General features: G+C 62.4%; 60 protein-coding genes (2 of these 60 running past the window's edge). 36 read left to right on the top strand and 24 right to left on the bottom strand.

Going from position 1 to position 55,051, the window contains the following annotated elements; genetic code table 11:
* From MN188_RS09170 to MN188_RS09145, 6 genes are all read right to left on the bottom strand, one after another.
* Positions 1 to 844: the 5' portion of a transcriptional regulator GcvA gene (locus MN188_RS09170; RefSeq protein WP_242108306.1), read on the bottom strand. It extends 104 nt beyond the left edge of the window; the window shows 844 of its 948 coding nt (coding positions 1-844); it begins with the start codon at positions 842 to 844; its stop codon lies beyond the left edge, outside the window.
* A 228-nt stretch (positions 845 to 1,072) separates the two neighbouring features.
* Positions 1,073 to 1,342, bottom strand: coding sequence for a hypothetical protein (locus tag MN188_RS09165; RefSeq protein ID WP_242108304.1), 270 nt, complete (start codon positions 1,340 to 1,342; stop codon positions 1,073 to 1,075).
* Between the two features lie 146 nt (positions 1,343 to 1,488).
* Entirely contained in the window at positions 1,489 to 2,226 is a 738-nt protein-coding gene (locus MN188_RS09160) for a hypothetical protein (protein ID WP_242108303.1), read from the bottom strand.
* Between the two features lie 57 nt (positions 2,227 to 2,283).
* Positions 2,284 to 3,006 carry an acetoacetyl-CoA reductase gene (gene phbB, locus MN188_RS09155; RefSeq protein ID WP_242108301.1) on the bottom strand — a complete coding sequence of 241 codons (723 nt, stop codon included), beginning with the start codon at positions 3,004 to 3,006 and terminating at the stop codon, positions 2,284 to 2,286.
* Between the two features lie 156 nt (positions 3,007 to 3,162).
* Entirely contained in the window at positions 3,163 to 4,341 is a 1,179-nt protein-coding gene (locus tag MN188_RS09150) for an acetyl-CoA C-acetyltransferase (protein WP_242108299.1), read from the bottom strand.
* A 281-nt stretch (positions 4,342 to 4,622) separates the two neighbouring features.
* Positions 4,623 to 5,465, bottom strand: coding sequence for an EAL domain-containing protein (locus MN188_RS09145; RefSeq protein ID WP_242108297.1), 843 nt, complete (start codon positions 5,463 to 5,465; stop codon positions 4,623 to 4,625).
* A gap of 132 nt (positions 5,466 to 5,597) precedes the next feature.
* Between MN188_RS09145 and MN188_RS09140 the strand changes: the two genes are divergently transcribed.
* Entirely contained in the window at positions 5,598 to 6,164 is a 567-nt protein-coding gene (locus MN188_RS09140) for a DNA-3-methyladenine glycosylase I (protein ID WP_242108295.1), read from the top strand.
* On the opposite strand, the gene MN188_RS09135 is transcribed toward MN188_RS09140, so the two are convergent.
* Entirely contained in the window at positions 6,161 to 7,345 is a 1,185-nt protein-coding gene (locus tag MN188_RS09135; RefSeq protein ID WP_242108293.1) for a lytic murein transglycosylase, read from the bottom strand. The genes MN188_RS09140 and MN188_RS09135 overlap by 4 nt on opposite strands.
* Positions 7,346 to 7,509: 164 nt before the next feature.
* Complete coding sequence (locus MN188_RS09130) at positions 7,510 to 8,076, bottom strand: TlpA disulfide reductase family protein (protein WP_242108292.1); 567 nt, start codon at positions 8,074 to 8,076, stop codon at positions 7,510 to 7,512.
* A gap of 21 nt (positions 8,077 to 8,097) precedes the next feature.
* Between MN188_RS09130 and argH the strand changes: the two genes are divergently transcribed.
* From argH to MN188_RS09115, 3 genes are all read left to right on the top strand, one after another.
* Complete coding sequence (gene argH / locus MN188_RS09125; protein WP_242108291.1) at positions 8,098 to 9,495, top strand: argininosuccinate lyase; 1,398 nt, start codon at positions 8,098 to 8,100, stop codon at positions 9,493 to 9,495.
* A gap of 186 nt (positions 9,496 to 9,681) precedes the next feature.
* On the top strand, positions 9,682 to 10,947 hold the full coding sequence (gene lysA / locus MN188_RS09120; RefSeq protein ID WP_242108289.1) for a diaminopimelate decarboxylase: 1,266 nt from the start codon (positions 9,682 to 9,684) through the stop codon (positions 10,945 to 10,947).
* A 15-nt stretch (positions 10,948 to 10,962) separates the two neighbouring features.
* The gene (locus MN188_RS09115) at positions 10,963 to 13,515 is read left to right on the top strand and encodes a TIGR02302 family protein (protein WP_242108279.1); all 2,553 of its coding nucleotides are present in this window, start codon (positions 10,963 to 10,965) and stop codon (positions 13,513 to 13,515) included.
* A gap of 4 nt (positions 13,516 to 13,519) precedes the next feature.
* Here MN188_RS09115 and MN188_RS09110 read toward each other — a convergent pair whose 3' ends face one another.
* Positions 13,520 to 14,356, bottom strand: a complete 837-nt coding sequence (locus MN188_RS09110; RefSeq protein WP_242108277.1) for a zinc-ribbon domain-containing protein — start codon at positions 14,354 to 14,356, stop codon at positions 13,520 to 13,522.
* Positions 14,357 to 14,518: 162 nt separating this feature from the next.
* Here MN188_RS09110 and MN188_RS09105 point away from each other — a divergent pair, with 162 nt between their 5' ends.
* The 7 genes from MN188_RS09105 (at position 14,519) to MN188_RS09075 (ending at position 20,731) form a co-directional block, all read left to right on the top strand.
* Positions 14,519 to 15,190 (top strand): cell division ATP-binding protein FtsE, encoded by a 672-nt coding sequence (locus MN188_RS09105; RefSeq protein WP_242108276.1) that lies wholly within the window; start codon positions 14,519 to 14,521, stop codon positions 15,188 to 15,190.
* On the top strand, positions 15,187 to 16,092 hold the full coding sequence (locus tag MN188_RS09100; RefSeq protein ID WP_242108274.1) for a cell division protein FtsX: 906 nt from the start codon (positions 15,187 to 15,189) through the stop codon (positions 16,090 to 16,092). The genes MN188_RS09105 and MN188_RS09100 overlap by 4 nt, the downstream gene beginning before the upstream one ends.
* Positions 16,092 to 16,850, top strand: a complete 759-nt coding sequence (locus tag MN188_RS09095) for a lysophospholipid acyltransferase family protein (RefSeq protein ID WP_242108272.1) — start codon at positions 16,092 to 16,094, stop codon at positions 16,848 to 16,850. The genes MN188_RS09100 and MN188_RS09095 overlap by 1 nt, the downstream gene beginning before the upstream one ends.
* Positions 16,831 to 17,430 (top strand): pyridoxamine 5'-phosphate oxidase family protein, encoded by a 600-nt coding sequence (locus MN188_RS09090; protein ID WP_242108270.1) that lies wholly within the window; start codon positions 16,831 to 16,833, stop codon positions 17,428 to 17,430. Before MN188_RS09095 ends, MN188_RS09090 begins: the two co-directional genes overlap by 20 nt.
* Before the next feature lie 106 nt (positions 17,431 to 17,536).
* Positions 17,537 to 18,790 carry an efflux RND transporter periplasmic adaptor subunit gene (locus MN188_RS09085; protein ID WP_242108268.1) on the top strand — a complete coding sequence of 418 codons (1,254 nt, stop codon included), beginning with the start codon at positions 17,537 to 17,539 and terminating at the stop codon, positions 18,788 to 18,790.
* Between the two features lies 1 nt (position 18,791).
* Positions 18,792 to 19,526: an ABC transporter ATP-binding protein gene (locus MN188_RS09080; protein WP_242108266.1), complete on the top strand. Its 735-nt coding sequence runs from the start codon at positions 18,792 to 18,794 to the stop codon at positions 19,524 to 19,526.
* Entirely contained in the window at positions 19,523 to 20,731 is a 1,209-nt protein-coding gene (locus MN188_RS09075; protein ID WP_242108264.1) for an ABC transporter permease, read from the top strand. The genes MN188_RS09080 and MN188_RS09075 overlap by 4 nt, the downstream gene beginning before the upstream one ends.
* An 87-nt stretch (positions 20,732 to 20,818) precedes the next feature.
* On the opposite strand, the gene MN188_RS09070 is transcribed toward MN188_RS09075, so the two are convergent.
* On the bottom strand, positions 20,819 to 21,784 hold the full coding sequence (locus tag MN188_RS09070; RefSeq protein WP_242108255.1) for an acetyl-CoA carboxylase carboxyltransferase subunit alpha: 966 nt from the start codon (positions 21,782 to 21,784) through the stop codon (positions 20,819 to 20,821).
* Between the two features lie 52 nt (positions 21,785 to 21,836).
* Between MN188_RS09070 and MN188_RS09065 the strand changes: the two genes are divergently transcribed.
* Both MN188_RS09065 and MN188_RS09060 read left to right on the top strand, forming a co-directional pair.
* Positions 21,837 to 22,100, top strand: a complete 264-nt coding sequence (locus MN188_RS09065) for a hypothetical protein (protein WP_242108252.1) — start codon at positions 21,837 to 21,839, stop codon at positions 22,098 to 22,100.
* 69 nt (positions 22,101 to 22,169) lie between these two features.
* Entirely contained in the window at positions 22,170 to 23,015 is an 846-nt protein-coding gene (locus tag MN188_RS09060) for a DMT family transporter (protein ID WP_242108250.1), read from the top strand.
* 95 nt (positions 23,016 to 23,110) lie between these two features.
* Here the strand turns inward: MN188_RS09060 and MN188_RS09055 are convergent, their stop codons facing one another.
* Positions 23,111 to 24,070 (bottom strand): HpcH/HpaI aldolase/citrate lyase family protein, encoded by a 960-nt coding sequence (locus MN188_RS09055; protein ID WP_242108248.1) that lies wholly within the window; start codon positions 24,068 to 24,070, stop codon positions 23,111 to 23,113.
* 295 nt (positions 24,071 to 24,365) lie between these two features.
* Between MN188_RS09055 and dgcN the strand changes: the two genes are divergently transcribed.
* Positions 24,366 to 25,367: an N-acetyltransferase DgcN gene (gene dgcN, locus MN188_RS09050; RefSeq protein WP_242108246.1), complete on the top strand. Its 1,002-nt coding sequence runs from the start codon at positions 24,366 to 24,368 to the stop codon at positions 25,365 to 25,367.
* 73 nt (positions 25,368 to 25,440) lie between these two features.
* Positions 25,441 to 26,406, top strand: coding sequence for an N-acetyl-D-Glu racemase DgcA (dgcA, locus tag MN188_RS09045; protein WP_242108245.1), 966 nt, complete (start codon positions 25,441 to 25,443; stop codon positions 26,404 to 26,406).
* A gap of 2 nt (positions 26,407 to 26,408) precedes the next feature.
* Here the strand turns inward: dgcA and MN188_RS09040 are convergent, their stop codons facing one another.
* On the bottom strand, positions 26,409 to 26,855 hold the full coding sequence (locus tag MN188_RS09040) for a DMT family transporter (RefSeq protein ID WP_242108235.1): 447 nt from the start codon (positions 26,853 to 26,855) through the stop codon (positions 26,409 to 26,411).
* 95 nt (positions 26,856 to 26,950) lie between these two features.
* Between MN188_RS09040 and MN188_RS09035 the strand changes: the two genes are divergently transcribed.
* On the top strand, positions 26,951 to 27,805 hold the full coding sequence (locus MN188_RS09035; protein WP_242108232.1) for a D-amino-acid transaminase: 855 nt from the start codon (positions 26,951 to 26,953) through the stop codon (positions 27,803 to 27,805).
* A 52-nt stretch (positions 27,806 to 27,857) separates the two neighbouring features.
* Here the strand turns inward: MN188_RS09035 and MN188_RS09030 are convergent, their stop codons facing one another.
* From MN188_RS09030 to MN188_RS09015, 4 genes are all read right to left on the bottom strand, one after another.
* Positions 27,858 to 28,247: a hypothetical protein gene (locus MN188_RS09030; RefSeq protein ID WP_242108230.1), complete on the bottom strand. Its 390-nt coding sequence runs from the start codon at positions 28,245 to 28,247 to the stop codon at positions 27,858 to 27,860.
* 1 nt (position 28,248) lies between these two features.
* A complete protein-coding gene (locus tag MN188_RS09025; RefSeq protein WP_242108228.1) occupies positions 28,249 to 28,566 on the bottom strand; it encodes a DUF1244 domain-containing protein in 318 nt (105 codons plus the stop codon).
* Positions 28,567 to 28,707: 141 nt separating this feature from the next.
* Positions 28,708 to 29,043, bottom strand: coding sequence for a 5-carboxymethyl-2-hydroxymuconate Delta-isomerase (locus MN188_RS09020; RefSeq protein WP_242108226.1), 336 nt, complete (start codon positions 29,041 to 29,043; stop codon positions 28,708 to 28,710).
* A gap of 2 nt (positions 29,044 to 29,045) precedes the next feature.
* Positions 29,046 to 29,786 (bottom strand): N-formylglutamate amidohydrolase, encoded by a 741-nt coding sequence (locus MN188_RS09015; protein WP_242108949.1) that lies wholly within the window; start codon positions 29,784 to 29,786, stop codon positions 29,046 to 29,048.
* A gap of 134 nt (positions 29,787 to 29,920) precedes the next feature.
* Between MN188_RS09015 and pyk the strand changes: the two genes are divergently transcribed.
* The 11 genes from pyk to mscL all read left to right on the top strand — a co-directional run bounded on the left by pyk (position 29,921) and on the right by mscL (position 39,107).
* The gene (pyk, locus tag MN188_RS09010; RefSeq protein WP_242108224.1) at positions 29,921 to 31,369 is read left to right on the top strand and encodes a pyruvate kinase; all 1,449 of its coding nucleotides are present in this window, start codon (positions 29,921 to 29,923) and stop codon (positions 31,367 to 31,369) included.
* Positions 31,370 to 31,400: 31 nt separating this feature from the next.
* A complete protein-coding gene (locus MN188_RS09005) occupies positions 31,401 to 31,625 on the top strand; it encodes a hypothetical protein (protein ID WP_242108222.1) in 225 nt (74 codons plus the stop codon).
* Between the two features lie 132 nt (positions 31,626 to 31,757).
* Positions 31,758 to 31,958 carry a 50S ribosomal protein L35 gene (gene rpmI / locus MN188_RS09000; RefSeq protein ID WP_242108207.1) on the top strand — a complete coding sequence of 67 codons (201 nt, stop codon included), beginning with the start codon at positions 31,758 to 31,760 and terminating at the stop codon, positions 31,956 to 31,958.
* A 12-nt stretch (positions 31,959 to 31,970) separates the two neighbouring features.
* Positions 31,971 to 32,333, top strand: a complete 363-nt coding sequence (gene rplT, locus MN188_RS08995) for a 50S ribosomal protein L20 (protein ID WP_242108205.1) — start codon at positions 31,971 to 31,973, stop codon at positions 32,331 to 32,333.
* Positions 32,334 to 32,472: 139 nt separating this feature from the next.
* Positions 32,473 to 33,183: a hypothetical protein gene (locus tag MN188_RS08990; protein WP_242108196.1), complete on the top strand. Its 711-nt coding sequence runs from the start codon at positions 32,473 to 32,475 to the stop codon at positions 33,181 to 33,183.
* Complete coding sequence (locus tag MN188_RS08985; RefSeq protein ID WP_242108194.1) at positions 33,180 to 34,259, top strand: GSCFA domain-containing protein; 1,080 nt, start codon at positions 33,180 to 33,182, stop codon at positions 34,257 to 34,259. The genes MN188_RS08990 and MN188_RS08985 overlap by 4 nt, the downstream gene beginning before the upstream one ends.
* 83 nt (positions 34,260 to 34,342) lie before the next feature.
* A complete protein-coding gene (pheS, locus tag MN188_RS08980) occupies positions 34,343 to 35,416 on the top strand; it encodes a phenylalanine--tRNA ligase subunit alpha (protein ID WP_242108192.1) in 1,074 nt (357 codons plus the stop codon).
* The gene (locus tag MN188_RS08975) at positions 35,413 to 35,676 is read left to right on the top strand and encodes a hypothetical protein (protein WP_242108190.1); all 264 of its coding nucleotides are present in this window, start codon (positions 35,413 to 35,415) and stop codon (positions 35,674 to 35,676) included. Before pheS ends, MN188_RS08975 begins: the two co-directional genes overlap by 4 nt.
* The gene (gene pheT / locus MN188_RS08970) at positions 35,673 to 38,066 is read left to right on the top strand and encodes a phenylalanine--tRNA ligase subunit beta (RefSeq protein WP_242108181.1); all 2,394 of its coding nucleotides are present in this window, start codon (positions 35,673 to 35,675) and stop codon (positions 38,064 to 38,066) included. Before MN188_RS08975 ends, pheT begins: the two co-directional genes overlap by 4 nt.
* 33 nt (positions 38,067 to 38,099) lie before the next feature.
* Positions 38,100 to 38,549, top strand: a complete 450-nt coding sequence (locus MN188_RS08965) for a YtoQ family protein (RefSeq protein ID WP_242108179.1) — start codon at positions 38,100 to 38,102, stop codon at positions 38,547 to 38,549.
* A 123-nt stretch (positions 38,550 to 38,672) separates the two neighbouring features.
* Entirely contained in the window at positions 38,673 to 39,107 is a 435-nt protein-coding gene (gene mscL, locus MN188_RS08960) for a large conductance mechanosensitive channel protein MscL (protein WP_242108177.1), read from the top strand.
* Between the two features lie 83 nt (positions 39,108 to 39,190).
* Here the strand turns inward: mscL and MN188_RS08955 are convergent, their stop codons facing one another.
* Both MN188_RS08955 and ald read right to left on the bottom strand, forming a co-directional pair.
* The gene (locus MN188_RS08955) at positions 39,191 to 39,808 is read right to left on the bottom strand and encodes a protein-methionine-sulfoxide reductase heme-binding subunit MsrQ (RefSeq protein WP_242108175.1); all 618 of its coding nucleotides are present in this window, start codon (positions 39,806 to 39,808) and stop codon (positions 39,191 to 39,193) included.
* 117 nt (positions 39,809 to 39,925) lie between these two features.
* Positions 39,926 to 41,044: an alanine dehydrogenase gene (ald, locus tag MN188_RS08950; RefSeq protein WP_242108173.1), complete on the bottom strand. Its 1,119-nt coding sequence runs from the start codon at positions 41,042 to 41,044 to the stop codon at positions 39,926 to 39,928.
* A 151-nt stretch (positions 41,045 to 41,195) separates the two neighbouring features.
* On the opposite strand from ald, the gene MN188_RS08945 reads away from it, so the two are divergent.
* Complete coding sequence (locus tag MN188_RS08945) at positions 41,196 to 41,654, top strand: Lrp/AsnC family transcriptional regulator (RefSeq protein WP_242108171.1); 459 nt, start codon at positions 41,196 to 41,198, stop codon at positions 41,652 to 41,654.
* Between the two features lie 7 nt (positions 41,655 to 41,661).
* Here the strand turns inward: MN188_RS08945 and MN188_RS08940 are convergent, their stop codons facing one another.
* On the bottom strand, positions 41,662 to 42,903 hold the full coding sequence (locus MN188_RS08940) for an MFS transporter (RefSeq protein ID WP_242108162.1): 1,242 nt from the start codon (positions 42,901 to 42,903) through the stop codon (positions 41,662 to 41,664).
* A 99-nt stretch (positions 42,904 to 43,002) separates the two neighbouring features.
* On the opposite strand from MN188_RS08940, the gene zapE reads away from it, so the two are divergent.
* Entirely contained in the window at positions 43,003 to 44,082 is a 1,080-nt protein-coding gene (gene zapE, locus MN188_RS08935) for a cell division protein ZapE (protein WP_242108154.1), read from the top strand.
* Between the two features lie 98 nt (positions 44,083 to 44,180).
* Here the strand turns inward: zapE and MN188_RS08930 are convergent, their stop codons facing one another.
* From MN188_RS08930 to MN188_RS17705, 5 genes are all read right to left on the bottom strand, one after another.
* A complete protein-coding gene (locus tag MN188_RS08930; RefSeq protein ID WP_242108144.1) occupies positions 44,181 to 44,399 on the bottom strand; it encodes a hypothetical protein in 219 nt (72 codons plus the stop codon).
* 63 nt (positions 44,400 to 44,462) lie between these two features.
* Complete coding sequence (locus MN188_RS08925) at positions 44,463 to 44,618, bottom strand: hypothetical protein (RefSeq protein WP_242108141.1); 156 nt, start codon at positions 44,616 to 44,618, stop codon at positions 44,463 to 44,465.
* Positions 44,619 to 44,948: 330 nt separating this feature from the next.
* Complete coding sequence (locus tag MN188_RS08920; protein WP_242108139.1) at positions 44,949 to 46,223, bottom strand: bifunctional folylpolyglutamate synthase/dihydrofolate synthase; 1,275 nt, start codon at positions 46,221 to 46,223, stop codon at positions 44,949 to 44,951.
* Complete coding sequence (accD, locus tag MN188_RS08915) at positions 46,220 to 47,173, bottom strand: acetyl-CoA carboxylase, carboxyltransferase subunit beta (RefSeq protein ID WP_242108138.1); 954 nt, start codon at positions 47,171 to 47,173, stop codon at positions 46,220 to 46,222. The genes MN188_RS08920 and accD overlap by 4 nt, the downstream gene beginning before the upstream one ends.
* Positions 47,174 to 47,205: 32 nt before the next feature.
* Complete coding sequence (locus tag MN188_RS17705; protein ID WP_242108136.1) at positions 47,206 to 48,123, bottom strand: CPBP family intramembrane glutamic endopeptidase; 918 nt, start codon at positions 48,121 to 48,123, stop codon at positions 47,206 to 47,208.
* 143 nt (positions 48,124 to 48,266) lie between these two features.
* Here MN188_RS17705 and ilvD point away from each other — a divergent pair, with 143 nt between their 5' ends.
* The 7 genes from ilvD to MN188_RS08875 form a co-directional block, all read left to right on the top strand.
* A complete protein-coding gene (gene ilvD, locus MN188_RS08905) occupies positions 48,267 to 49,994 on the top strand; it encodes a dihydroxy-acid dehydratase (protein WP_242108134.1) in 1,728 nt (575 codons plus the stop codon).
* Positions 49,975 to 50,688: a hypothetical protein gene (locus MN188_RS08900; protein WP_242108132.1), complete on the top strand. Its 714-nt coding sequence runs from the start codon at positions 49,975 to 49,977 to the stop codon at positions 50,686 to 50,688. The genes ilvD and MN188_RS08900 overlap by 20 nt, the downstream gene beginning before the upstream one ends.
* Positions 50,689 to 50,743: 55 nt before the next feature.
* Positions 50,744 to 51,517, top strand: coding sequence for a DUF6478 family protein (locus MN188_RS08895; RefSeq protein WP_242108129.1), 774 nt, complete (start codon positions 50,744 to 50,746; stop codon positions 51,515 to 51,517).
* Between the two features lie 9 nt (positions 51,518 to 51,526).
* Positions 51,527 to 51,907 carry a hypothetical protein gene (locus tag MN188_RS08890; RefSeq protein ID WP_242108113.1) on the top strand — a complete coding sequence of 127 codons (381 nt, stop codon included), beginning with the start codon at positions 51,527 to 51,529 and terminating at the stop codon, positions 51,905 to 51,907.
* Positions 51,908 to 52,014: 107 nt separating this feature from the next.
* Entirely contained in the window at positions 52,015 to 54,042 is a 2,028-nt protein-coding gene (locus tag MN188_RS08885; RefSeq protein ID WP_242108111.1) for an NADPH-dependent 2,4-dienoyl-CoA reductase, read from the top strand.
* Between the two features lie 15 nt (positions 54,043 to 54,057).
* The gene (locus MN188_RS08880; protein ID WP_242108109.1) at positions 54,058 to 54,498 is read left to right on the top strand and encodes a hypothetical protein; all 441 of its coding nucleotides are present in this window, start codon (positions 54,058 to 54,060) and stop codon (positions 54,496 to 54,498) included.
* 38 nt (positions 54,499 to 54,536) lie between these two features.
* Positions 54,537 to 55,051 carry the 5' portion of an AEC family transporter gene (locus MN188_RS08875; RefSeq protein ID WP_242108107.1) on the top strand. Its footprint extends 397 nt past the window's final position, so only the first 515 of its 912 coding nucleotides appear in the window; it begins with the start codon at positions 54,537 to 54,539; its stop codon lies beyond the right edge, outside the window.

Below are 55,051 nucleotides of genomic sequence, written 5' to 3'. Positions count from 1 at the left end.
GAGGGCGGTCCTCGGCGCCCTTCTGGCACAGAAACCGGAATTGCGCCTTGCTTTGCAGCGCGATCTTGTAGGGCGCGACCAGAATGCCTTCGGCCAGCGCGGTCACGACGATGGAGCGCCGCCCAAGGACCACACCCGCCCCGGACAGCGCGGCATCAACGGCGTGGTCCGCTTGCGAGAACCGGGGACCGTGGGTCGGAGTGAAGTCGATTCCGACGGCGCGAAACCAGGTCGGCCAATCGCACGGCGGGTCCAGAAAATCGATCGAGCTATCGAACAGGATCGGCGCCTGTTTCAGGCTTTCCGGAGTGGGAAACCGCTTGGCTAGGGCTGGCGTCATGACCGGTGTCACCCAGTCGCGGCGCAAGGGCTGCGAAAACAGCCCCGTATCGGGGCCATAGCCAAAACGGATCGCCACGTCGATCTCGTCCCGCGCGAAATCCATCAGGCGCAGCGAGGCGGTAAAGCGCAGGTCGACATCCGGGTGCAATCGGGCGAATTCATACAGCCGGGGTGCCAGCCATTTCGCTGTGAAGGCCGGCCCGGCCGTGACGGTCAGCGTCCGGTTGTCCTGCAGCCTGAGCGCGGCGCGCCAGGCAGCGGTAAGGGTTTCGAACCCCTCTTTCGCACCCGGAGCCAGGGCGCGACCCGCCTCGGTCAACTCCACCGCCCGGTTCAGGCGGTGAAACAGCGGCTCCCCCAAATGGGTCTCCAAGGATTTGATTTGGAAAGATAGCGCCGCAGGGGTCACCGACAGCTCGGCGGCCGCATCCTGAAACGACATGTGACGCGCGGCGGCATCAAAGGCGCGCAAGGCGGTCAAAGGGGGAAGGCGATCGGACATTACACTTAAGTATCACTTAAGTGACGGATGGAAAAGTCTCGTTTGTCGCCGTTCTCATGGGAGGGCATACAGAGACAAGTCAGGAAAACTTGTTTCAGGAGAGTCCCATGTTGGAAACTGCCCCCGCCGCCGCCGCCATGCGCGCCATATATTGCCGCGCCCATCAGGAACGCGCCGCCGCCGCCCGCGCCGCTTGGCGCTGGCTGATCGGACGAACATGAGCCACCGCTAGACTCTGAATTGTGATCGCCTGTGCGTTTTCTCTTTGGATTTCGCCTTGGCGGCCTTAACGCGGGCTTTTGCCAACGCAAGTGCATCGTCGAGCAGTGGCTTGATGGTGGGATTCATGAGGCCCTGAAACTCCATCTCAAACTTTGAGTGGAGCGGGCATCTGTTGATTTCCAGAAAGACCGGGCCATCGGGGGTGGGCATCACGTCCCATCCCAGGATGCCATACCCGTCCAGCGCAATGTGCATGCTGATCGCAAGGTCATACATCTTTTCCCAGTCAGGCACGCTGAGTGAGCCCATTTCCAGATCTGGGGCAGTGGACGTTGGGGTTAGCACGCCGGACTCGATGTCAATCCAGCAGGGAATTGGCGACGCGGGGTTCAGGCGTCCCTGTTCGTCCTTGGCCGCCGTCTTCAGGCTTGCATACAGCACGCCATGCCAGAGGTCGTCTGAAGCGTCACGATCCGGACTGTCGCACCCGGAAAGGCGAAAGGACCGAGGTCGGGATGAGGGGGCAATGAGGGCTGGAAAACGTAGCCTTCCGGATAGGCCTTTGCGATTTCACCGGCCAGTTGTCTTGCGGAAATCTGCTGACCACCAGCCACTCGAAGTGAACCGGGTGTGTCACCGGGACCGGATATGCTGATTTGACCCAGGGCGCGAGACTCATGCACGGGTTTTCCATGTGTGGGCGGTAGGTCGGGATCCCTGAGGAAGGCCGTGATGGCGGCCTCGTCCTTAAGTGAATTCACGCAGTCCAGCCCGGGAAAACCGGGGAAAAGCCCAAGTGTTTCCGGCACGGGAAGCCCGAACGACGCCATCAATTGGGACGACAGGATCTTGTCGGCCAATAATTCGCTGCCCAGAGAGATTTCGGGTGGAGACAGGCGTTCTCCCAATCGATACCCCCCGTTTCGTCCCAGGTACTGGCGTTTCTGCGCCCAGGTTAGCTGTGGAAGATACAATTGATATCGGAGATACTCGGCGGGGTGAATGCTGCAATGGCCAAACCTTAGGGCCAGCATTTCGGTCAGCTGGCGCAGAAAACCCTTGCCGTAGATTTTTTTGACTCGCGCCATCGAGGCCGGGACGTTGATGTCGACCAGTGGAAGTTCGGTCGAAAGAATAGGGGTGTCAGGATCTGTGGTCACATTGGCATCCGTGATCCGGCGCGCAGGTGATGCGCACCGGATCGTGGATATTTGGGCTTACACAAAGAATTGCGCGCCATTGGCCGAGATGGTCGAGCCGTTGATGAACTCGGCGTCGTCGGCGGCCAGGAAAGCCACGCAGCGTGCGATTTCTTCCGGTTCACCCAGGCGGCCTGCGGGAATGCCCGAGATGATCGACTCGCGCACTTTCTCCGGCACGGCCATGACCATTTCGGTGGCGATGTAGCCGGGGCAGATGGCGTTGGCGGTGATGCCGAAACGCGCACCTTCCTGCGCCAGAGACTTCACGATACCCAGGTCGCCTGCCTTGGTGGCGGCATAGTTGACCTGACCGAACTGGCCTTTCTGACCGTTGATCGAGCTGATCACGATGACGCGGCCGAACTTGCGTTCGCGCATACCGTTCCACAGCGGGTGCACGGTGTTGAACACGCCGGTCAGGTTGGTGTCGATCACCTCCTGCCATTGTTCCTTGGTCATGCGGTGGAACGGCGCGTCGCGGGTGATGCCGGCGTTGGCTACGACCACGTCGATCGGGCCCAGGTCGGCTTCGACTTTGGCCAGGCCCTCGGACGAGCTATCGTAGTCGCCGACGTTCCATTTGTAAGTCTTGATGCCGGTTTCCGCGGTGAAGGCGGCTGCGGCGTCGTCATTGCCCGCATAGGTGGCGGCGACGTCATAGCCTTCGGCCTTCAGTTTCTTGGAAATGGCCGCGCCGATGCCGCGCGATCCCCCGGTGACGAGTGCAACTCTTGCCATGGTGTACTCCTATCTGGCGATTCTTGTTGGTAACTTGGTTACTCATTCAAATGCGGCAGCGCAACATTATTGCGCAAACATTTCGCCGCAGTGCAACAATCAGGTGAAAAAAAGGGGCGCTCGACGGCGCCCCTTCGGTGTTTCATGCGGCCGTGGTTACGGGCGCTCCAGGCACATGGCAACGCCCATGCCGCCGCCGATGCACAGGGTGGCGAGGCCTTTCTTGGCGTCGCGACGCTTCATTTCAAACAGCAGCGTGTTCAGGATCCGCGCACCCGATGCGCCGATCGGGTGGCCGATGGCAATGGCGCCGCCGTTCACGTTCACAACATCCGGGTTCCAGCCCATGTCTTTGTTCACCGCGCAGGCCTGGGCGGCGAAGGCTTCGTTGGCCTCGACCAGATCCAGGTCGGCGGCGTTCCAGCCTGCTTTGTCCAGCGCCTTTTTCGACGCGTGGATCGGACCGACGCCCATGATCGACGGGTCCAGGCCGGCGGTCGCATAGGATGCGATGCGCGCCAGCGGCTCCAGGCCACGCTTTTCGGCTTCGTCTGCGGACATCACCAGAACGCCAGCGGCGCCATCGTTGATGCCCGAGGCGTTGGCTGCCGTCACCGTCCCGCCTTCGCGCATGAACGCGGGGCGCAGCTTCTGCATGGCGTCCATTGTCGCGCCGTAGCGGATATATTCGTCCTTATCGACGATGATGTCGCCCTTGCGGGTCTTCACGGTGAAGGGGATCACCTCATCATCGAAACGCCCAGCGGTTTGGGCGGCTTCGGCCTTGTTTTGCGAGGCAACGGCGAATTCGTCCTGCATTTCGCGGCTGATGTCCCATTGGGCTGCCACGTTTTCCGCAGTCTGGCCCATGTGGTAGCCATTGAACGCATCCCACAGCCCGTCGCGGATCATCGAGTCGATGAATTTCATATCGCCCATCTTGTGACCGGCCCGCAGGTGCGCGACGTGGGGGCTGAGCGTCATGTTTTCCTGACCACCGGCCGCGACGATGGCGGCGTCACCCAGCTGCACGTGCTGTGCGGCCAAAGCCACGGTGCGCAGGCCGGACCCGCAAACCTGGTTGATGCTCCAGGCCGAGGCTTCTTTGGCGAAGCCCGCGTTGATGTGAGCCTGACGGGCCGGGTTCTGGCCCTGGCCACCGGTCAGAACCTGACCCAGGATGGTCTCGGAGACCTCATCCTTTTCGATCCCGGCGCGGGCGACAAGCGCCTCAAGCATGGCGGCGCCCAGATCGTGGGCGGGGGTGTTGGCGAATGCGCCCGAGAAGCTGCCGACGGCGGTGCGCGCGGCGGAAACGATTACGACATTGGTCATTGTGTGGTCCTCTACCTTGGTCTGGCTGATGTCGCGGCGACTTTATGTTCGTCCTGTCCTTGCGAACAAGGCGAATCCTCCCCCCGCGTCAATCCGTCGGTATGCATCTGTATGCCGCAATGCAGAAAAAATCAACCCGGGGCTGTGCGTGGGGGTGCGGCGAGGGCCAAACCACCCTGGCATCGCTCATCTGGCCGCACTGTTACGGCCCTTGAAGGGGCAGGGTGTCGCGGTGCGCTGATCTGCGTTTAAGGCGTCGTAGTGTGCGGGGTTTTTGTGGTTCAGGCCGTGTGGGCCTGCCGGTTGTCCGAACGCCAAGCCGGATTCACCGTCGGTACCCCAAAGAAGTAGCCCTGCATGCAATCCACACCGACTGAGGCAAGGAACTCAGCATCTTCCAGCGTCTCGACGCTTTCAGCCACGGTAAACATGTCGAAATGCCGGGCGACTGACAAAAGCGCCTGTGTCAGGATCTGATTGTCCGGGCTGGCATGGATTCCCTTGATGAATTCGCCATCGATTTTCATGATGTCGAAGTAGAAATCTTTGAGGTAGCGGAACGCGGTATAGCCCGCGCCGAAATCGTCCAGTGCGAAGGCCACGCCGCGCTGTTGCAGGTCGGCCATGAAGACCTGCACAAGGTCAGGCATGACAATGGCCGTACGTTCGGTGATTTCCAGGATCAGGCGCTCGGCCAGGGTCGGGTCGTTCTGCAAGCCGCGCTTCATCACTTCGTTCCAACGCGGATAACCGATCGAGCGGGCGGACAGGTTGATCGAGAGGCGCAGACCGGGTTCTTCTGCCAGTGCCTCAAGCCCCTTCTCTAGTGCAAGGGTGTCGATGATCCGCCCGAGTTCCTGCGTTTCGACAACGTCGATGAATTGCTGCGCGGGGATGATGCGTCCGGTGTCGTCCAGCACGCGGATCAGCCCTTCGTGAAAGGCGATCTGGTCAGGGCGCGCGGCCTGCACCACGGGCTGGAACGCCAGCATGACCTGTTTACTGGCCACGGCGGCGTGCACCATGTCCATCGTATCGCGGTCGCGTTGGCTGATCGCATGGTCCAGCGGGCTGCCGGTCTGTGCGTCCAGGTCCGCAGTGTCCATCATGCTGTGGTTGCTCATCCGGCGGTACTCCATCTTCAAGTGAAGACACCTTTGCGCCTGATCTGCTAAGAAGCTGTAAAAAGGCGGATTTGCCTAGATATTTAAGGGTTCAGGCCGGTTACGGATAACGGCCTGAAAACGGGAGGAAAAATGGAACGATGTGGGTGGTGTGGCGATGAGCCGATCTATGTAGAATATCATGATACCGAATGGGGCGTGCCTGAATATGACGGCCGCGCCTTGTGGGAGAAGTTGATTCTCGACGGGTTTCAAGCCGGGTTGAGCTGGATCACCATCCTGAAGAAACGCGACAATTTCCGTGCGGCCTTCCGGGGGTTCGATCCGGCAGAGATCGCCTGTTGGGGGGAGGAGGACGTCCTCCGATTGGTCAATGACAAGGGCATCATCCGCCACCGGGGCAAGATCGAAGCGACCATTGGAAATGCCCGGACTTATCTGGACATGGGCGGCACTGATGCGTTTTCCGAGATGATGTGGGGCTATGTCGGCGGCACGCCGCTGGTGAACCAATTCGAGACCTTGGCCGATGTGCCTCCCGCCACCCCGCTGTCAACGCAGGTGTCGAAAGATCTGAAAAGGCTGGGATTTCGGTTTTGCGGCCCCACCATCACCTATGCCTGGATGCAGGCCTGCGGTCTGGTGAACGATCATCTGGTAACGTGCCCCTGTCACACCAAGGTGCAGGGCAAGTGTTAACGCAGGCGGTCCAGCAGGGCCAACGTAGGCACACCCGTCACGTCCAGACCCGCGCTGGTCTCATAGGCCCGGATCGCCGCGCGCCCTTTTTCGCCGATCACCCCGTCAGGATTGCCCGCCTTGAACCCACGCGCGTTCAGGCGTTTTTGTAGCGTTTGCCTTTGGGCGTTGGTCATGCCCCACGGGTTCTGCGGATACCCGGCCCGGATCGGCCCACCTCCGGCCAACCGGTCAGACAGGTGCCCCACACCGATCACATAGCTGTCGGCGTAGTTATAGGCCTTCAGCACGTGGAAGTTCTGATAGATCATGAACACAGGGCCAGTGGGTCCGGCTGGCAGGATCACCGCGCCTTTGCCATGATTGGGCAGCTTGCCACCGCTGGCAGCTGTCACCCCCAACCGGATCCAATCACGCGTCCTGCGCGGGAAGATACGCCCGGTCAACGCAAGATCCATTCCCTTTGGCAGGGCGACCTCGATCGCCCAGGGTTGCCCCTTCACCCAGCCTTTAGTTTTCAGATAGGCAGCGGTTGAGGCCAGGGCGTCGGTGGGGTCGTCCGACCAGATGTCGCGCCGCCCATCGCCTGTCCAATCCACCGCGTGTTTGAGAAACGAGGACGGCATGAACTGGGTGTGGCCCATCGCACCGGCCAGACTGCCAACCATGCGGGCGGCGGTGGTGTCACCGGATTGAAGGATGTTCAGCGCCGCGATCAACTCACGCTCAAACAGATCGGCGCGGCGCCCGTCATGGGCCAGGGTGGCCAGGGTTGCGATCACCGGCGTGTTGCCGCGAAAGCCGCCAAAACTGCTTTCCATGCCCCAGATGGCGATGATCACTTCCGCAGGCACCCCAAAGCGTTTTTCGATCGCAGCGAAGGTGCGGGCATGTTTTTTCAGCTTGGCGCGGCCGGTCTGGATGCGCTGAGATGACGCCGCCGAGGCGACATACTCCTGTAAGCTGCGCGCAACCTCGGTCTGGCGTCGGTCCAGTTTCAGCGCGCCGGACACCGGGGACAGACCTGCCAGGGCCCGGTCCAGAATGGCGGAGGATATCCCTGCCGTCCGCGCGCGTTTGCGAAATCCGCGCAGCCAGGCGTCAAAGCTGGGTTTCGCCCAGGCGGGGCGGGCCAGAACAGCCGTCAGGCCGATCAAGGCGGCGCGTCGTGTCAGCGTCATGAAAAGGCTCCCACTTCAATGAGATGAGGATAAGGCGCGCCTGGGCAGGCGGCAATGCACCCGCGCGATCTTCGGCAACCCGCCGCCGAAGCGCTGGAGCCGAGCGCAGCGAGGCCACCCCCAACAAGAGAAGCCTGCTTTGCAGGCGCCGATTGGCGGGAGCACTAGCCCTCGTAAGGCGCGTCGATCAAAGCTTGCAGGATTGCTTTGGCACTGTCCGAATCCCATTCGGCATCCCCGGTCAGACGTGCAACTTCACGCCCGTCGCGGTCCAGAATCACCGTCACTGGCAGACCCAGAACCGCCATGTCCCGCGCCAGTGCCTGTTTCGGGTCCAGCAGGATCGGCAGGTCCGTCACGTCCACATCGTCAAAGAAGCGCCGGATCGCTGGCAACTTGTTGCGCCCGGTGGCAATCGGCACGACTTGAAAGTCCTCGCCACCCATTTCCACCTGCAACGCGTTCAACCCTGGCATTTCCTTGCGGCAGGGCGCACACCAGGTGGCCCAGAAGTTCAACAGAACAACCTGGCCTTGGTACTCCGCCAGGGTATGTTCGCCTCCTTCGGCATCGGTAAACACGGCCGTTCCCGCCGCCCTGGTCTCGCTGTGGATGTTCAACTTCTTCAGGCTGCCATCGCGCAGCGCCTCAAGATCGGTCCCGTCTGCCAGCGCAGTGTTTGCACCAAGCACCAGCGCCGTATAAAGCAGGGCAGAACGAATGAATGACATAAGACCTCCGAAAGACACGCCATGAGTGACAAGACGAAAGCCGCAAATGCCATGTGGGGTGGCCGGTTCGCCGCCGGACCCGATGCGATCATGGAGGCAATCAATGCCTCGATCGGGTTCGATCAGCGTATGGCAGCCCAGGACATCGAAGGCTCACGCGCCCATGCCGCCATGTTGGCCGCCACAGGCGTGATCACAGATAGCGACGCGGACGCGATCCGTGAAGGGCTTCTCACGGTCTTGTCAGAAATCGAAAGCGGCGGGTTCGAATTCTCGACCGCGCTGGAAGACATCCACATGAACGTGGAGGCGCGTCTGAAAGACCTCATCGGCGAACCCGCGGGCCGATTGCACACCGGCCGGTCGCGCAACGACCAGGTCGCGACCGACTTCAAGCTGTGGGTGCGTGACCAGATGGATGCGGCCATTTCGGGGCTTGAGGCGTTGATCCGCGCGCTGTTGACCCAGGCCGAAGCCGGGGCCGACTGGGTCATGCCGGGGTTCACCCATCTGCAGACAGCCCAACCCGTCACCTGGGGCCACCACATGATGGCCTATGTCGAGATGTTCGGCCGCGACATGTCGCGGTTCCAGGACGCGCGCGTGCGGATGAACGAAAGCCCGCTGGGTGCCGCCGCACTCGCCGGCACCTCGTTCCCCATTGATCGCCACATGACGGCCGAGGCGCTGGGCTTTGACCGCCCCGCCGCCAACTCGCTCGACGCCGTGGCTGATCGTGATTTCGCGCTGGAATTCCTGTCCTCAGCCACGATCTGCGCCATGCACCTGTCGCGCTTCGCCGAAGAGCTGGTGATCTGGTCCTCGGCGCAGTTCCGTTTCGTCGCCCTGTCCGACCGGTTCTCGACCGGGTCATCGATCATGCCGCAGAAGAAAAACCCCGACGCCGCCGAGCTGATCCGCGCCAAGATCGGCCGCATCATGGGCGCGATGGTGGGGCTGTTCACGGTGATGAAGGGCCTGCCGCTGACCTATTCCAAGGACATGCAGGAAGACAAGGAACAGGTGTTCGACGCGGCTGACAGCCTCATGTTGGCGCTGGCCGCGATGACCGGGATGGTCAGTGACATGAGCGCCAATACCGACAGCCTTGAGGCCGCGGCCTCCTCCGGCTTTTCGACCGCCACCGACCTGGCCGATTGGCTGGTGCGCGCGCTGAACATGCCGTTCCGCGATGCCCACCACGTCACCGGCTCGCTGGTGGCAATGGCCGAGGGCAAGGGCTGTGACCTGCCCGATCTGAGCCTGGCCGACATGCAATCGGTGCACGCTGACATCACCAACGCTGTCTTTGATGTGCTGGGTGTGCATAATTCTGTGGCAAGCCGCACATCCTATGGGGGCACTGCCCCCAGTGAGGTGAAAAAGCAGATTGCCCGTTGGAAGGACACCTTGTCATGATCCGCGCTGTTCTTGTTCTTGCCCTGCTGTCCCTTGCCGCCTGCGGCGCGGATGGGGAGCCAATTCGTCCGGGATCGGCCGAGGACGTGGCGCAGGAATAATCCTTTCACCACACAATGTTCCGTTGAAATTCGGAACGTCCCTGCTAACGCGCGCTGATGCGTTTGAATAAAAAGGCCCACGCTCATGGACCACTTCCTGTATCGTGACGGCATCCTGCATGCCGAAGACGTGGCGATTCCCGAGATCGCCGCAAAGGTTGGCACGCCGTTCTATGCCTACTCCGCCGCCACTCTGACGCGCCATATCAACCTGTTTCACGAAGCGTTGGACGGGATGGAGCATCTTGTCTGTTTCGCGGTGAAGTCGAACTCGAATCTGGCGGTTCTGAAGCTTCTGGGCGATCTGGGCGCGGGCATGGACGTTGTGTCGGGCGGGGAATACCGCCGCGCGATTGCCGCCGGTGTGCCGGGCAACCGCATCGTCTTTTCCGGCGTCGGCAAGACGCGGGACGAGATGCGCCTGGCGCTGACCCACGGCATTCGTCAGTTCAATCTGGAAAGCGAACCCGAGATGCTGGCGCTGTCCGCCGTGGCCAGCGAGATGGGCGTGACCGCCCCGGTCACCGTGCGCGTGAACCCGGATGTGGACGCGAAAACCCACGCCAAGATCGCCACCGGCAAGAGCGAGAACAAATTCGGCATCCCGATTGCGCGGGCGCGGGAGGTCTATGGCCAGATCGCGACCATGCCGGGGCTGAAAATCGTCGGGATCGACGTGCATATCGGCAGTCAGCTGACCGATCTGGAGCCGTTCCGGCAGGCCTATGAAAAGGTCGCGGCTCTGACCCGGCAGCTGCGCGAAGACGGGCATGAAATCCTTCGGCTGGATCTGGGCGGCGGGCTGGGCATTCCTTATGAACGGTCGAATGACGCGCCGCCGCTGCCGATCGAATACGGCCAGGTGATCCGCGAAACGGTCGGGGATCTGGGCTGTGAGATCGAGATCGAACCGGGCCGGTTGATCAGCGGAAATGCGGGCATCATGGTTACCGGAGTCATTTATGTGAAACAGGGCGAAGGGCGCAATTTCCTGATTGTTGACAGTGCCATGAACGACCTCGTGCGCCCGGCCATGTATGAGGCGCACCACGATATCGTGCCTGTGATCGAATCCGCGCCGGGGGTCGAGCAGGAACGCTATGACATCGTCGGTCCGATCTGTGAAACCGGCGACACCTTCGCGAAAGAGCGCGACTTGGCGCCACTGGCGGCGGGCGATTTGGTCGCCTTTCGCTCAGCCGGGGCTTACGGCGCGGTAATGGCCTCGGAATACAATTCCCGGCCCCTGATTCCGGAAGTTCTGGTCATGGGTGATCAATTCGCGGTTATCCGCGCACGCCCGACCTATGAAGAGATGCTGGAACGCGATACCATCCCTGCATGGTTGTAACCCATGAGGGGTCGCATGACCCATGATGCCCTGCCTCCTGCCGCCGCAAACGAGCTTGCGAAGCGGCTGAAGTGGCCCCTGCGCCTGACGGCTGCGGGGATGCTGGGTGAACGTGTGTGGAAAGCGTTCTTTCCGTTTGTGTCGATCGTTTTGGCGCTGTTGGCCGCGTTGATGGCGGGGCTACCGGCCTTGCTGGTGCCGGGCCTGTTGCGAGGGCTTGCTCTGCTCGCAGCCCTTGCCGCGATCACGGCGGTCTTGGGCGGCATACGCCGCTTTCATGCCCCGCACCGAAGCGAGGTTTTGACCCGACTGGATGCGACGTTGCCGGGGCAACCGATAGCCGCCCTTGCCGACGTGCAGGCGATCGGCGCGGGCGATGCCGGGTCCGAAGCCGTCTGGCGCGCGCACCAGATGCGTATGGTGGCGCGGGTAAACGCCGCGCGTGCCGTGGCGCCCGACCTGCGCGTGGCGGTGCGCGACCCCTTTGCGCTACGACTGATGGCGCTTTTGGGTTTCGTGATGGCGCTGGGCTTTGGCAACCTGTCAAAAGTGACCGAGCTGGGGGATCTGGTGCCCGGCCCTCAGGCCGAGGCCGCCATCGTCGCGTCGTGGGAGGGCTGGATCGAACCGCCCGCCTATACCGGCAAGCCCAGCCTGTATCTGAACGACCAGAAGCCCGGCCCGCTGGCGGTGCCGTCCGGAAGCCGTCTGACCCTGCGGCTTTATGGCAAACTGGGCGCACTGAGCGTGACCGGTGACATTGCGACCTTTCCCGAAGAACCACTGCCCAGCCACGTGGTGCAGATCACCCGGAACGGCAGGTTGGCGATCGAAGGACCGGGCGGGGCAGCCTGGTCGGTCACCGCGATCGGCGATGTGCCACCTGACGTGCGTCCCGAAGGCGACCTGACCCGCACCATCGCCGGGGAAATGCGCCAAGGCTTTGTTGCGACCGATGATTACGGCGTCGTTGCCGGGCAGGCGCGGTTCGCGTTGGATCTGACGGCAGTTGACCGGCGTCACGGCCTGACCATCGCCCCCGAGCCGCGCACGGACATCATCGTGGACCTGCCGATGCCGTTCCGGGGCGATCGCCTGGTGGTCGAGGAGACGCTGCACGACAACCTTGCCGAACACGCTTGGGCGGGTTTGCCGGTGTCTTTGAACCTGTCGGTCGAGGACGCGGCGGGGCAGATGGGTAGCTCGGTGCCAGAGCAGATCAAACTGCCGGGGCGGCGGTTCCTGAACCCATTGGCCGCAAGCCTGATCGAACAACGACGTGACCTGATGTGGAGCCGCGAAAACGGCCCCCGCGTGGCGATGATCCTGCGTGCGGTCAGCTACCGACCTGATGGTCTGTTTCCGCGCGAAACGCAGCTGTTGAAGCTACGCATGTTGATCCGGCGGCTTGAGATGGGCACGCGTTTCGGCCTGTCCGAGGGCTTGCGCGATGAGGTCACCCGGGCGTTGTGGGACATGGCGATCGAGATCGAAGATGGCAGCCTGTCCGACGCTTTGGAGCGCCTGCGCCGCGCCGAAGAACGGCTGAGCGAAGCGATGGAGCAGGGGGCATCACCCGAGGAATTATCCGAGCTGATGGACGAGCTGCGCCAGGCGATGAAGGACTACATGGATCAGCTGGCCGCGCAACAGCCCGAGGGCGCCGAGGGGCAGGACCAGCAGCAATCGCAAAACGGCATGCAAATCACGCCTGAAGACCTTGAGGCGATGATGGACCGGATCGAAGAGCTGATGCAGCAGGGGCGCCAGGATGAGGCGCAGGCGATGCTGGATGCGATGCGCGAGATGATGGAAAACATGCAGGTCACCCAGGGCCAGCCGGGCGAGGGCAACAAAAGCCCCGGCGAACAGGCGATGGAAGGCTTGCAGGATACCTTGCGCCAACAACAGGGCCTGTCGGACGAAGCCTTCCGCGACCTTCAGGAACAGGCCAACCCAAACGCCCGCGCCGGGGAAAGCAGCGAAAACGTCGGGCGCGACGGCGGCCAGGGCCGGGGGCAGGCGCATTCCGGAGAAGGCGGCGAAGGGCAGGGCGAAGGCGAGGGCGACGGGAACCAGGGCGATCTGGCCGACCGCCAAAGCGCCCTGCGCGACCAGTTGCGCGAGCAGCAGGAAGGCTTGCCAGGCGCAGGCTCCCCCGAAGGCCAGGACGCGCGTGAGGCTCTGGGCCGGGCGGGCGACGCGATGGACAGCGCCGAACAGGCGCTGCGCGACGGCGACGTGGGCGAAGCGCTAAACCGTCAGGCCGAAGCGATGGAAGCCATGCGCGAAGGTATGCGCCAGTTCGACAACGCGATGGCGCAGCAACAGCAGCAGCAAGGTCAGCAGGGCGCCGCCGCGGGCGAACCAGGCCAGCGGCAAAGTGATCCGTTGGGACGCGATCCCGGGTCAAATGGTACCGTCGCGACCGACGGGCCGCTGGCCGAGGGCGAAGATGTATATCGTCGGGCGCAAGAACTGATGGATGAGCTTCGCCGCCGCTCGGGTGACGGCGCCCGACCTGAGTTGGAGCGCGACTACCTGAAGCGGCTTCTGGATCGGTTCTGAGCGCTCAGTTGCCCGTGGCGTCCCCGCCCTCCGACACGCCCTGCATAACGCCGATGGCCGTTTGCATCGCCCCGTCCAAACCTTCGCGCGCCTTGTCCACGATCTGAACATAGCTTGTCATGACCGGGTCCAAAGCCGGAACCGCAGCCGAGATTTTAGGCGCATAGACATAGAGCAAGGCCAGCACGGCAGCAAAGGCCAGCATCAGGATAAACCCTCGACGGAATCCGCCGCTCCTGCGGTCATTCAATGTGACTTCAGGTTGCAGATTTCCGACGTCGTCACCCGTGGCGTCCAGCGTCGAGTTGATTTCCTCGATGTCGGGCAACAGGTCGCGCCGCGCCTCGGGATCCGCATCATGCTCTGGGTCTTCGTCGTCCAGCCCGCGCAGCCGCGCCATACGCTCGCGTACCGTGCGGCGACGGGTTTCTTCACCATCGGATTCATCCAGACCCAGGTCGGGCTGGCTTTCCAACTGCTCACGATCATGTTCGCGTTGTTCCAGCTCGCGTGACGCTTCTTCTTGCAGGATGTCGCGCACGCCATCATCCAGTGCGCGCGGCTCAGGCTGCGGCACGTCGTGTTGCGGGTCGTCGTCATCATATTCGTGACCTGCGTCGGTGTCCGATTCGGGGCTGTGATCTTGGTGATCGTCTTGCGCCTCGAGCGCTTCGGAAGGGGGATCCAAGCCAAGCTCATCAGCCAGGTCGGCGTCGTAATCCGGGTGCTTCTGGAACCAGGCATGGCCGCAGTTCGAACATTGCACATCCCGCCCAGCGTCGGGAACAACCCGATCGTCCACTTCGTACTGAGCACCACAATTCGGGCATATCAGCCGCATGTCTTGACCCCATTTCCGGCGTCCTTTTGGACGTTCTTCACCTGCCTTGTTCGCGCGCAGTATGAGCGCAATCATGGGGAAAATCAAACCTTTGCAATACGCGCATTGAAACAATCTTCAAGGTGGGGCAAAACTGTCCTAAAGTGGAACAAGGGGCTGTGCGTGATCGAGCTGGAAGACGTTTCTTACGGTTATGGCGGCGGCACGCTTCTGACCGATATCTCTCTCAAGCTGGCACCGGGGTCGTTTCATTTTCTGACCGGCCCGTCCGGAGCAGGCAAAACCACGCTTCTCAAGTTGTGCTATGGCGAATTGATTGCCACCAAAGGCCGCGTGTCACTGTTTGAACACGACGCGCGCAACATGACACGTGACGACGTGGCGCTGGTGCGCCGGCGTGTGGGTGTTGTGCATCAAGATTGTCAGTTTTTGGACCATCTGAGCGTGGCTGAAAACCTGGCACTTCCGTTGACCGTGGCGGGTCGGTCAACAGATCCTCAGGAGCTACGCGAGCTGATGAAATGGGTCGGGCTTGAAGCCCAGGCGGGCGCCCATCCTCCGGAATTGTCCGGCGGAGAGCGGCAACGCGCCGCCCTGGCGCGCGCGGTCATCGTGTCGCCCGATGTGATCCTGGCGGATGAGCCAACCGGCAACGTGGACTGGGAGATGTCTCTGCGTCTTCTGACTCTGTTGGTTGAATTGAACCGGATGGGCAAAACGGTGATGATCGCCACCCATGACATGCACCTGATCCGCTCGGCCAAATCGCAGGTGCAGGCGCGTGTGCTGCGGATTTCGGATCACCGGTTGCAACTGGCGGGGGCGGATCTGTGAACCCGATTGTTGCGAAAATCCTGCATTTCATCGCCGGGGATGACCAGGCGGACCGGGTTGTGCCGCCCACCGGCTTCACCGCCCGTCTGACGGTCTTCGCCGCGGCTTCGATGGCGTTTCTGACCGTGTTCGCAATGGCGCTGTCGCTGGCCACTGGCCGGCTCGCGGATCGCTGGGGCGATGAGCTGGCGCAAAGCTCGACCATCCGCATTTCGGCGCCCGAGGGGCAGATGGATGCGCAGATGCTTGCCGTGATGGAGGTGCTGGTCACCACCCCCGGCGTCAAGGATGCCCGTCCGCTGTCGGACGAAGAACAACACGCATTGCTTGAGCCCTGGTTCGGGCCGGACCTGCCGTTGGACACGCTGCCGATTCCGCGCCTGATCGAGGTGATCGAGGAGGGCGATGGATACGACGCCGCAGGACTGCGCGCCCGCCTTGCAGGTGAAGCCCCCGGCGCGGTGTTGGATGACCATACCCGCTGGCGCGAACCGCTTGTCCATGCGGCCGGGCGGCTGCGGTCGCTGGGCTTCGTCGCGATCCTGCTGATTGCGGCCATCACCGGGGTGATGATCACCCTGGCCGCCAGTGCGGCGCTGTCTGCCAATGCGCAGGTCATCCGCGTTCTGCGCCTTGTTGGCGCGCAGGATGCCTATATCGCCCGCGCCTTTGTGCGCCGCTATACCCTGCGCGCGCTGATTGGTGCTGCGGTGGGCACGGTGCTGGGCATGATCGCAATCGCCTTTCTGCCCACGGCGGATGTTGCGGGTGGATTTCTGACCGGGCTGGGGTTCCAGGGCTGGCACTGGCTGTGGCCGCTCATCATCCCGCCTCTGGCAGCCCTGGTGGCCTTTGCGGCCACCCGAAACGCCGCCCTTTCCACTTTGAAGGAGCGCAGCTGATGCGGACCGTCATTCAATGGATTCTGTCGCTTCTGTTCATCATCCAGATGTATCTGATGATGGTCCTGATGGCGCTGTATTTCACGCCGCTGACCCTGTTTGGCCGTCACTGGGCCTTCAAGGCGGTGCATACCTATTGCCGCTGGGTGCGCTGGAGCGCCGACAAGATGGTCGGGCTGAAATCCGAAATTCGCGGCGAGGTGCCAACCGGAGAAGCCATTATCGCCTCGAAACACCAAAGCTTTTTCGACATCATCATGATCGTGAGCGTGGTGCCCGAACCCAAGTTCATCATGAAAAAGGAAATCCTGTGGACGCCGATCGTGGGTTATTATGGCAAGGCGCTGGGCTGCATCCCGGTCGACCGAGGCAAGCGCGGCGTGGCGATCAAGAAGATGGTCGCGGACGTGAAATCCGGCGCCTCGGCCTTCGGGCAGCTGATCATCTTTCCGCAAGGCACCCGCGTTGCCGCAGGGGCGCATAAGAAATACAAGATCGGCACGGGTGTGCTGTACAAAGAGACCGAGCGCCCTTGCGTGCCCGCCGCCACCAACGTGGGCGTGTTCTGGCCGCGCCACGGCATCATGCGCCGGCCCGGACTGGCGGTGGTGGAGTTTATGCCGGCCATCACCCCCGGTCTTGAGATGGCCGATTTCATGGTTCGGATGGAACGCGACGTCGAAGAGAACTCGGACCGGTTGATGGTCGAGGCCGGGCTTAGCATCAAGGACACGCGCGATGGAGTTTCTGACACCTGAGACGCTGCAGGCGCTTTACGGCACGCCGGGCGAGGCAAGCCTGGTAAAGGTCGCGGACCGCCTGACGCCATGTTACCGAAAATGGATCGCCGCCAGCCGGTTCTGCGTGCTGTCGACGGTCGGCCCTGAAGGCACCGACGCCAGCCCCCGCGGCGACGATGGCCCGGTGGTGGCCTGCCTTGACCCGCACACACTGGCCTTGCCCGACTGGCGCGGCAACGAACGCATCGACAGCCTGCGCAACATCGTGCGCGATCCCCGTGTGTCGCTGATGTTCATGGTGCCGGGGTCGAACAACGTCGTGCGGGTGAACGGGATGGGCCGGGTGACGGCCGATGCCGATCTCTGCGCCCGGTTCGAGAAATCCGGCAAGCAGCCCCGCAGTGTCATCGTGATCCGCATTCACGAAGTCTACTCCCAATGTGCCCGCGCGGTGATGCGCGCGGGGCTGTGGTCGCGCGACGACGCCGCCGGCTTGCCCAGCATCGGCGACATGCTGCGCGAAATGACAGACGGGAAGTTTGATGGCAAAAGCTATGATCGCGACTGGGCCGGACGCGCGGCGCGAACCATGTGGTGAACGCAAGGCGGGAATGACAAGTTTTCGCGGCTGAAGCCGTTGCCTCCAGCGCCGGAACGTCCCATCTGATACGTGTATGTAAGCAAAGTGTTTCAGGGGACCAAAAATGGGCGACACACAACGCGAAATCGAAGCCACCTTGGGCGTTGGTCATGCCAAGCGCCGTGTTCCCCATTGGGTCTGGTGGGTGCTGGCCATACTGGTCGCGATCGGCGTCACGATGTGGTGGATGCAGGAGGTCGAAGAGCGCCGCGCGGTGCACTACGTTACAGAAGAGGTCGTCACCGGGGACCTGACCATCACGGTCACCGCCACCGGCACCGTCGAACCCACCAATCTGGTCGAAATCTCGACCGAGATTTCCGGCACGATGGCCGAGGTTCTTGTGGATTTCAACGATACCGTGCAGGCGGGCCAGGTTCTGGCCATGCTCGACACCACGCAGTTGAACGCGCAACTTTCGGTTCAGAAGGCCTCGCATGCCGCCGCCGCCGCCCAGCTAACCAGTGCCGAGGCCAGCCTGACCGAGGCGCGGCTGAACTTCGAAACCGTGCAGCAATTGGATCAGCGCGGCGTCACCAGCCGTACGAACGTGACTGCAGCGCAAGCTGCGTTGGACCGTGCCCGCGCCAATGTAGCCAGCGCACAGGCCAATCTGGACCTGGCTCAGGCGCAGCTGGACGCGCAGCAGGCCGAGCTTGCCAAGGCCACCATTCACGCACCGATCGACGGCATCGTATTGCGCCGGGACGTGGATGCGGGCCAGATCGTTGCCGCCAGCCTGTCGGCGCCCGAATTGTTCACCATCGCCGAAGATCTGGCGCAGATGGAGCTGCAGGTCGACGTTTCCGAGGCTGATATCGGCCGGATCGCGGTGGGGGACATCGCCAGTTTCACGGTCGATGCCTATGACGATCAGACCTTCCCTGCGACCATATCGATGGTGCGGTTTGCCTCGGACAACACTGACGGGCTGGTGACCTACAAGGCGATCCTGTCTGTGGCCAATGACGACCTTCTGTTGCGCCCTGGCATGACCGCCACCGCCGACATCACTGTGGCCCGGCATGAACAAGCGCTTCTTGTGCCCAACGGCGCCCTGCGCTTTGCCCCGCCTCAGGTGGTCGAAGAAAAGGCCGAGGAAAATGAAGCCGGTGGCGGACTGCTGGCCCTGTTGATCCCGGACAACGAAGAAGACAACCGCGTGCGCTCGGACCGCTCGGTCTGGGTCTTGCGCGATGGCGTCGCGCTGGAGGTATCGGTCGAAAAGGGCGATACGGACGGGCAGATGACACAAATCCTGTCGGGCGATATCGTGGTTGGCGATCAGGTCATCACCGACATGATCGAGGGCAAGTGACATGCCCGCCGACAAAAACACCCCCGTCATCGAATTTCGCGATGTGACCAAGGTCTATGGTCAGGGCGAGGCCGAAGTGCACGCCCTGGACGGTGTCAGCCTGTCAATCACGACGGGCGAATTCGTGGCGATCATGGGCCCCAGCGGGTCGGGGAAATCCACCGCGATGAATATGGTGGGCTGCCTCGACAGCCCGACCAGTGGTGACTACCTGTTCAACGGTGTGCACGTCGCAGCATTGGACCAGGATCAACGCGCGCTTCTCAGGCGCAACTATCTGGGCTTCGTGTTTCAGGGCTTCAACCTGCTGCCACGCACCTCGGCCTTGGACAACGTCGAATTGCCGTTGATCTATAAGGGCTTGGTGGGCGCCGAGCGGCGCGCGCAGGCGTTGGACGCGCTGGGGAAGGTCGGCCTGAAAGGGCGCGAACACCATGACCCATCCGAACTGTCCGGCGGGCAGCAACAGCGTGTGGCCATCGCCCGTGCATTGGTTGGCACGCCACAGGTCATCGTCGCGGATGAGCCAACAGGGAACCTCGACACAAAGATGTCGAAAGAGATCATGGAAGTCCTGCGCGACCTGAACAAGGACGATGGCATAACCATCGTGATGGTCACCCACGAGGAAGACATGGCAGGCTTTGCCGACCGCATCATCTGGATGGTCGACGGGCGCGTTGAGCGCACAGGCACACCTGCCGAAATCCTGGGCACAAGGGGGCATCGGCAATGATCTGGGAAACCGTCCGACTGGCCATCCAGGCCATATTTCGCAACACCATGCGGTCGATCCTGACCGTTTTGGGCATTGTCATCGGTGTCGCGGCCGTGATCGCGATGGTGACGGTGGGGCAGGGAAGCTCGGCCCAGGTCACAGCGGATGTTGAAAAACTTGGCACCAACATCCTGATGCTGACACCGGGTGGCGAAAACCGCGGACCAAGCTCCGGCGGTGTGGCCAAGGCGTTCACGCTCAAGGACGTGGATGCGATTATCGACCAGATCAGCAGCGTGGACACCGCAGCCCCCTATGCCCAGACCATGACCACGGCAGTGTTCGGGGCGGAAAGCACCTCGACCTCATTGGTGGGAACCGACAACAGGTATCTGGACGCGGTGGACTGGTCGGTCGTGCTGGGCCGCCGGTTCCTGCCCAGCGAAGAAAGCTCGGGCAAAAGCGTCTGCATCCTGGGCGAAACCGTGCGCCAGACCCTGTTCGGCAACACCAGCCCGATTGGCGAAACCATCCGCATGAACGCGCTGACCTACGAAGTCGTGGGGCTGCTAGAGGCCAAGGGTGCCTCGTCCTTCGGCACGGATCAGGATGACGTGATCGGTCTGCCGATGAAGACGTTTCAACGTCGGGTGATGGGCAACACGGACGTGTCGATGATCTTCGTTTCCGTGCGCGACGGGTTATCCACCGAACGCGCGCAGGTCGAGATCGAGGCCCTGATGCGTGAACGTCGCCGGATCAGCGACGGCGAGGACGATGATTTCAACGTCATGGACATGAAACAGATCGCGTCGATGCTGACCGGGATCACCAGCATCCTGACCGGGCTTCTGTCCGCCGTGGCCGCAGTCAGCCTTTTGGTGGGCGGGATCGGTATCATGAACATCATGCTGGTGTCGGTGACAGAACGGACGCGCGAAATCGGCATTCGCCTGGCGATCGGGGCCACGGCCAACCAGGTGCTGATGCAATTCCTGGTCGAAGCCATTGTTCTGTCGATGATCGGCGGGCTGGTCGGGATCGTGCTGGGGCTGGCGCTGGCGGCGTTTGCGTCGAACCTGATGGTGATCCCGTTCGCGCCGGACCCGGCCATCGTGGCGCTGGCCTTCCTGTTCTCGGCGGCGGTCGGCGTCGTCTTCGGCTACTTCCCGGCCCGCCGCGCGGCGCGGTTGGACCCGATTGAGGCTTTGCGCCACCAGTGACGTCTGCGGCGATCCGAAGCGGAGGCTCTAGCCGACACTGAGATGTCATGCGCGCCGAAGGCGCACCTTTGGATCAGGGGGAGGGTATCAGGCAGCGAGGCCTTTGGACCCCATGTCGAGGAATTTTTTGCGACGGTCGCGGATCAACGCATCGCCCTTGGCCTTCTTCATCAGTGCCGTCAGCTCGACCTCAAGCGCCTGGCCCACGGCGGCAATCGTGTCGGCGCGCGCGCGCTGGGCGCCGCCAACGGGTTCGGAAATGATGCGGTCGATCACGCCCAGTTCCTTCAGGTCCTGCGCGGTCAGGCGCAGCGCCTCGGCGGCCTCGCGCATCTTCTCGGCATCCTTCCACAGGATCGAGGCGCAGCCTTCGGGGCTGATCACCGAATAGATCGAATGTTCCAGCATCATGACCGTGTTGGCGGTGGCCAGCGCCACGGCGCCACCGGAGCCGCCTTCGCCGATGATCACGGAAATGACCGGGCTTTTCACGTTCAGGCTGCGTTCCGTCGCACGCGCGATCGCCTCGCTCTGACCGCGCTCCTCTGCCCCTTTGCCGGGATATGCACCGGGGGTGTCCACCAGCATGATCACAGGCAGGTTGAAGCGGTCGGCCAGGTCCATCAGGCGGATCACCTTGCGATAGCCCTCGGGTCGCGCCATGCCGAAGTTACGCTCGATGCGCGACTTGGTGTCGTTGCCTTTTTCCTGCCCCATCACCACCACGGGCACATCGCCCAGACGGGCCAAACCGCCCATCACGGCGTGGTCGTCGGCAAAATTCCGGTCACCGGCCAGCGGTGTGTATTCGGTGAACAGCGCTTCGATGTAGTCCTTGCAATGCGGGCGGTCAGGGTGGCGCGCCACCTGGCATTTGCGCCAGGCTGTCAGGTCCTTGTAGAGGTCGCCCAGCATGTCCTCGGCCTTGCGATCCAGCGCCAAGGCCTCTTTTTCAACGTCCATTTCCTCGTTCGCCCGCGCCATCGCGCGCAGCTCTTCGGCCTTGCCTTCGATTTCAGCAAGGGGTTTTTCAAACTCGAGGTAGTTGGTCATCACGCGCTCCCGCTCTTCACTTGTGTCGATATATGGACCTGACGGCGGGTCAATGCAACTCGTGTCCACCGCTCTGCGTGGCTGGGCGCGACGGAAATCCGATCCGGCTGCGTTGAACCTTCAGACCACCACAATGGAGGACCAGATTATGTTACTTGCCGCGCTTTCACCGCGCCCCGTCGCCCGCCTGCTGCCGATCAGCGCTTTGGTTGTCTTGACCTGCCTCAGCGCGGGGGTGGTCTTCACCTCGCAAACCCTCTGGCACCCTGGCGAGGCCATGACCCCTGCCAGCGAGGTGACGGCTCCGATGCAATAGCCACCCAGTCGAGGTGATTGACCTGCGATGCGCGGCGGCTCACAAAGGCCGGGTGGACGGAGGCCCATCATGAACAATCTGCGTGGCGCGGCCTGGATGGTTGCCTCCATGGCCGGGTTTGCGGTCGAGGATATGCTGATCAAACTGGCGGCGATCCGTCTGCCAGTCGGTCAGGTGATCGTGACCTTCGGGTTGGGTGGCACCCTTGTCTTTGCCCTGCTTGCGCTGCGGGCCGGGCAACCGGTGTGGCACGATGCGATCCGGTCGCGGGCGATGGCGCTGCGGTCTGTCAGCGAAGTGATCGGGCGGCTGTTCTTCGCGCTTGCCATCACGATGACCCCGCTCAGTTCCGCCTCGGCGATCCTGCAAGCCACGCCGCTGGTCGTGGCTTTGGGGGCGGTCGTGTTTTTTGGCGAGCAGGTTGGGTGGCGCCGCTGGGCGGCGATCGCGTTGGGGTTTGTCGGTGTCTTGATGATTCTGCGCCCCGGTCTGGCCGGGTTCGAGGCGCTTTCGATGCTGGCGGTGATCGCCATGTTTGGCTTTGCCGGGCGTGACCTGGGGTCGCGGGCGGCCCCTGTGGGGATGTCGAACCTGCAACTGGGGGTGTTGGGCTTTGTCATGCTGACCCTGTCGGGCGCCCTCATCTTGGGCGTGACTGGCGGTGCGGTATACCCCGACCTGCGCGAAGCGGCGTTGCTGGCGGGAATCGTCGCGGTGGGTGTCTTTGCCTATTTTGCGCTGACCAAGGCGATGCGCACGGGGGACATCAGCGTGGTCGCACCGTTTCGGTATTCACGCCTGGTGCTGGCGATGGTGCTGGCGGTCGTCGTGTTCGGTGAACGCCCGGACGGCTGGACCCTGGCGGGCAGCGTGGTGATCGTCTTGTCGGGTTTGGTTCTGATCAAGCGGTCCTGAGCGGTGTTGCCTCCGGCAACGCTTGATAAGCACCGCCTTGGGGCGGTGCGGATTGGCGCCCGGGGCAGGTGGTGTGCCCGCCCCGGCGCGGGTGTTCAGCCTTTGGCGGCCAGTTCGGCCTGTGCCACGATGACCTCGGCCTGTTTCATCGATGCCTGGTCGATCAGCTTGCCCTTGTAGGTCACAGCGCCCATGCCGGCGGCGTTGGCTTTTTCCATTTCGGCCAGGATTTCGCGCGCTTCGGCGACGGCTTCGGCAGAGGGGGTGAAGACCTCGTTTGCCAGTTTCACCTGTTTGGGGTGGATGGCCCATTTGCCGACCATCCCCAGCGTGGCCGAGCGTTTCGCCTGCGCCACGAAGGCGTCGTCATCCGAGAAGTCACCGAACGGCCCGTCAACCGGCAGCACGCCATGGGTGCGGCAGGCGGCGACGATGGCGGTCTGTGCCCAGTGCCACGGGTTCGGGAAGTGCTTTTCCCCTTCGTGCAGCATGTAGTAGTTTTCCTGCGTGCCGCCGATGCCGGTGGTGGCCATTCCCATCGAAGCGGCAAAGTCCGCATAGCCCAGGCTGATCGCCTGCATGCGCGGCGAGGAGGCTGCGATTTCCTCGACATGCGCGATGCCCGCAGCGGTTTCGATGATCACTTCGAAGCTGACCGGCTTGGTGCGGCCTTTGGCCTTTTCGACCGCGGCGACCAGTGCTTCGACCGCGTAGATGTCTTCGGCGCAGCCCACCATCGGGATCATGATCTGATCCAGACGGTCCGAGGCGTTTTCCAGAAGTTCGATCACATCTTTGTACCAATGCGGCGTGTCCAGGCCGTTGATGCGCACGGACAGGTATTTGTTGCCCCAATCGATATCATGTGTGGCGGCGATGATGTTCTTGCGCGCGATGTCCTTGTCACCCGGCGCAACGCTGTCTTCCAGGTCCAGGTTGACCACGTCGGCGGCCGAGGCGGCCATCTTTTCGAACAATTCGGTGCGCGAGCCCGGGCCGAACAGCTGGCAGCGGTTGGGACGGGCGGGGGCCGGGGGTTGGACACGGAAAGACATGGCGGTCTCCTTGCAAGGAAGTTACGTTTCGCTTTGCATATCGGATAGAATATTGCGTGCCGGGCGGCAAGGCGTTTTCGGCGGTGCAGCGCGAAATGCGCCGCGTTGCGGCAGAGGTGGCGGTTTCCCCGTCGATCCGACGGTCCGTGCAAGATTTCACCGTCATTTGTTCGGTTTGCGGGTGTTTCTTCGAAATGTCTCTGCCAGAGACGGCGATGTTGCGACGCCATTCCCCGACATGTGGGCGATTATTCGGCGAAACGAACACATCCCACACGATTCTTGCGAGGCTGCCATGATCAAGACCCCATACCTTCTGTTCCTGGGCGATGCGCCTGACCAACTGGCCGCGAAAGTGGCGCAGGGCATCAAGGACTGGCGCCCGGAAAACGCGGTCGGGCAGTTTCGGATGGAGGGCTGCAAGGCCGATCTGGGCCTGACCGACATGAGCCTGGAAGAGGCCAAGGCGGCTGGCGCCAAGACCCTGGTCATCGGTGTGGCCAACCGGGGCGGGGTGATCAGCCAGGCCTGGAAAAAGGTTTTGGTGATGGCGCTTGAGGAGGGTTTCGATCTGGCCAGCGGGTTGCACAACCTGCTGAGCGACGAGGCCGACCTGGTGGCGGTCGCAGCGGCCTGCGGGCGCGAGCTGCACGACGTGCGGGTGCCCGAGGTGGATTACCCGATTGCCAACGGCAAGAAACGCAGCGGCAAGCGCTGCCTGGCGGTGGGCACGGATTGCTCGGTCGGCAAGATGTACACGGCGCTGGCAATGCACCGCGAGATGGAAGCGCGCGGGATGAAGGCGACCTTCCGCGCCACCGGCCAGACCGGCATTCTGATCACCGGCGACGGCGTGCCGCTGGACGCGGTTGTGGCCGATTTTATGGCCGGATCGGTGGAATACATTTCCCCAGACAACGACCCGGATCATTGGGATCTGATTGAGGGGCAGGGCAGTCTGTTCCATGTTTCCTACTCGGGTGTGACGATGGCACTGATCCACGGTGGCCAACCCGATGCGCTGATCCTGAGCCATGAGCCGACGCGCGATCATATGCGGGGCCTGCCCGACTATACCGCGCCGTCGCTGGAAGAACTGCGTGACGTGGCGCTGACACTGGCGCGGGTGGCAAATCCGGCCTGTCAGGTTGTCGGTGTTTCGGTGAACACGCAGCACATGAGCGAGGACGAGGCGGTGGCCTATCTGGCCGGGGTCGAAGAGCGTATGGGCCTGCCTGCGGTCGATCCCTTCCGGCAGGGTGCCGCGCGTCTGGTTGACGCTCTGGCCGCCGTGTAATCTGAAGGTATGGAATTGGGGGCGCAGCCCCCAAACCCCCGGGATATTTCTGGAAAGATGAAAGGAGGGACACATGCGCATTACTGTGACCCCCAATACATTTAAACTGGCACAGGTTTTCACCATTTCGCGCGGGTCGCGTACCGAAGCAAAGGTGCTGACGGTGCGGGTGTCTGATGGCACACACCGGGGCTGGGGCGAATGTGTGCCCTATGCGCGCTACGATGAGACTCTGGACAGTGTGACTGAGGAAATCCTGAGCCTGCCGGGTGATGTGACGCGGGCCGCGCTGTATGACCTGTTGCCAGCCGGGGCCGCGCGCAACGCGGTGGATTGCGCGTTGTGGGACCTTGAGGCCAAGCAGCAGGGCAAACGGGTTTGGGAACTGGCGGGGCTGGCTGCACCGGGGCCGGAGATCACCGCCTATACCCTGTCTCTGGCCACGCCGGAGGACATGCAGGCGCAGGCTGCGAAGAACGCGCATCGTCCTTTGTTGAAGATCAAGCTGGGCACGCCGGATGACATGGCGCGTCTGGAAGCGGTGCGCGCAGGCGCGCCCATGTCGCGCATCATCGTCGACGCAAACGAAGGCTGGAGCGCCGAGGTCTATGCCGATCTGGCGCCGCATCTGGTGCGGCTGGGTGTCGGCCTGGTCGAGCAGCCTCTACCCGCCGGTGATGACGACGCGCTGATCGGGATGGACCGCCCGGTGCCGGTCTGTGCTGACGAAAGCGCACATGATCGCGCGAGCCTGCCAGGGCTGAAGGGCAAGTATGACGTGGTGAACATCAAGCTGGACAAGACCGGGGGGCTGACCGAAGCGCTGGCCTTGCGCGATGCGGCGCTGGCGCAAGGGTATCAGGTCATGGTCGGTTGCATGGTCGGGTCGTCCCTGGCGATGGCGCCCGCGACGTTGGTGGCGCAGGGCGCGATGGTGACCGATCTGGACGGGCCGCTTTTGCTGGCCGAGGATCGCGACGCGCCTTTGCAGTTCGACGACGCCGGGGTGCATCCGCCGTCGGCGGACCTGTGGGGCTGAGCCTAGCCGCGCCCGGCGATCTGGGTCAGGAAGACCCCCGCCGCCATCACCGCGATGCCCGCGCTGCGCGCCAGGGTCAGCGGATGGTGCGACGCGCCGAACAGGGCGAAATGGTCGATCGCGGCGGCCGAGAGGAGCTGTCCGATCAGCACGAAGAACACCGCATTGCCGACGCCGAAGGTGGGCGCGATCCAGGTGATTGTCAGCACGTAGAACGCAACCAACGTGCCCGCCAGGAACAGGTGCGGGGGGGCCGACAGCGCCCCTTTCAGCGAGGCGCCGGACACAAGGAACACCGCCCCGGTGGTCAGGAACGCGACGACAAACAGGATCAGGCCCGCACCAATGGGAGAGCCCAGCCGTTGCCCGAGTGCCGCGTTCAGCGCCGCCAGCACCGGGATGCCGATACCTGCTGCAAGCATGATCAGGGCAGAATTGGTCGTCGTCATGGCTTTCCCTTCGTAGATTTTCGCGTTACCCGAATAGCAACAACAGGAACATCACGTGCGGTCAATCACCCACGTCGCACAAACAGGAGAGTGCCATGAGCCGCATCGTTTACGTGAACGGAGATTACCTTCCCGAAGAAGACGCGAAGATCTCGGTGTTCGACCGGGGCTTTCTGTTCGCTGACGGGGTGTATGAGGTGACCTCGGTGCTGGATGGCAAGTTGATTGATTTCGAAGGTCATGCTGCGCGACTGACCCGGTCGCTGGACGAATTGGACATGCCGCACCCGATCAGCCACGAGGCCCTGTTGGAGGTGCACCGCAAGCTGGTCGCCGACAATGGTATTGTCGAGGGGCTGGTCTACCTGCAAATAACCCGCGGCGCCCCCGGCGATCGCGATTTCGCATTCCCGAACCCGGAAGAGACCACGCCGACCGTGGTCCTGTTCACCCAGAACAAGCCCGGCCTGGCCAGCAACGTAAACCCAGTCAAGGTGATCTCGATCGACGACATCCGTTGGGGTCGGCGTGACATCAAGACGGTGCAGCTGCTGTATCCGTCGATGGCGAAGATGGCCGCCAAGGCCGCAGGCTGCGACGATGCCTGGCTGGTCGAGGACGGCAAGGTCACAGAAGGCACGTCCAACAACGCCTATATCGTGAAGAACGGCAAGATCATCACGCGGGAGCTGTCGACCGACATTCTGCACGGGATCACCCGCGCCGCCGTGCTGCGGTTCGCGGCCGAAGCGCAGATGGAGGTTGAGGAGCGGTCGTTCACCATCGCCGAAGCCCAGGAGGCGGACGAGGCGTTCTTCACCTCGGCCAGCGCCTTCGTGATGCCGGTTGTCGAGATCGATGGCGCCAAGCTGAACGGCGGCAAGCCGGGACCGGTGGCCGCGCGCCTGCGTGAGATTTACCTGGAAGAGAGCCTGAAAAGCGCGATCTGATCCGGCCGGAAAGCCCCCGCGACGATCCGTCCGGGGGCTTGACGCCTAGTTCTTATTGGTCGCTGCTCAGCGGTGCCGTGGCGCAGCCCGTTTCCGGGTCGAATTCGCCCAGACCATACCAGGCAGAGGTGACCCGTTTGGGTTTTTCAAATTCGGCGCAAACACGGTAGGTGTCCGGCGTCAGAACTTCATAGCCATAAGGCGTGCCGGTCGCGGGATCAGCAAGGTTGATGTTGCGACCACACCGCTCCACCGGGGTCAGTGTCGTAGGTAGGGTGTTGTCGTTCAGCTGCGCAACGCAGCGCACAAAGCCCGACAAATCACGCAGGTCCGAGATCCGCACCTTGTCGCTGCCGGGGGGCTTGCCGCCGGAGCTGCCGCCAACCACGACCAGAATGACCACGAAAACGGCCAGAACCGCGACGATCAGTTTGGTGGACACGTCAGTTGCCCTCCTTCAACACGTTTTCCTTGAATGCGACCTCGAAGGCCGCCTGTTTTTCCGGGCTTGCATGGGTCTGGTTCAGGTTTTTCCAGTCGTCATAAGGCATGCCGTAATAGGCTTCGCGCCCTTCTTCTTTCGTCATCTCGATCCCGCGCTCGTTCGCGGCCTCCTGATACCAACGCGCCAAGCAGTTACGGCAGAATCCGCCCAGGTTCATAAGGTCGATGTTCTGCACGTCCTGACGGTCCTCCATCAGGTGTTTTTGCAACCGGCGAAAGGCGGCGGCTTCGATTTCGATGCGGGTCTGGTCGTCCATGATCGGTCCTTGTCTGAGGTCGGGCGCATTGGACCGCGCCCGCGCGGCAAGGTCAAGCCGGGGAGCGCGCCCTTCGGACCGTTCCCGCCCACCCACCCCACGGCCCTCAGGGGGCGCTGTGGCCTGTGGCTGGCGCAGGGGTCAGCTGAGCAGCCGTTTCACATAGGCCGGTGACAATTCTCCGACATCGACCGACAGGCTGCCCACCTCCGGCAGGTGTTCGGCCATGCACTCCAGCACCAGCTGCGCCAGCGCGGCCTTTGTCGCAGCGTCGCGCCCCGGCAGCAGCAACAGACGCGCATGGGCAAAGCTTTGCGGCTCAGTTCCGATCCGGTGATGGTTGCAGGGCAGGGTGCGGATTTTCAGGCTTTCGGGCTGGGGGATGGCCGGATGGGCTGCAAGCGCATCAAAAAGCGCGTCGCACAAATCCTTGCCCAGGGGCGCCCCGGCGGAGTGTTCAATGGTGAGGTGTGGCACAATCAGAGCCCCGTTGCGTCCAGCGTTTCCTCTAGGATCGGTGCCAGTCGTTCAGCCCAGGCGAATTGCTGTGCATCCGTCACGATCAAGTCGTTGCGCAGTTCAATCAGCACGTTGGCGCGCCCCGGCTGGATCGCGTGGCGATCGACGCTGTCACCGTCCAGGTGGCCGCCATAGGGTTCGTTTTCGCCCACGCAGAGGTCCGGCTCGGCCTCAAGCCTGCGGATCAGCGGGATCGCAAGGCGCGCGTCGCGGCCATGCAGGATGCCGATGTGCCAAGGCCGGGGCTCACGTCCGTTCAGCTGCCGCGTATAGGAATGGATCGACAGAAGCACGGTATCTTCCTGACGCGCCGCAAGCCGGGCCTGCGCCTTGTGATAGGGGCGGTAATAGGCATTCAGCCGCCGCTCTCGTTCCTCGGAATCCGCGTGGCGGTTCGCGGGCACAATGGTGCCGTCATACAGCTTCATCAGAATCGTCGGGTCGTCTTCGCCCCGGTTCGGGTCGATCACGAGGCGCGAAAAGTTGGACAGGATCGCGGGCGCGTTCAGCATCTCGGCCAGCGCCAGCGTCACACCGGCCGCGCCAGGGTCAAAGGCGATGTGGCGCGCCAAGTCGGCATCCGAAATGCCCAAGCTGCCGCTGTTCACCTCTTGGGGCACGGTGTTTGCCGCATGGTCACAGGTCACCAGCCAGCGCGATGGCCGATCTTCTCCGACAATGTGAAAAGGCAGGTAGGTCATGGTCACGTCGATAATAAGTCTTCCCACCCGTTTATGCGACCGGGACAGAAAGCGCCAGTTGTCACATGCGGCGATTTGAGGCATAGAACAGATGGCCCACCGAAATCGAACGATTACCTGAGGAGACGTGCGCGATGAGACGCCTGCGGAACGTGAAGATTGTTGCCACTCTGGGCCCCGCTTCCAACGACTATGACATGATCCGCGCCCTGTTCGAGGCAGGCGCAGACGTGTTTCGTATGAACATGTCGCATGGAACCCACGAAGAACAGCGCGCGCGCCATGCGATGGTGCGACAGGTCGAAAAGGACATGGGCCGTCCGATCGCCATTCTGGCCGACCTTCAGGGGCCGAAATTGCGGTGTGGCACCTTTGCTGCCTCGGCGGCCGAGCTGGAAGAAGGCAACATGTTCCGTCTCGACCTGGATGAGACACCTGGCGAAGGGCACCGTGTCTGCCTGCCGCATCCCGAGATTTTCGCGGCCCTCAAACCCGGGTCGTCTCTTTTGATCAACGACGGTAAGATCCGCCTGACCGTCAAGGATTGCGGCAGCGACTATGCCAATTGCGAGGTCATGGTGGGCGGTACAATTTCCGACCGCAAGGGCGTGAATGTGCCCGACGTGGTGCTGCCGCTGGCCGCCCTGTCCGACAAGGACCGCTCCGATCTTGAGTTTGCCTGCCAGCTGGGCGTTGATTGGCTTGCGTTGTCCTTCGTGCAGCGCGCCGAGGACGTGGAAGAAGCCCGCGCCCTGGCACAGGGCCGCGCCGCGGTGCTGTCAAAAATCGAAAAACCTGCTGCGGTGGATGCGTTCATGGATATCCTGGCCGTATCGGACGGGATCATGGTGGCAAGGGGTGATCTGGGGGTCGAACTTCCGGTGCAGGCCGTGCCTCCGATCCAGAAACGCCTGATTCACGCCTGCCGCCGCGCCGGCAAGCCGGTGATCGTCGCCACCCAGATGCTGGAAAGCATGATCGAAAGCCCGATCCCGACCCGCGCCGAGGTTTCGGACGTGGCCAATGCGATCTATGACGGCGCCGATGCGGTGATGCTGTCGGCAGAAAGTGCCGCAGGCTCCTATCCGATTGAGGCCGTATCGACGATGGACAATGTCGCGATCGAGGTCGAGGATGACCCGACCTACCGTGAACAAATCGAAGCCAGCCGGGTTGCCAAACGCTCGACCGTTCCCGACGGCATTGTCGCCGCCGCGCGCGAGATTGCGGAAACCACGGACATCAAAGCGATCTGCTGTTTTACCCAATCTGGCACCACCGCGCTGTTGACTGCCCGCGAACGCCCACGGGTGCCGATCATCGCGCTGACCCCGCTGACCGGGACCGCTCGACGGCTGTGCCTGTCCTGGGGCACGAACTGCTTTTTGACCAATGGCGATGTGGAACGGTTCAAGATGGCGGTCGTGTCCGCCGCCCGTGCCGCGCGCTCTTCCGGTTTTGCCTCTGAAGACGACCAGATCGTGGTGACGGCCGGGGTGCCGTTCAACGTGCCCGGGACCACCAATATCCTTAGGGTTGCGCCATGTGCGGAAAGGTTGATTTTCGCGGCCGATCCCGAGTAAAATAAGTCATCACGCCCTTGAGGATTTGTAGATGACGAATGATCTGTTTTTGGTGATTGGGGTCGTGGTGTTGGCCCTGTCCGTGCCATCGATCCTGGGCTCGCTCATCGACCGCCGCACGCCGCGAACACCGGCCATCATGGTTTTGATCGGTGGCGTTCTTGTTGTTCTGGCGGTAACGCAACAGCCCGGTGGCTACTCGATCCAAGATATTCCGGACGCCTTCGTGCGTGTGATCGGTCGCTACCTCCGTTGAAACCCTTCTGAACCGACGCAAAAGCCCTTGCCAGACAGGGGAATCGCTCGTATACGGCGCATTCTTATGCGTGACCGGCCACAAGTGGCATGCCGAGTAGCGTTCACGACCGAACCTGAGAAGGAGACGGAAATGCCCAAGATGAAGACGAAATCGAGCTGCAAGAAGCGGTTCAAGGTGACGGCCAAGGGCCGCGTGAAGGCCGGTCAGGCCGGCAAGCGCCACGGCATGATCAAACGCACCAACAAATTCCTCCGCACCGCCCGCGGGACCACCACGCTTTCGGCTCCTGACGAGAAAATCGTCAAGTCGATGATGCCGTATTCGCGTTAAGGAGAGCCTGATATGTCCCGTACCAAAGGTGGAACCACGACGCACGCGCGTCACAAGAAAGTCACAGACGCCGCGAAAGGCTATTACGGCCGCCGCAAGAACACCTTCAAGGTGGCGCGCCAGGCTGTCGACAAAGCCAACCAATACGCCACGCGTGACCGCAAGAACCGCAAGCGTAACTTCCGCGCCCTGTGGATCCAGCGCATCAACGCCGCTGTGCGCGCCCACGACGAATCGCTGACATACTCGCGCTTCATCAACGGCCTGAACACCGCCGGCATCGAAGTGGACCGCAAGGTTCTGGCCGATCTGGCCGTGCACGAACCCGAAGCGTTCACTGCGATCGTGGAAAAGGCGAAGGCCGCTCTGGCCTAAACGCCTGACATTCGCTGTTCGTTAACCACAGCGCCCTAATTTGAAACCAGCCGCGCCATCCCGGTCGCGGCTGGTTTTTCTTTGTCGGGGGCAACGTGCGGTGAACATCTTCGTTTTCGGAAATTCTCATGTGATGTGCATGAAGAAATCTCTGGCTGCGGACGGTCCACCGGACGGGGTGTTGATCGGCATCGGTAACGTGAACGATCACAAGGACCGGATCGCCGCACCCGGCGCGGGTGGCGTGCCAGGCATCGTTTCCGCGCTTTTTGAGGAGGTTGGCCTGACCCATGCAGACCTGTGGGTTTCACGCATGGGTGGCAGCGAACAAGTCGCGGTCGGCTGGGTCGACGGCGATCGCCCGTTCGATTTCACCTTGCCCGGGCGCGATGATCTGGGCCTGCGCGGGGACGCGGAAATCCTGCCGTTTCAATTGGTTCACGCGGTGCTGGCGCGCAAGGTAAGCGGAAGCCTGAGCCACCTGCGCCGCATCCACGCCGATTGCCCCGCGCCTCTGATCCATCTTGAGTCCCCGCCACCCATCGCCGACACCAGCTATGCGCAGGACCACCTGGACGTCTGGTTCAAACAGCACGGCGCCACCCCGAAAGTGGCGCCCGCCGCGCTTCGCCTGAAGCTCTGGCTTTTGCAAACCCGGCTGGCGCGTGCAATCTGCGATGATATCGGCGTGCGCTATATCGTCTCCCCGCCCGGTGTGCAGGACAAGCGCGGGTTTCTGACGCGCGAATTCTGGTCCGCCGATGCCACCCACGGCAACATCGCCTATGGCCGGATGTGTAACCGATACCTTGCAGAGCATGCTGCGTCTCTGATCGGGGTTCCGGCATGAGCAGAAAACATTTCTACAGCGATCTGCCCGACCACAATTTCTGGTCCCGCGCCGTGTCGCGCGTCGCACCGGGGGATCTGAACCCGGTCACCGATTTTCCCTTCAAGATCAATCCCGAAGACAAGGTCGCGACAGCGGGCAGTTGCTTTGCCCAACACATCGCCCGGCACCTGAAGGCCAGCGGCTTCACCTATTTCGTCACCGAACCCGCCCACCCCCTGACCGATTTGGTCGATGGGCTGGCGGAGCGGATGAACTATGGCACCTTCTCCGCGCGGTTTGGCAATGTCTATACGACCCGGCAGTTGGTGCAGCTGTTTGACCGCGCCCATGGCCATTTTCACCCCGCCGAGCCCGACTGGCAGGACAAGGGCGGCAATTGGTGCGATCCGTTTCGCCCGGCGATCCAGCCCGGCGGCTTTGCCACGCGCGCCGAACTGATCCGGGATCGCGACCAGCACCTTGCCCAGGTGCGCTACATGTTTGAAGAGCTCAACATCTTCGTCTTCACCCTGGGTCTGACTGAATGCTGGACATCGCGCGCAGACGGTGCGGTCTTTCCGCTGTGTCCCGGCGTGAAAGCCGGGCATTTTGATCCGGGCGCCTATGCCTTCGTGAACCTGGGCGTTGATGAGGTCGTGACCGACCTGAACGGGTTCCTTGACCGGCTGGCCCGCGTGAACCCCAAGGCGCGGGTGATCTTCACCGTGTCGCCCGTGCCCCTGGCCGCCACCGCCGAGGACCGGCATGTCATGATCTCGACCACCGTGTCGAAATCCATCCTGCGTGTCGCCTGCGACGTGATCGAACGGGCGCATGACCACGTGGCCTATTTCCCCTCCTATGAGATCGTCACAAGCGCGGTGAACGGCCCGGATTACTTCGCCCCCGACCGGCGCAATGTGACCGAAGCTGGGGTGAACCACGCGATGCGCATGTTCTTTGCCGCAGCCACCGACCGGCCCACGCCCGCCGTGCCGCCCGCCCCCGCCACGGGTGCCACAATGGACCGCCTGCAAACCATCGTCGACGTGATCTGTGACGAGGAGGCGCTGGACCGCCCCAATCCCACCTGATCCATCGCCAAACCCCACCGGGGATGTTGCATTTTCGCGTCCCAGAGGATAGCTGCAACTGACTTTTGCGATGGGGTGGCCCGATGGATGATCTGAGGCAGAAATACATTGACGCGGTGGCCGGTGCCGCGGACGAAGCGGCGCTGGAAGACATCCGCGTGCAAGCGGTGGGCAAGAAGGGCGAGGTCGCGCTGAAAATGCGCGAGCTGGGCAAGATGACGCCCGAGGAACGCCAGGTCGCCGGCCCCAAGCTGAACGCGCTGAAGGACGAGATCAACTCGGCCATCGCCGCCAAGAAATCCGCGCTGGGGGACGCCGCACTGGACGAACGCCTGCGCACCGAATGGCTGGACGTGACCCTGTCGGGGCGGCCCGAGCGGCGCGGCTCGATCCACCCGATCAGCCAGGTGACGGAAGAAATCACCTCGATCTTCGCCGACATGGGTTTTTCCGTGGCCGAAGGGCCGCAGATCGAAAGCGACTGGTACAATTTCGACGCGCTGAACATCCCGCCGCACCACCCCGCGCGGCAGGAGTTCGACACGTTCTATATGCACCGGGACGAAAGCGACGAGCGCCCGCCGCATGTGCTGCGCACCCACACCAGCCCGGTGCAGATCCGCGCGCTGGAGGCCCACGGCGCGCCCATTCGCGTGATCGCGCCGGGGCGGGTGTATCGGTCGGATTACGACCAGACCCACACGCCGATGTTCCACCAGGTCGAAGGGCTTGCGATCGACAAGGATATCTCGATGGCGAACCTGAAATGGTGCCTGGAAGAATTCTGCCGCGCGTTTTTCGAAGTCGACAACGTCGAACTGCGCTTCCGCGCCTCGCACTTCCCGTTCACGGAACCGTCGGCCGAGGTCGACCTGCGTTGCTCGTGGGATAACGGCCAGCTGAAGGTGGGCGAAGGCGACGACTGGATGGAAATCCTCGGCTCCGGCATGGTGCACCCGAAGGTGCTGCAATCTGCCGGCGTCGACCCCGACAAATGGCAGGGCTTCGCCTTCGGCCTCGGCATCGACCGCCTGGCCATGCTGAAATACGGCATCCCCGACCTGCGCGCGTTCTTTGATTCAGACCTGCGCTGGCTGCGCCACTACGGCTTCAGCGCGCTGGACGTGCCGACCATGCGCGGGGGGCTGAGCAGGTGAAGACCACATCGACAGACCAACACGGCAACCAATGGTCGGTTGCCTGGGGGCTGGTGGATGAACGCCAAGCTTTGGCCGATGAGTTCGACATCAAAGGAACACTCACGGGTAGAGGCGAAGCAGTCATATTCACCGATCCCCGTTACAGCGACGAAACCAAGACACTGCATGTCTATAAGGCGGTTGAAAACAACAAGCACTCACTTGTCGCAATTGCCGAAATCACACCGGGCATTTATGCCGTAGGAGTTAGACAATGAAATTCACACTCTCCTGGCTGAAAGACCACCTCGACACCACGGCCTCCGTGGACGAGATCGCCGAGGCGCTGACCGATCTGGGGTTGGAGGTTGAAGAGATCATCAACCCCGCCGAGCGGCTGTCGACCTTCACGCTGGCGAAAGTCACCCATGCCGAACAGCACCCCGATGCTGACCGTCTGCGGGTCTGCACCGTGATGACCAACGAGGGCGAGAAACAGATCGTCTGCGGCGCGCCCAATGCGCGGACCGGCATCACCGTGGTGCTGGCCAAGCCCGGCGATTATGTGCCCGGCATCGACGTGACGCTTTCCGTGGGCAAAATCCGCGGCGTCGAAAGCCACGGCATGATGGCGTCCGAGCGTGAGCTGGAGCTGTCCGAAGAACACGACGGCATCATCGAGCTGCCCTCGGGCGAGGTTGGCGACAAGTTCACCGATTGGCTGGCGGAAAACGACCCCTCCAAGGTCGACCCTGTGATCGACATCGCCATTACGCCGAACCGCCCGGATGCGCTGGGCGTGCGCGGCATTGCCCGCGATCTGGCCGCACGTGGCTTGGGCACGCTGAAACCCGCGCCCACGGCGGACGTCAAAGGCACCTTTGACAGCCCGATCAGCGTCACCATTGATGACGATGCAAGCGACGATGCCCCTGTGTTCATGGGCCGCATGATCCGGGGTGTGAAGAACGGCCCGTCGCCGGAATGGCTGCAGGACCGCCTGCGCGCCATCGGTCTGCGGCCGATCTCCGCGCTGGTGGATATCACCAACTTCTTCACCTACGACCAGAACCGCCCGCTGCACGTGTTCGATGCGGACAAGGTGAATGGCAACCTGCGAGTGCATCGCGCCAAGGGGGGTGAAACCCTCGTGGGGCTGGACGAAAAGGAATACACGTTCAGCGAAGGCATGGTGGTGATTTCGGACGACAAGGCGGTGGAAAGCATCGCGGGCATCATGGGTGGCCTGGCGACGGGCTGCACCGAGGGCACGGTGAACGTTTTCCTTGAGGCCGCGTTCTGGGACACGATCCAGATTGCCAAGACGGGTCGCGCGCTGAAGATCAACTCGGACGCGCGGTATCGCAACGAACGCGGTATTGATCCGCTGTTCAACGCACCCTCGATCGAGCTTGCGACGCAGATGATCCTGGACCTGTGCGGGGGGGAGCCTTCGCATGTGGTGACCGCGGGCGCGGTGCCGGACGTCGCGCGGTCCTATCCGCTGGACACGGACCGGGTGGTCAGCCTGGTCGGCATGGAGATTCCCGCCGATGAGCAGCGCAAGACGCTGGAGGCCTTGGGGTTCGTCATGGATGGCGACATGGCGCAGGCGCCGTCGTGGCGCCCTGACGTTCAGGGCTCGGCTGATCTGGTTGAGGAGGTCGCCCGCGTGGCGTCGCTGACCAAACTGGTTGGCAAACCGCTGGCGCGGGCCGAGGTGGGCGTGCCCAAGCCGGTCCTGACGCCGATGCAGAAACGCGAAAGCATCGCGCGGCGCACCACGGCGGCGCTGGGCTATAACGAATGCGTGACCTACAGCTTCATCGACGCGGAAAGCGCCGACCTGTATGGCGGCGTGCCCGCGAACCGGTTGGAGAACCCGATTTCGAGCGAGATGAGCCATATGCGCCCCTCGCTTCTGCCCGGTCTGCTGGCCGCCGCCACTCGCAACCAGGCGCGTGGGTTTCAGGACCTTGCCCTGTTCGAGGTCGGTCCGGTGTTCCACGGTGCCGAACCGGATGAGCAGGAGACGCTGGTCACTGGCATTCTGGTTGGCCACACCGGCCCCAAGGACCGTTTCGGGGTGCGCCGCTCGGTCGACACGTTCGACGCCAAGGCGGATGTCGAGGCGGTTTTGTCCGCCCTTGGCGCCCCCGCCAAGCTGATGCATTTGCGTGACATGAATGCGTGGTGGCACCCCGGACGATCGGCCAAGCTGTCGCTCGGGCCGAAGAACGTGCTGGGCGCGTTCGGCGAATTGCACCCGAAAGCCATCGAGGCGGCGGGCGTGAAGGGTCCGGTCGTGGCCTTTGCCGTGCACATCGGCAACATCCCGTTCCCGAAGGCGAAAACGGCCACCCGTGCCGCGTTGGGTGCGTCCGACCTGCAATCGGTCGAACGTGATTTTGCCTTTGTCGTCGATGCGGATGTCGAGGCTGTGAACCTGGTGAACGCCGCAGCCGGTGCTGACAAGACGTTGATCGACGAGGTGCGCGTGTTCGATGAATTCATCGGCGGCAGCCTGGGCGAGGGTAAGAAATCCCTGGCCATCACCGTGCGGCTGCAACCGCGCGACAAGACGCTAACGGACCAGGACATCGAGGCGGTAAGCGCCAAGATCGTCCAAAAGGTCGAGAGGGCCACGGGGGGCAGCCTGCGCGGCTGACCCCTTTTCGCGCCGCTTTACAAGGAGCACGACATGACGCTGAATGTATACCTTTCGGGTGAAATCCACACTGACTGGCGCGACCAGATCGTTGCGGGCGCCAAGGGGCTGGACGTGACGTTCAACGCGCCCGTCACGGATCACGACGCCTCGGACGATTGCGGTGTGGCGATCATGGGGGCAGAGCCGGACAAGTTCTGGCATGACCACAAGGGCGCCAAGCTGAATGCCATACGTACGCGTATGGGGATCGAACAGGCCGACGTGGTCGTGGTGCGCTTTGGCGAAAAATACAAGCAGTGGAATGCGGCCTTTGATGCGGGGCAGGCGGCGGCGCTGGGAAAATCCCTCATCGTCATGCACGGCCCAGACCACCAACATGCATTGAAAGAGGTCGACGCCGCCGCCTTGGCCGTGACCGAAACCCCCGAAGAAGTGGTTCAGATCCTGCGCTATGTCCTGACCGGTGCGCTGCCCGTCTGATACGGGGAAGGCCACCGTTCCTTTCCCCGATACGTTTCACAAGTTCAGCGTTAAACGTGCTATATTCCGCGTGCGTAAAACCAACGAACAAGCGCGAAACATGGACAGGAGTGAGGACAGCACATGCTGCAAGAATTCAAGGACTTCATCGCCAAGGGCAATGTCATGGACATGGCTGTTGGTATCATCATCGGCGCGGCGTTTACCGCGATCGTCAAATCCCTGGTTGCCGACCTGATCAACCCAATCATCGGGCTGTTCATGGGTGGCGTGGACTTCACCAACAAGTTCATCTTGCTGGGCGGGGACGGGACCGAATACCCGTCGCTGGAAGCCGCGAGAGAGGCCGGCGCCTCGGCGTTCGCCTATGGTGCCTTCATCATGGCCGTGATCAATTTCCTGATCATCGCATGGGTCGTCTTCATGCTGGTGCGCTATGTGAACAAGGCAAAAGAGGCCGCGAAGAAGGAAGAGGAAGCCGTGGAAGAAGCGGCACCGGCAGGGCCGAGCGAGGTCGACCTGCTAACCGAAATCCGGGATGCGTTGTCCAAGAAGTAACTTCTGGACCAGAAACAGCGATCAGGCCGGCCCTTTCCGGGGCCGGCCTTTTTCATGCCCTGCAGGTGCAAGTCGGATCCGCCCTATTGTGCGGTTACAACCCGCGGTTTGCGCGGGCGGAGATACCAGTACCAAATCCGGTAGAGCTCCAGACCGATCAACGGTCCGAAATGCACCAATGCCGGTGTGATCGAACGCCAATCCTCTTGCGCAGCCCAATGGATCAGGACCAACACGGCAGCACCATAGGTCGCACGCTGAAGGTTTTTCCAGCGCGGTCCCAGTGCCCGAATGGCGGCGTCAAAACTTGTTGCTGCAAGCGGCAGGAAAATGGCGAATGCAACCCAGCCCGTCCAGATTTCCAGCTCGGTCGCTTCTCCAAGGATTTTTGTCAGGCTGCCCTGCTTCATCACATAGGCGACAAGGTGAAGCGCGCCGTAGCCGAAGGCCGCGACGCCAAAATAGCGCCGGTTCTTGCGCAGCCAGCGCGGGCCGCGCCAGCCTTTGAACAGCAGCATCAGGGGGCTGGCGAGAAGGGAGATGATCAGGAACCGGGCGGCAAATTCACCCGTTCCATGCATCACGCCATCAATCTGCTTGGGTGTGGTTGCGGCCAGCAGCTCTGAGACAAGCCCCAAGGCGGGAAGGGACAGCAGCGCCCACAGCCAGTAGGGGGTAAGCGCCGACAGGTATTTGCTCATGGTCTTGATCCTTTGAAGTAAGTCAAAGGTTCTACGGTCCCACAAAAGCATTCCGTCGCAAATAATGGCCCGGGGCGCAGTGCCTCGGGCCATGAGTGATCGGACAGGTGGAAAGGCTTACTTTTTCAACGCCTGAGAGGGCGAAATCACGTCGATCCCCAGCGCCTTGCCAACGGCGTCATACGTCAGCTCTCCGGCATGGACGTTCAAGCCGTTCAGAAGATGTGGATCCTCTTCGCAAGCTTGGCGCCAGCCTTTGTCGGCCAGGGCCAGCATGAAGGGCAGCGTGGCGTTACCAAGCGCGATGGTCGAGGTGCGTGCAACCGCGCCGGGCATATTGGCGACACAGTAATGCATGATGCCATCCACCTCATAGATCGGGTCTGCGTGGGTCGTGGCCTTTGAGGTTTCGAAACACCCGCCCTGGTCGATCGCTACGTCAACCAGCACCGCGCCGGGCTTCATGCCCGACAGTTGCGCGCGGCTGACCAGCTTCGGCGCGGCGGCGCCGGGGATCAGCACGGCGCCGATGACCATGTCGGCCTGCGCCACCAGTTCAGCGGTGTTTCCGGCCGAGGAGAAGCCGGTTTTGAACACGCCGCCAAAGACATCATCAAGATAGCGCATCCGGGGCAGGGACCGGTCCAGCACGGTCACATCTGCGCCCATGCCAGCCGCGATCCGGGCCGCGTGGGTGCCGACGACACCGCCGCCGATTACCACCACGTTGGCCGGGCCCACACCGGGCACGCCGCCCATCAGCACACCGCGCCCGCCGTTGGCCTTTTGCAAGGTCCAGGCGCCAACCTGCGGCGCCAGCCGCCCGGCGACCTCGGACATCGGGGCCAGAAGGGGCAGACCACCCCGGTCGTCCGTCACGGTCTCATAGGCGATCGCGGTGCAGCCGCTTTCCAGCAGGTCGTGGGTTTGCGCGGGGTCCGGTGCCAGGTGCAGGTAGGTAAACAAAAGCTGGTCGGGGCGCAGCATCTTGCGTTCAACCGCCTGGGGTTCTTTCACCTTCACGATCATGTCGGCGCGGGCAAAGATCTCTTCGGCGGTGTCCAGGACTTCGGCGCCCATGGCGCGGTAGTCATCGTCGGTGAAGCCGGAGCCTGCACCGGCGTTGGTTTCAACGATCACCTTGTGGCCGCGGCTAACCGCTTCGCCTGCCGCGTTCGGCGTCAGGCCAACACGAAATTCCTGGGGTTTAATCTCTTTCGGGCATCCGATCAGCATGGGGGTCTCCTCCGTTTCCCTTGCGTATTCTCCTGCGACAAAAATGCGCAGTTCCGCACGCAATTGCTTTGAAAAGATGTGGCGTCTTTGCTAGGAGTTTCCGAAGGAACCATCGCAATTTGAACAAATGGCGCAAGGAACGTGTGCGAATATGGAACTCGACAGTATAGACCGCCGCATCCTTGGGGTCCTGCAGAAGGCCGGGCGCATCTCAAACGCAGACCTGTCGGAAAAGGTGAACCTGTCACCCTCGGCGTGTCACCGGCGGGTGCAGCGGCTTGAGGCCGAAGGCTTCATCAAAGACTATGTCGCTCTTTTGGATGCGCGCAAGATGGGTTGCCCCAGCACGGTGTTCGTCGAGATCACCCTGTCGGGTCAGGCCGACGAAGTGCTGGACGCGTTTGAGCGTGAGGTGGCGCTGGTTCCCGATGTGCTGGAGTGCCATCTGATGGCCGGGTCCGCGGATTACCTGTTGAAGGTCGTGGCCGAAAACACCGAGGACTTTGCCCGCATCCACCGCCAATACCTGGCGCGCCTGCCAGGGGTTCAAGGGATGCAATCCAGCTTCGCCCTGCGCACTGTGTTCAAGACAACCGCGCTTCCGGTCTAGTCGAACATCATGCGGGGCGGGCGTGAAGGGGCTGTTCCTTCACCGGGAGGTGCACAATGGCGGAAAACGCACCGACACCGACGCCGATCCACCACACGGTGGTGTAATCGCCAAACGTGTCATACATCCGCCCACCCAGCCAAACGCCCAGGAAGCTGCCCAGTTGGTGGCTGAAAAACACGATGCCATACAGCGTTCCCATGTAGCGCAAGCCATAGATATGCGCGACGAGGCCCGAGGTCAGCGGCACGGTTGCCAGCCACAGCGACCCCATGGCGATGGAGAACAGGATCACCGTCACCGGCGTGATCGGGAACAGGATGAACAGCGCGGCGATGATGGTTCGCCCGGTATAGATCGCCGCCAGCAGGTATTTCTTCGAATACCGCTTGCCCAGCCAACCCGCGTACAGCGTCCCCGCGATGTTGGCCAACCCGATGAGCGAGATCGACACCGCCCCCAAGGCGGACGTGGTCGACACACCGATTGTGGCCAACGTGCCCGACGGGTCGATCGTGCCGCACATTTCCGTCACGAAGGCCGGGAAATGCGCGGTGATGAAGGCAAGCTGATAGCCGCAGGAAAAGAAGCCCAGGAAGATCAGCGTATAGGACGGGTCGCGAAATGCCTGTTTCAGTATGTCGCCCATGCTGTCTTCAAGTTCGGACCGGGTCGCCACGGTCTCGCTCCGCATCATCGGCAGCAACAAGAGAACGGCCAGGATCGCGACGGCAAAAATGCCAAAGACGTTCTGCCAGGGCATCAGGGTCAGCAGGTATTCCGCCAGCGGCGCGCCAAAGACCTGGCCCGCCGATCCGGCCGCCGTGGCAATCGCCAGCGCCATTGAGCGGTTCTCATCCGACGCCGCCCGCCCGACCACGGCCAGGATCACGCCGAACCCGGTGCCGGCGATGCCAAAGCCCACCAGGATCTCCAGCATCTGGTGCGCCTCGGGTGTAACGGCAAAGGATGAGGCCACCAGCCCGGCGGCATAGGTCAGCGCGCCTGCGATGATCGCCTTGCGATCGCCGACCTTCTCGGCAATGGCGCCAAAGATCGGCTGCCCGATCCCCCAAGCCAGGCTCTGGATCGCAATCGCCAGGGAAAACTCGGCGCGGGCCCAGCCAAACTCTTCAGCAATCGGGATCTGAAACACCCCGAAACTGGCCCGGATTGCAAAGCCGACCATGATGATGATGCATCCGGCAATCAGAACCGGGGTTATGAGGGGCGCGCGCGTGTCTGTCATGCCGGGTAAGGTCAGCGAAATTCACCCACCCGTCAAATCATTCCGTTTGACATGTCGCACAACCTTTTCTTATGCGGGCTGGCGTTTTATGCCGGGGTTATGACGACGCTGACGAAAATCTATCATGACCGCGTGCGCGCGGGCGACATCCACGCAGATCCCGCGCAGGAGGCCTGCCTGCCCGCGCTGGAAGACATCCGCACCCACCTTGAGGCCACGCGCACGAAGCGGCGGGGCATTCTGGGCGGTTTGTTTCACAAACCCGAAGAGGTGCCGATGGGGCTTTACCTCTGGGGCGGGGTCGGGCGCGGAAAAAGCTTTCTGATGGACCTGTTCGTGGACAACCTGGCCATCGACGGTAAGCGGCGGGTGCATTTCCACGCTTTCATGCAAGAGGTTCACGCGGGCATGCACAAAGCCCGCGCCGACGGGGTGGACGACGCGTTGGAGCCGGTCGCGGCGCAGATCATTCGTGACGTGCGCCTGTTTGCCTTCGACGAAATGCAGATCACCGACATCACCGACGCGATGATTGTCGGGCGGCTGTTTGAAAAGTTGATGGCGGCGGGGGTGGTGATTGTCACCACCTCGAACCGGGTGCCGGATGACCTTTACAAAGATGGGCTGAACCGCCAGCTGTTCCTGCCGTTCATCGTACTTTTGAAAAAGCGGATGGTCATCCATGAACTGGTCAGCCCGAATGACTACCGCCAGAACAGGCTTGAGGGCGAACAAGTCTATTTCACCCCGGCCAATGAAGCCGCACGCGATGCGATTGAGGCGATCTGGCGCGACCTGACGGGCGGCGCGGCCCAGCCGCATGTGATCACTGTTAAGGGGCGCGACGTGGTGCTGCCGGCCTTCCACAACGGCGCGGCACGGGCGGGGTTTCATGACCTCTGCGGCGCCATGCTGGGGCCTGGCGACTACCTGGCCATTGCCGAAACAGTGAAGCTTTTGGTGTTGGAGGGAATCCCCTGCCTGTCGCGTTCGAATTTCAATGAAGCCAAGCGCTTCGTCATACTGATCGATGCGCTTTACGAAGGAGGTGTGCGGCTGATCGCCTCTGCCGCAGCGCTGCCCGAAATGCTGTATGTCGAGGGCGAAGGATCGTTCGAATTCGAACGCACCGCTAGCCGCTTGCGCGAGATGCAGGACAAAGACTGGGGGCAGAGCTAGGCACCGATCCCGAACCCGCCGCGAAGGCGGCGGGTGAGATACCAAGCGCGCCGAAAGGCGCACCTATGGATCACACCACGGATCGTTGTGGAACAAGGTCAGCGGCTTGGCAGTGCGAAATCCCGGCTGCAACCGTTTTGCGTCGCGCCATGGGCTCTTAATATCCTGTCCCGGTTGAGTTCGTGTTTTCCAGCATCCAGAAAAGCACGATTGAATGACACTTTGGCGCGCAGGGCCGGGACTTGGCTGTCGAATGGCGGTCCCTGGCCGTCTACCACCTCGTTTTCCAGAAACGAGATGTCTTCAATTTCGCCCACCTATGCCACACCCGGCGTCGCTGCGATCGGGTGGATGCAAAAGGGTGGGCAGGGGCGCGATGCTTAGGTGAACTCGGACGCAAGCTTTTCGCTGATGTCCTGAATGCGTTCGATCTGAATCACTTCTCCGTTGATGGTGATCGAAAGCGAAGTGGCATTGGGAGTAATACCGACCTCATGCGCCGCAGCTTGCACCTTTGTCGTCACAAGCAGCTTCAAGGCGCCGCAGAGCGCTAAAACATGCGTATCCCCCTGTTCCCTGTCTGCTCGACAGGTTGTCAAAAGCCGTTCATTTGGGCGGTAAGTTGCCCGTGAATTACCCCCATATATTGTAGAAGGAACTTGATTTCGTCAACATTTTGGCCTGCGCCATAGGCCGAATCGGGTGGGGTGAGAAAAGTGAGTCGTTTCCATGGGTTGAGTCGCAAAACCGTGACCCACCAGCGCGGCAGGCAAAAAATAATTTTCGTGATCACCCAACCGGCGACGGATTTCAATTCCAGTTCGCGGAAATCAGCCGGATCTCATTTTCAGGGCGCAAAGCCTCTTTTAGCTGTTCTCTTTCAGAACATCTCCGGCCAAGTACAGCGAACCGCAGATCAGTATGCGGGCGCCGGGGTGGTCGGCTGTGATGCGATGAATGGCCCCCGCAACCGTTTGGGCGGTCGTGGCGCCCAGCCGGACCTCGTGTGCGGCCTCTGCTGTGTCTTCGGCTGGCAAGGTGTTGGGCTCGCCGGGGATCGATACGGCAATCAGGCTGTCGGCAACAGCTGCAAGGGGGCGCAAGTATCCGGTCACGTCCTTGGTGTTCAGCATGCCGCAGATAAGGTGTGTCGGGCGGAGCGGCAGGTTGGCCAGAACAACTGCCAGCATTTCACCCGCCGCAGGGTTGTGCCCGCCGTCCAACCAAAGCTCGGAATCGCCTGCCGCATCGACAAGCGGGCCGGTTGTCAGGCGTTGCATCCGGGCGGGCCAGCTGACGTTTTGCATCGCCGACTCGCAGGCGTCGTTGTCGATCCCCAAGGCGCGCAGGGTGACCACGGCGGCGGCGGCGTTTTCCAGTTGGTGCGGACCGATCAGGGCGGGCGGCGGCAGGTCGACCAGACCGTGTTCGTCCTGCACGATCAAGCGCCCGCGTTCGCGGTAGAAATGCCAGTGCTGGCCGTGAACCAGCAGGGGTGCGCCCAAACGGGCGGCGCGCGCTTCGATCACCTCAAGCGCTTCGTCGGGTTGCGGTCCGACCACGCAGGGCACGCCACGTTTCAGGATGCCCGCCTTTTCGCCTGCGATCTTCGCCAGCGTGTCGCCCAGAAACTGGGTGTGGTCGATTGAAATCGGGGTGATCACGGTCATCGCCGGCTGGTCGACCACGTTGGTCGCATCCAACCGGCCCCCCAGGCCGGTTTCGAGCAGGGTGAACTCGGCCGGCGTTTCGGCGAAGGAGAGAAGGGCGGCGACGGTGGTGATTTCGAAATAGGTGATGGTCTCACCGTCGTTGGCCGCATAGCAGCGGTCCAGAACTGCGCTCAGATCAGGTTCGGAGATCAATGTGCCTGCCAGCCGGATACGCTCATGGAACCGGGCCAGGTGGGGCGAGGTATAGGAATGCACGCGATTGCCCGCAGCCTCCAGCCCCGCGCGCAGGAATGCTTGGGTCGATCCCTTGCCATTGGTTCCGGCCAGGTGGATCACCGGCGGCAGGCGGCGTTCGGGATGGTCCAGGGCAGCCAACAGACGCCAGACACGGTCAAGTGTCAGGTCGATAATCTTGGGATGCAGCGCCATCATCCGCTCGAGGATGAGGTCCGAGCCTGTGGCGCTCACGCCTCGTCGACCTGTTCTGCAGCGCCCGTCGCGGCCTCGGCCACGGCGTCCGGTGCGGCTGGCACGTCCTCGGGTTTAGGCAAGTCGCCCGCAACCGCCGGGGTTTGCCCAGTCAGCATCCGCAGGATCGTCACCAGCTCACTTTTCATGTCGCGCCGGTGTGTGACACGGTCCAGCATGCCGTGATCCAGCAGGTATTCGGCGCGCTGGAACCCTTCGGGCAGCTTTTCGCGGATCGTCTGTTCGATCACACGCGGCCCGGCAAAACAGATCAGAGCATTGGGTTCGGCGATATGCACATCGCCCAGCATGGCATAGGAGGCTGTGACCCCACCGGTGGTCGGATGCGTCAGAACGACGACATAGGGCAGCCCGGCCTCTTTCAGCATCTGCACCGCAACGGTCGTGCGCGGCATCTGCATCAGTGACAGGATTCCTTCCTGCATTCGCGCCCCGCCAGCGGCGGAAAACAGCACCAACGGGCGCTTGGTCGCCACGGCGCGTTCGGCGGCGGCGATAATCGCGTTGCCGACATACATGCCCATCGACCCGGCCATGAAGCTGAAATCCTGCGCGGCAGCGATGATGGGCGTGCGCCCGATCTCGCCCTCGGCGACCAGCATGGCCTCACGTTCGCCAGTGCCTTTCTGGGCCGCTTTCATGCGATCAGGATACTTCTTCTGATCCTTGAAGTGCAGCGGATCGTGGGTTGGCATCGGCACGTCGACCTCGGCAAAGATGCCGCCGTCAAATAGCGCGGCGAACCGGTCACGCGGGATGATCCCCATGTGATGATCGCAATTGGTGCAGACATGCAGGTTGTCGGCAAATTCGCGGTGAAACAGCATCGTTCCGCACTCAGGACACTTGGTCCAGAGGTTCTCGGGCACCTCACGGCGCGAGAAAAGCGAGTTGATCCGGGGGCGGACGTAGTTGGAAATCCAGTTCATCGCCGATGTCCTTGTTGACGTTGAGGCATTAGTTAGTCCCCTCCGGGCGCATTTGCAATCGCATGCTGCCGGTTCATCCAACGCCACCAAAGGGCGAAGATCACAAGGCTCAACCCGGTCTGGGACAAAATCGACCAGGTCATATAGCCCGACATCGGGTTGACCGTCATGGCCAGAAGCGTGAAGCCTCCAAGCTCGCCAGCCACGCCCATGATCATCACCAGCATGTTGTTCGCAAAATGCAGCCCCGCAGCCGCGCCAAGGTTACCGGTGCGGATCGTGATCAGGCAGGCCAGCACGCCCGCGACGGTGGTGTTCAGCACATAGAAATACGCGTTCACGCCATAAGTCAGCGGGTCGAAATGCAGCGCGCCGAACAAAAACGAGGGCAGCACGGCCCAGATCCAGATCGACCGGAACCGCGCGCGCAATTGTTGAAGAAGATAACCGCGAAAGACCAACTCTTCCGCCAGGGTCTGGATGAAGATCAGCACCATGATCGGGACAAGCAGGGTCAGCCAGCGGCCCGGCGGCGTGATCAGAACGATGTCGGGGCGCAGGTCGTCTGGCAGCACGCGCTGCTCAACCACCATCGACAGGGCATAGACCAGGGCCATTCCGGCGGTGACGAGAAGCGCATATCGGAAATGGCGCAGGTTCAAACGGCTGCCAGGCCCGAACAAGGACGCATAGCGGCGCTTGTGCAGCAGTGGCAGCACGATCAGAAGGGCCACATGAAAGCCCAGAAACGGGGCAAAGAACAGGCTGGCCGCACCCGGCGTGTCGCCGTCCAAAAGCCGCGCAGGGTCTTCGTTCATCAAAACCGCGCCGCCCAGGAAAATGGCAAAGGCCACGGCGGCGAAAATGATGGCAATCAGCACAAGCCCCAGAAGGGTGCGCCAAATTTGGGCGCTTCCTTGCGCAGGTTGCCAGAACAAAGGCTGGGTCACGGGATACTCCTGAGCGCGTTTACAGGCCCGCAGCTTAGGCTGTGCGGCGCATCCCGCAAGTCCCTTTGCCGCATGAAACCTTGCTTGCCGGGGCTTGCCCTGTCCTTTATGCCCATTGCGAACAGATTTTCCGGGAGGCCAAGATGGCGAACAACTTCAAATCCAACCTGCCCAGCCGTTACGTGACCGAAGGTCCGGCCCGCGCACCGCACAGGTCCTATCTTTACGCAATGGGGCTGAGCGAGGAAGAAATCCACCAGCCCCTGGTCGGCGTCGCCACCTGCTGGAACGAAGCCGCGCCCTGCAACATCGCGCTGAGCCGACAGGCGCAAGCGGTGAAGATGGGCGTGAAGGCGGCCATGGGCACCCCGCGCGAATTCACCACCATCACCGTGACCGACGGGATCGCAATGGGTCACGAAGGCATGCGGTCGTCGCTCGCTTCGCGCGAAGCGATTGCCGACAGCGTGGAACTGACCATGCGCGGTCACTGCTATGACGCCATCGTCGGCCTTGCGGGTTGCGACAAGTCTCTGCCGGGCATGATGATGGTCATGGTGCGCCTGAACACGCCGTCGGTATTCATCTATGGCGGTTCGATCCTTCCGGGTCGGTATCAGGGCCGTGACCTGACGGTGCAGGACCTGTTTGAAGCTGTTGGTGAAAACCAGGCAGGCAACCTGTCCGAGGCCGAGCTGGACGTCATGGAGCGCGTTGCTTGCCCCTCGTCCGGGTCCTGCGGTGGTCAGTTCACCGCCAACACGATGGCCTGTGTGTCCGAAGCGATCGGCCTTGCGCTGATCAACTCGTCGGGCATGCCCGCGCCGTATGAAAGCCGCGACCAGTATGGCGAGGCGTCCGGGCGTGCGGTCATGAACCTGATCGAAAAGAACATCCGCGCCCGTGACATCGTCACCCGCGAAAGCCTGGAAAACGCCGCCCGCGTGGTGGCCTGCACTGGCGGGTCGACCAACGCCGGTCTGCACCTTCCCGCGATTGCGCACGAGGCCGGGATCGACTTTGACCTGGACGATGTCTGCGCGATCTTCCGCGACACGCCCTATTTCGTCGACCTGAAGCCGGGTGGGCAATACGTGGCAAAGGACCTTTATGAAGCCGGCGGTGTGCCGGTTGTGATGAAGGAACTGCGCAAGGCAGGCCTGATGCACGAAGACTGCATGACCGCGTCCGGCAATTCCATCGGTGAAGAGCTGGACCTGATCACCCGCGAAGCCGACGGCCAGGTGATCTATCCGATCGAAACCCCGATCACCAAGACCGGTGGTGTTGTCGGCCTGAAGGGCAACATCGCCCCGGAAGGCGCGATTGTGAAGGTTGCGGGTATGAGCGAAGAACAGCAAGTTTTCTCGGGGCCCGCACGTATCTTCGAATGCGAAGAGGACGCCTTTGCCGCTGTGCAGAAACGTGAATACGAAGAGGGCGAGGTCCTGGTCATCCGCAACGAAGGCCCCGCCGGTGGGCCGGGTATGCGTGAGATGCTGGCAACCACCGCCGCCCTGTCCGGTCAGGGCATGGGCAAGAAGGTTGCCCTGATCACCGACGGGCGTTTTTCCGGCGCCACGCGCGGGTTCTGTGTCGGTCACGTTGGACCCGAAGCGGCCCACGGTGGTCCGATCGCGATGCTCAAGGATGGCGACGTGATCACCATCGACGCCATCAAGGGCGAGATTTCGGTCGATCTGACCGATGAGGAGCTGGAAGCCCGCAAGGCCGATTGGAAAGGCCCGCGTGAGACGATCTACTCCTCCGGCGGGCTTTGGAAATACGCGCAGCTGGTCGGATCGACCCGTCTGGGCGCCGTGACCCACCCGGGCGCGAAGGTGGAACGCCATGTCTATATGGACCTGTAAAACGGTCTCTGCGAAACTATGCAGTGCGGCGGCCCTTGTGGCCGCCGCGCTTGCATTGACTGGGTGCCTGGAGATTGGTGGCAATGCGGATGGGGACCAGCCCAAGCAGCGTGCGCCACAATCCATCCGTGTCGCGGACCGGCAGGTCGCCATCACCGGGCCGGACGGCTACTGCGTCGACAAGGGTGCCAGCCGAGAGACCGCGACCGGCGCATTCGTGCTGCTGGGATCATGCCGCGCGATTTCTGGAAATCCCGAGGACCCGCGCCCTGCCCAGCCGATGGTCCTGACCGTGTCGGTCGCGCCGGGGCAAGGTGCTGCGGATACGGCCGGGTTGGAACGGTTGGAAACCTTCTTTGCCTCGCAAGCGGGGCATCGCGCCCTGAGCCGGGCGCAGGATGCGGACAGCGTAACCTTGCACGACGTCACGCGTGGTGATGACGCTTTGTTTCTGCATGTCACTGACGCGGCGCCCAATGGGTTGGGGGCCGTCGACGACACCTATTGGCGCGCTTTATTCGAGGTGAAGGGCCACCTTGTCACTGTCACCGCCAACGGGTTCTCCGGGCGCGCCAGCAACGGTCGGGCCGGGCTTGGCACTGTAAAGGCTCTGGTGGAACGGATCCGAACAGCGAATGAAACGGGGAATATCCCCACGGTAAGTTTGAGAAATATTGTCAATCGTTTGCTCTAGATAAACGATTTGTTCTAATACTGGAAACAATGATTCCCCGATATCCGAGCAGAGCATGGCAAAAGGCGTAAACGGCATTCTGGACCGCATCCTGCACAAGCGGGCGATGCGCCGGTGGGGTCTGTTTGCCGATCGTGCTGGTCAATACAACTTGGCTGCGCTGCGAGTGTTGCGCGGACGTGCCCGGGCGTTGCGCCGACAGTTGGACCGGCTTTTGTTCGTGGCCGACGGTCGCCTGACCTTGCCGCTGATCGGGTCGAACACCTTTCAGAAGCCACTTCATTCCGATTGGGCTTATCGCCCGCAGTTGTGGCGCGGACCGATCACGCCGCCCGGCACGGCCGCGGCTGACAGCAAGGCGATGTTCGGGGATGAGGTGACGCTGTTTCACGATTGCCGCATCTCCGAGCTGACCGTGCGCCAGCTGCGCAACACGCGCGAAAGCGACCTTGCGCCCTTCGGTCTGCGCATGGATGTGTTCCGCTTTGACGGCTCGTTCCTGTCGTTGGTCGTGGACCTGCCACCCGAGGCGGTCCAGGGGCTGCAACGCAGGCACTTGGTGCGGATGAACGCAGTGGTCGAAATGGAAAAGCCGCTGGAAATCTTCGCCCGCCTCAACATCCAGCACGGCCCCAACACTGAACAATTGGTGCGCGAATTGCCGCTGCATGAGGAAGAGGTGATGGTCGAATTCGACCTTGCCTATACCAAGATGAACGAAAAACGTGTGGAGCGTGCCTGGGTCGACCTGATCTTCGAAGGGCCGGAGATGAACCAGGTGATCCTGCGCGACGTGAATTTCAGCCGCCGCCCGCGGGCCGAGGTGTAAGGAGCGATCATGGCAAGCGAATTGACCCTGACAAAAACACGCATCCAGGCCGGTTTCTGGGAAGGTGTCCTGACGGTTTCGGGCGAACAGATTCAGCCGCAGATCGAAGTCACCCATCTGACCCAGGTGTTGGACGGTGTCGATGTGTCAGAAGATGCCAGCGCCGAAGGGCGCTTTACCGTGCGCGTGCCGATCCCGGTTGATCTGTTGACCGACGGAGTGCAGACTTTTGTCATCTCGGACCGCGACAGCGGTGAGCGGTTGGAGAGTTTCTCGGTCATCACCGGCCAGCCGATGGAGGACGACATCCGCGCCGAAGTCGACCTTCTGCGCGCGGAACTTGACATGTTGAAGCGGGCGTTCCGGCGCCATTGCCTCGAAACGATGTAAGCGCGCCGCGCGGCCCCCCTTAAACTCACACCGACTTACGCGGCGTTTCGCGTGACAAGCGGTGCGTCCCGGCGCACGATCTGCGAAACCCTTTCGGAGAACGCCGCATGACACATTACCCGCACCTGCTTGCCCCGCTCGACCTGGGCTTTACCACGCTGAAAAACCGCGTCCTCATGGGCTCCATGCACACCGGGCTGGAAGAGCGCGGCGATTGGAACCGTGTTGCCGAATTCTATGCGGCGCGGGCGGCGGGCGGTGCTGCGCTGATCGTCACCGGGGGTATGGCCCCGAACGAAGAGGGCGGGGTGTTTCCCGGCGCGGCGGGGCTGTTTTCCGACGAAGATATCGCCAACCACAAAAGTGTCACCGACCGGGTGCACGCCGCAGGCGGCAAGATCGCGATGCAGATCCTGCACGCAGGTCGCTATGCCTATGGCCCCAATTGCGTGTCGGCCAGCGACACCAAATCGCCGATCTCGCCCTTCCCGGCCAAGGGGCTGGACGAAGAGGGCATTCAGAAACAGATCGCCGATTTCGCCACCGCCGCCGCGCGCGCCAAAGAGGCCGGTTATGACGGTGTCGAGGTGATGGGCTCGGAAGGCTATTTCCTGAACCAGTTCCTGGTCACCCACACCAACAAGCGCGAAGACGGTTGGGGCGGATCCTATGAAAACCGGATGCGCCTGCCGGTCGCCGTGATGAAAGCGGTGCGTGAGGCTGTCGGCCCGGACTTCATCGTGATCTATCGTCTGTCGATGATCGACCTGGTGCCCAATGGCTCAACCTTCGACGAGGTCGTGACGCTAGCGAAAGAGGTCGAGAAGGCGGGCGCAACCATCATCAACACCGGCATCGGCTGGCACGAAGCGCGCATTCCGACGATTGCCACAAGCGTGCCGCGCGCCGCTTTCACCTGGGTGACGAAGAAACTGATGGGGCAGGTGTCGATCCCGGTCATCACCTCAAACCGCATCAACACGCCCGAGGTGGGTGAGGACGTTCTGGCGGGTGGCGCTGCCGATATGGTGTCGATGGCGCGCCCGTTCCTGGCCGACCCGGATTTCGTCGAGAAGGCGGAAGAAGGCCGCGCGAACGAAATCGCGCCCTGTATCGCCTGCAACCAGGCCTGCCTGGACCACACGTTCGGTGGCAAGATCTCGACCTGTCTGGTGAACCCGCAAGCCTGTTATGAGACCGACCTGGTCTATAACCCCGCTGACACCTTCAAGAACATCGCCATTGTGGGCGCGGGCCCGGCGGGTCTGTCCACGGCCATCGTGGCTGCCGACCGGGGTCACAACGTGACCGTGTTTGATCGAACCGCAGAAATCGGCGGGCAATTGAACATGGCGAAACAGGTGCCCGGCAAGGAAGAGTTCTGGGGTCTGGTCGATTGGTACCGCACCATGATCGCCAAATCCGGCGTGACCGTTAAACTGAACACCGAGGCCGGGGTGGATGACCTGAAGGACTTTGACGAGGTGATTATTGCCACCGGCGTCACCCCGCGCGATCCCGGCATCCCCGGTCAGGACGGCCCGAACGTGGTCAGCTATATCGATGTGCTGCGCCACAAGGCGCCCGTCGGCGCCCGCGTGGCGATCATCGGGGCGGGCGGCATCGGCTTTGACGTGGCCGAGTTCCTGACCCAGGCGGGCGACAGTCCGACCGAGAACCTTGAAGACTGGCTGGCCGAATGGGGCGTCACCGATCCGGGCACGGCCCGCGGCGGCCTGGCCCCCGAAGGCCCGAAACCCGAAGCCCCCGCGCGCCAGGTGACGCTGTTGCAGCGCAAGGCACAGGCGCTGGGCAAGGGGTTGGGCAAGACCACCGGCTGGATCCACCGCGCGACGTTGAAGATGAAGGGCGTCGAGATGGTCGGCGGCGTGAATTATGAAAAGATCGACGCAGAAGGCTTGCATGTCTCCACGGGTGAGACCCGCGAAGATCCGCGCGTGATCGCATGCGACACCGTGGTGCTGTGCGCGGGGCAGGTTAGCGACCGCAGCCTGGCCGACGCGCTTGAGGCCGAAGGGATCACCCCGCACGTGATTGGCGGCGCGGATGTGGCCTCGGAACTGGACGCCAAACGCGCGATCAACCAAGGCTCGCGGCTGGCGGCAAACTTGTAACGGGGTCTTTTCCAGATGAGCGGGCAAACCTTTACAGACAGATCGCTTGAGCTGTTCACGGATCAGCCGGTCTTTGACGCGCCAGAAGCTGTGCTGCAGCGTTTTTGGGCGGATTGGAAGCAGTTCAACGACTTCGTATTTGGCGAGCATCACAAGCCAGATGCCGCCGAGCTTTACACGCTGTGCGACCGGATGCTGGCGCGTCTGACCGTGTCTGGTGCACAGCATCAGGGGGTTTCGATCGGGTCTGAAGCGTTGCACGATCCAGCGCTCGAGGAGGTCACTTCGACCGTGATTGACGGCGAAACGGCACGCGTCCGGTCACATGCCAGAGACCGCTATGGTGACGGTTTTGACGATGCGGACTACCTCTATGAGTTGGTTCGTGGCGCTGACGGCTGGAAGCTTGCGGCCTATTGGAATGTCACATTCGAGGAGCCGATCCGCTATCTCTGACGCTTGCACCAAGCCCCTCGCGCAGCTAGGGCGGGGGGATGGTGTTCTTTACGATCCTCTTGGGGCTTGTGCCCTCGTTCCTGATGGTTGGGCTGGGTGGGCTGGTCCGAAATCGGCTGTCGGCCAACGCCTGGCAGGGGTTGGACAAGCTCAACTTTGAAATCCTGTTTCCCGCGCTGATCTTCGTGGCCGCGTCGTCACGACCCATCGCGGTGGCGGATGTGGTGCGGATTGGTCCCATGGTCTGGGCCGTGTTGGCGGCGGGGTTTGCCCTTGGGTGGCTGACCCGTCGCTGGGGCCCGGACAGGTTTCTGGATTTCGCTGGTGCCTGGCAGACAGCTTGGCGGTTCAACACGGCGCTGGCCTTCGTGGCGATTGCCACCTTGCCGAACGCAGATGTGGGGCTTTTGGCGGTGTCGGTGGGCATGGCCATTCCGCTTGCCAACATCCTGGCCGTGTCCGCCCTGTCGCGCGGCGGGGCGATCGGGTTGCGCTCAACATTGACCAAAGTCGCGCTGAACCCGTTTCTTCTGGCCTCGGTCCTTGGCGTGCT

This window comes from Aliiroseovarius subalbicans (assembly GCF_022678625.1).
Taxonomy (GTDB): Bacteria; Pseudomonadota; Alphaproteobacteria; order Rhodobacterales; family Rhodobacteraceae; genus Aliiroseovarius_A; species Aliiroseovarius_A subalbicans.
Note: the sequence above shows the minus strand (reverse complement) of the source record. Positions and strands in the feature narration are given on the sequence as shown.

Bases quoted from the DNA above. Each gene is read 5' to 3' on its own strand.
- MN188_RS09165 (WP_242108304.1), bottom strand. From the start codon at position 1,342: ATGTATGACCTTGCGATCAGCATGCACATTGCGCTGGACGGGTATGGC.
- phbB (WP_242108301.1), bottom strand. From the start codon at position 3,006: ATGGCAAGAGTTGCACTCGTCACCGGGGGATCGCGCGGCATCGGCGCG.
- MN188_RS09150 (WP_242108299.1), bottom strand. From the start codon at position 4,341: ATGACCAATGTCGTAATCGTTTCCGCCGCGCGCACCGCCGTCGGCAGC.
- MN188_RS09145 (WP_242108297.1), bottom strand. From the start codon at position 5,465: ATGAGCAACCACAGCATGATGGACACTGCGGACCTGGACGCACAGACC.
- MN188_RS09140 (WP_242108295.1), top strand. From the start codon at position 5,598: ATGGAACGATGTGGGTGGTGTGGCGATGAGCCGATCTATGTAGAATAT.
- MN188_RS09135 (WP_242108293.1), bottom strand. From the start codon at position 7,345: ATGACGCTGACACGACGCGCCGCCTTGATCGGCCTGACGGCTGTTCTG.
- MN188_RS09130 (WP_242108292.1), bottom strand. From the start codon at position 8,076: ATGTCATTCATTCGTTCTGCCCTGCTTTATACGGCGCTGGTGCTTGGT.
- argH (WP_242108291.1), top strand. From the start codon at position 8,098: ATGAGTGACAAGACGAAAGCCGCAAATGCCATGTGGGGTGGCCGGTTC.
- lysA (WP_242108289.1), top strand. From the start codon at position 9,682: ATGGACCACTTCCTGTATCGTGACGGCATCCTGCATGCCGAAGACGTG.
- MN188_RS09115 (WP_242108279.1), top strand. From the start codon at position 10,963: ATGACCCATGATGCCCTGCCTCCTGCCGCCGCAAACGAGCTTGCGAAG.
- MN188_RS09110 (WP_242108277.1), bottom strand. From the start codon at position 14,356: ATGCGGCTGATATGCCCGAATTGTGGTGCTCAGTACGAAGTGGACGAT.
- MN188_RS09095 (WP_242108272.1), top strand. From the start codon at position 16,092: ATGCGGACCGTCATTCAATGGATTCTGTCGCTTCTGTTCATCATCCAG.
- MN188_RS09090 (WP_242108270.1), top strand. From the start codon at position 16,831: ATGGAGTTTCTGACACCTGAGACGCTGCAGGCGCTTTACGGCACGCCG.
- MN188_RS09085 (WP_242108268.1), top strand. From the start codon at position 17,537: ATGGGCGACACACAACGCGAAATCGAAGCCACCTTGGGCGTTGGTCAT.
- MN188_RS09080 (WP_242108266.1), top strand. From the start codon at position 18,792: ATGCCCGCCGACAAAAACACCCCCGTCATCGAATTTCGCGATGTGACC.
- MN188_RS09075 (WP_242108264.1), top strand. From the start codon at position 19,523: ATGATCTGGGAAACCGTCCGACTGGCCATCCAGGCCATATTTCGCAAC.
- MN188_RS09070 (WP_242108255.1), bottom strand. From the start codon at position 21,784: ATGACCAACTACCTCGAGTTTGAAAAACCCCTTGCTGAAATCGAAGGC.
- MN188_RS09065 (WP_242108252.1), top strand. From the start codon at position 21,837: ATGCAACTCGTGTCCACCGCTCTGCGTGGCTGGGCGCGACGGAAATCC.
- MN188_RS09060 (WP_242108250.1), top strand. From the start codon at position 22,170: ATGAACAATCTGCGTGGCGCGGCCTGGATGGTTGCCTCCATGGCCGGG.
- MN188_RS09055 (WP_242108248.1), bottom strand. From the start codon at position 24,070: ATGTCTTTCCGTGTCCAACCCCCGGCCCCCGCCCGTCCCAACCGCTGC.
- dgcN (WP_242108246.1), top strand. From the start codon at position 24,366: ATGATCAAGACCCCATACCTTCTGTTCCTGGGCGATGCGCCTGACCAA.
- dgcA (WP_242108245.1), top strand. From the start codon at position 25,441: ATGCGCATTACTGTGACCCCCAATACATTTAAACTGGCACAGGTTTTC.
- MN188_RS09040 (WP_242108235.1), bottom strand. From the start codon at position 26,855: ATGACGACGACCAATTCTGCCCTGATCATGCTTGCAGCAGGTATCGGC.
- MN188_RS09035 (WP_242108232.1), top strand. From the start codon at position 26,951: ATGAGCCGCATCGTTTACGTGAACGGAGATTACCTTCCCGAAGAAGAC.
- MN188_RS09025 (WP_242108228.1), bottom strand. From the start codon at position 28,566: ATGGACGACCAGACCCGCATCGAAATCGAAGCCGCCGCCTTTCGCCGG.
- MN188_RS09015 (WP_242108949.1), bottom strand. From the start codon at position 29,786: ATGACCTACCTGCCTTTTCACATTGTCGGAGAAGATCGGCCATCGCGC.
- pyk (WP_242108224.1), top strand. From the start codon at position 29,921: ATGAGACGCCTGCGGAACGTGAAGATTGTTGCCACTCTGGGCCCCGCT.
- MN188_RS09005 (WP_242108222.1), top strand. From the start codon at position 31,401: ATGACGAATGATCTGTTTTTGGTGATTGGGGTCGTGGTGTTGGCCCTG.
- rpmI (WP_242108207.1), top strand. From the start codon at position 31,758: ATGCCCAAGATGAAGACGAAATCGAGCTGCAAGAAGCGGTTCAAGGTG.
- rplT (WP_242108205.1), top strand. From the start codon at position 31,971: ATGTCCCGTACCAAAGGTGGAACCACGACGCACGCGCGTCACAAGAAA.
- MN188_RS08990 (WP_242108196.1), top strand. From the start codon at position 32,473: ATGAAGAAATCTCTGGCTGCGGACGGTCCACCGGACGGGGTGTTGATC.
- MN188_RS08985 (WP_242108194.1), top strand. From the start codon at position 33,180: ATGAGCAGAAAACATTTCTACAGCGATCTGCCCGACCACAATTTCTGG.
- pheS (WP_242108192.1), top strand. From the start codon at position 34,343: ATGGATGATCTGAGGCAGAAATACATTGACGCGGTGGCCGGTGCCGCG.
- pheT (WP_242108181.1), top strand. From the start codon at position 35,673: ATGAAATTCACACTCTCCTGGCTGAAAGACCACCTCGACACCACGGCC.
- MN188_RS08965 (WP_242108179.1), top strand. From the start codon at position 38,100: ATGACGCTGAATGTATACCTTTCGGGTGAAATCCACACTGACTGGCGC.
- mscL (WP_242108177.1), top strand. From the start codon at position 38,673: ATGCTGCAAGAATTCAAGGACTTCATCGCCAAGGGCAATGTCATGGAC.
- MN188_RS08955 (WP_242108175.1), bottom strand. From the start codon at position 39,808: ATGAGCAAATACCTGTCGGCGCTTACCCCCTACTGGCTGTGGGCGCTG.
- ald (WP_242108173.1), bottom strand. From the start codon at position 41,044: ATGCTGATCGGATGCCCGAAAGAGATTAAACCCCAGGAATTTCGTGTT.
- MN188_RS08945 (WP_242108171.1), top strand. From the start codon at position 41,196: ATGGAACTCGACAGTATAGACCGCCGCATCCTTGGGGTCCTGCAGAAG.
- MN188_RS08940 (WP_242108162.1), bottom strand. From the start codon at position 42,903: ATGACAGACACGCGCGCGCCCCTCATAACCCCGGTTCTGATTGCCGGA.
- zapE (WP_242108154.1), top strand. From the start codon at position 43,003: ATGACGACGCTGACGAAAATCTATCATGACCGCGTGCGCGCGGGCGAC.
- accD (WP_242108138.1), bottom strand. From the start codon at position 47,173: ATGAACTGGATTTCCAACTACGTCCGCCCCCGGATCAACTCGCTTTTC.
- ilvD (WP_242108134.1), top strand. From the start codon at position 48,267: ATGGCGAACAACTTCAAATCCAACCTGCCCAGCCGTTACGTGACCGAA.
- MN188_RS08900 (WP_242108132.1), top strand. From the start codon at position 49,975: ATGTCTATATGGACCTGTAAAACGGTCTCTGCGAAACTATGCAGTGCG.
- MN188_RS08895 (WP_242108129.1), top strand. From the start codon at position 50,744: ATGGCAAAAGGCGTAAACGGCATTCTGGACCGCATCCTGCACAAGCGG.
- MN188_RS08890 (WP_242108113.1), top strand. From the start codon at position 51,527: ATGGCAAGCGAATTGACCCTGACAAAAACACGCATCCAGGCCGGTTTC.
- MN188_RS08885 (WP_242108111.1), top strand. From the start codon at position 52,015: ATGACACATTACCCGCACCTGCTTGCCCCGCTCGACCTGGGCTTTACC.
- MN188_RS08880 (WP_242108109.1), top strand. From the start codon at position 54,058: ATGAGCGGGCAAACCTTTACAGACAGATCGCTTGAGCTGTTCACGGAT.